At 65.7% G+C, this 56,713-nt stretch carries 50 protein-coding genes (1 of these 50 running past the window's edge); 25 read left to right on the plus strand and 25 right to left on the minus strand.

Translation table 11 applies throughout. The features are described from left to right. A protein-coding gene (motA, locus tag GGR45_RS00525) for a flagellar motor stator protein MotA (protein WP_007406209.1) crosses the window boundary here: on the plus strand, window positions 1–385 show its 3' portion. Its footprint begins 479 nt before the window's first position; 385 of the gene's 864 nt are visible here — the last part of the coding sequence; its start codon lies off the left edge, out of view; its stop codon occupies window positions 383–385. Window positions 386–388: 3 nt separating this feature from the next. Beyond that, window positions 389–1,279, plus strand: coding sequence for a flagellar motor protein MotB (locus GGR45_RS00530; protein ID WP_175313323.1), 891 nt, complete (start codon window positions 389–391; stop codon window positions 1,277–1,279). 256 nt (window positions 1,280–1,535) lie between these two features. On the opposite strand, the gene GGR45_RS00535 is transcribed toward GGR45_RS00530, so the two are convergent. The 7 genes from GGR45_RS00535 to GGR45_RS00565 form a co-directional block, all read right to left on the minus strand. Next, a complete protein-coding gene (locus GGR45_RS00535) occupies window positions 1,536–2,024 on the minus strand; it encodes a Ros/MucR family transcriptional regulator (RefSeq protein ID WP_175313325.1) in 489 nt (162 codons plus the stop codon). Window positions 2,025–2,631: 607 nt separating this feature from the next. Beyond that, on the minus strand, window positions 2,632–3,012 hold the full coding sequence (locus GGR45_RS00540) for a hypothetical protein (protein ID WP_175313327.1): 381 nt from the start codon (window positions 3,010–3,012) through the stop codon (window positions 2,632–2,634). 70 nt (window positions 3,013–3,082) lie between these two features. Then, window positions 3,083–4,564 (minus strand): RNA polymerase factor sigma-54, encoded by a 1,482-nt coding sequence (rpoN, locus tag GGR45_RS00545; RefSeq protein WP_175313329.1) that lies wholly within the window; start codon window positions 4,562–4,564, stop codon window positions 3,083–3,085. 210 nt (window positions 4,565–4,774) lie between these two features. Then, window positions 4,775–5,575, minus strand: a complete 801-nt coding sequence (gene lptB, locus GGR45_RS00550) for an LPS export ABC transporter ATP-binding protein (protein WP_175313331.1) — start codon at window positions 5,573–5,575, stop codon at window positions 4,775–4,777. Window positions 5,576–5,636: 61 nt separating this feature from the next. Next, complete coding sequence (locus tag GGR45_RS00555) at window positions 5,637–6,179, minus strand: LptA/OstA family protein (protein WP_175313333.1); 543 nt, start codon at window positions 6,177–6,179, stop codon at window positions 5,637–5,639. An 18-nt stretch (window positions 6,180–6,197) separates the two neighbouring features. After that, complete coding sequence (lptC, locus tag GGR45_RS00560) at window positions 6,198–6,824, minus strand: LPS export ABC transporter periplasmic protein LptC (RefSeq protein ID WP_175313335.1); 627 nt, start codon at window positions 6,822–6,824, stop codon at window positions 6,198–6,200. Window positions 6,825–6,848: 24 nt separating this feature from the next. Next, window positions 6,849–7,469, minus strand: a complete 621-nt coding sequence (locus tag GGR45_RS00565; RefSeq protein ID WP_175313337.1) for a ribonuclease D — start codon at window positions 7,467–7,469, stop codon at window positions 6,849–6,851. A gap of 321 nt (window positions 7,470–7,790) precedes the next feature. On the opposite strand from GGR45_RS00565, the gene GGR45_RS19780 reads away from it, so the two are divergent. From GGR45_RS19780 to GGR45_RS00590, 5 genes are all read left to right on the plus strand, one after another. Then, window positions 7,791–8,651: a cold-shock protein gene (locus tag GGR45_RS19780; protein WP_175313339.1), complete on the plus strand. Its 861-nt coding sequence runs from the start codon at window positions 7,791–7,793 to the stop codon at window positions 8,649–8,651. A 370-nt stretch (window positions 8,652–9,021) separates the two neighbouring features. Beyond that, complete coding sequence (locus GGR45_RS00575) at window positions 9,022–9,369, plus strand: low molecular weight protein tyrosine phosphatase family protein (RefSeq protein WP_217498116.1); 348 nt, start codon at window positions 9,022–9,024, stop codon at window positions 9,367–9,369. A 33-nt stretch (window positions 9,370–9,402) separates the two neighbouring features. Continuing rightward, window positions 9,403–9,954 (plus strand): SMI1/KNR4 family protein, encoded by a 552-nt coding sequence (locus tag GGR45_RS00580; protein WP_175313341.1) that lies wholly within the window; start codon window positions 9,403–9,405, stop codon window positions 9,952–9,954. 86 nt (window positions 9,955–10,040) lie between these two features. Next, entirely contained in the window at window positions 10,041–10,502 is a 462-nt protein-coding gene (locus GGR45_RS00585; protein ID WP_175313343.1) for a nuclear transport factor 2 family protein, read from the plus strand. A 2-nt stretch (window positions 10,503–10,504) separates the two neighbouring features. Then, a complete protein-coding gene (locus GGR45_RS00590; RefSeq protein ID WP_175313345.1) occupies window positions 10,505–11,077 on the plus strand; it encodes a TetR/AcrR family transcriptional regulator in 573 nt (190 codons plus the stop codon). Between the two features lie 4 nt (window positions 11,078–11,081). On the opposite strand, the gene GGR45_RS00595 is transcribed toward GGR45_RS00590, so the two are convergent. From GGR45_RS00595 to lgt, 5 genes are all read right to left on the minus strand, one after another. Then, complete coding sequence (locus GGR45_RS00595) at window positions 11,082–12,413, minus strand: cystathionine gamma-synthase family protein (RefSeq protein WP_175313347.1); 1,332 nt, start codon at window positions 12,411–12,413, stop codon at window positions 11,082–11,084. A gap of 216 nt (window positions 12,414–12,629) precedes the next feature. Beyond that, entirely contained in the window at window positions 12,630–13,394 is a 765-nt protein-coding gene (gene pgeF / locus GGR45_RS00600; protein ID WP_175313349.1) for a peptidoglycan editing factor PgeF, read from the minus strand. Next, window positions 13,391–13,900: a GNAT family N-acetyltransferase gene (locus GGR45_RS00605; protein ID WP_175313351.1), complete on the minus strand. Its 510-nt coding sequence runs from the start codon at window positions 13,898–13,900 to the stop codon at window positions 13,391–13,393. The genes pgeF and GGR45_RS00605 overlap by 4 nt, the downstream gene beginning before the upstream one ends. After that, a complete protein-coding gene (locus GGR45_RS00610) occupies window positions 13,897–14,979 on the minus strand; it encodes a class I SAM-dependent methyltransferase (protein ID WP_175313353.1) in 1,083 nt (360 codons plus the stop codon). Before GGR45_RS00610 ends, GGR45_RS00605 begins: the two co-directional genes overlap by 4 nt. Before the next feature lie 40 nt (window positions 14,980–15,019). Continuing rightward, a complete protein-coding gene (gene lgt, locus GGR45_RS00615) occupies window positions 15,020–15,901 on the minus strand; it encodes a prolipoprotein diacylglyceryl transferase (RefSeq protein ID WP_415640692.1) in 882 nt (293 codons plus the stop codon). A 489-nt stretch (window positions 15,902–16,390) separates the two neighbouring features. Between lgt and GGR45_RS00620 the strand changes: the two genes are divergently transcribed. The 3 genes from GGR45_RS00620 (at window position 16,391) to phbB (ending at window position 20,425) form a co-directional block, all read left to right on the plus strand. After that, entirely contained in the window at window positions 16,391–18,604 is a 2,214-nt protein-coding gene (locus GGR45_RS00620) for a xanthine dehydrogenase family protein molybdopterin-binding subunit (protein WP_175313355.1), read from the plus strand. Then, window positions 18,604–19,617 (plus strand): ferrochelatase, encoded by a 1,014-nt coding sequence (gene hemH, locus GGR45_RS00625; protein ID WP_175313356.1) that lies wholly within the window; start codon window positions 18,604–18,606, stop codon window positions 19,615–19,617. The genes GGR45_RS00620 and hemH overlap by 1 nt, the downstream gene beginning before the upstream one ends. 85 nt (window positions 19,618–19,702) lie before the next feature. Further along, window positions 19,703–20,425, plus strand: coding sequence for an acetoacetyl-CoA reductase (gene phbB, locus GGR45_RS00630; RefSeq protein ID WP_175313358.1), 723 nt, complete (start codon window positions 19,703–19,705; stop codon window positions 20,423–20,425). A gap of 229 nt (window positions 20,426–20,654) precedes the next feature. Here the strand turns inward: phbB and GGR45_RS00635 are convergent, their stop codons facing one another. After that, window positions 20,655–20,993: a glycine zipper 2TM domain-containing protein gene (locus tag GGR45_RS00635; protein WP_175313360.1), complete on the minus strand. Its 339-nt coding sequence runs from the start codon at window positions 20,991–20,993 to the stop codon at window positions 20,655–20,657. A 189-nt stretch (window positions 20,994–21,182) separates the two neighbouring features. Here GGR45_RS00635 and GGR45_RS00640 point away from each other — a divergent pair, with 189 nt between their 5' ends. Then, the gene (locus GGR45_RS00640) at window positions 21,183–22,193 is read left to right on the plus strand and encodes an esterase-like activity of phytase family protein (RefSeq protein ID WP_175313362.1); all 1,011 of its coding nucleotides are present in this window, start codon (window positions 21,183–21,185) and stop codon (window positions 22,191–22,193) included. Window positions 22,194–22,361: 168 nt separating this feature from the next. Here the strand turns inward: GGR45_RS00640 and rpmB are convergent, their stop codons facing one another. Then, window positions 22,362–22,670: a 50S ribosomal protein L28 gene (gene rpmB / locus GGR45_RS00645; protein ID WP_175313364.1), complete on the minus strand. Its 309-nt coding sequence runs from the start codon at window positions 22,668–22,670 to the stop codon at window positions 22,362–22,364. A 149-nt stretch (window positions 22,671–22,819) separates the two neighbouring features. On the opposite strand from rpmB, the gene GGR45_RS00650 reads away from it, so the two are divergent. Together GGR45_RS00650 and GGR45_RS00655 are read left to right on the plus strand one after the other, a co-directional pair. Next, entirely contained in the window at window positions 22,820–23,032 is a 213-nt protein-coding gene (locus GGR45_RS00650; protein ID WP_175313366.1) for a hypothetical protein, read from the plus strand. Window positions 23,033–23,104: 72 nt separating this feature from the next. Then, complete coding sequence (locus GGR45_RS00655; protein WP_175314129.1) at window positions 23,105–23,533, plus strand: nucleoside deaminase; 429 nt, start codon at window positions 23,105–23,107, stop codon at window positions 23,531–23,533. Between the two features lie 372 nt (window positions 23,534–23,905). Here the strand turns inward: GGR45_RS00655 and GGR45_RS00660 are convergent, their stop codons facing one another. Then, window positions 23,906–24,583, minus strand: a complete 678-nt coding sequence (locus tag GGR45_RS00660; RefSeq protein WP_175313368.1) for a YiaD family glycine zipper/OmpA-like lipoprotein — start codon at window positions 24,581–24,583, stop codon at window positions 23,906–23,908. A 143-nt stretch (window positions 24,584–24,726) separates the two neighbouring features. Here GGR45_RS00660 and GGR45_RS00665 point away from each other — a divergent pair, with 143 nt between their 5' ends. Next, window positions 24,727–26,028 carry a hemolysin family protein gene (locus GGR45_RS00665; protein ID WP_175313370.1) on the plus strand — a complete coding sequence of 434 codons (1,302 nt, stop codon included), beginning with the start codon at window positions 24,727–24,729 and terminating at the stop codon, window positions 26,026–26,028. 173 nt (window positions 26,029–26,201) lie between these two features. On the opposite strand, the gene GGR45_RS00670 is transcribed toward GGR45_RS00665, so the two are convergent. From GGR45_RS00670 to purD, 3 genes are read right to left on the minus strand one after another with little or no spacing between them, the layout of a single operon-like run. Next, entirely contained in the window at window positions 26,202–26,762 is a 561-nt protein-coding gene (locus GGR45_RS00670; protein WP_175314130.1) for a hydrolase, read from the minus strand. A 34-nt stretch (window positions 26,763–26,796) separates the two neighbouring features. Beyond that, entirely contained in the window at window positions 26,797–27,567 is a 771-nt protein-coding gene (locus tag GGR45_RS00675; RefSeq protein WP_175313372.1) for a hypothetical protein, read from the minus strand. Between the two features lie 50 nt (window positions 27,568–27,617). Beyond that, window positions 27,618–28,904, minus strand: a complete 1,287-nt coding sequence (purD, locus tag GGR45_RS00680) for a phosphoribosylamine--glycine ligase (protein ID WP_175313374.1) — start codon at window positions 28,902–28,904, stop codon at window positions 27,618–27,620. Between purD and xseA the strand changes: the two genes are divergently transcribed. Genes xseA through GGR45_RS00695 form a run of 3 tightly spaced genes read left to right on the plus strand, consistent with a single transcriptional unit; the run spans window position 28,903 to window position 31,433 of the window. Further along, a complete protein-coding gene (gene xseA / locus GGR45_RS00685) occupies window positions 28,903–30,339 on the plus strand; it encodes an exodeoxyribonuclease VII large subunit (protein WP_175313376.1) in 1,437 nt (478 codons plus the stop codon). The genes purD and xseA overlap by 2 nt on opposite strands. A gap of 15 nt (window positions 30,340–30,354) precedes the next feature. Beyond that, window positions 30,355–30,555, plus strand: a complete 201-nt coding sequence (locus tag GGR45_RS00690) for a DUF2093 domain-containing protein (protein WP_175313378.1) — start codon at window positions 30,355–30,357, stop codon at window positions 30,553–30,555. After that, on the plus strand, window positions 30,552–31,433 hold the full coding sequence (locus GGR45_RS00695; RefSeq protein ID WP_175313380.1) for a M23 family metallopeptidase: 882 nt from the start codon (window positions 30,552–30,554) through the stop codon (window positions 31,431–31,433). The genes GGR45_RS00690 and GGR45_RS00695 overlap by 4 nt, the downstream gene beginning before the upstream one ends. A 13-nt stretch (window positions 31,434–31,446) precedes the next feature. Here the strand turns inward: GGR45_RS00695 and GGR45_RS00700 are convergent, their stop codons facing one another. After that, window positions 31,447–31,959 carry a hypothetical protein gene (locus tag GGR45_RS00700; RefSeq protein ID WP_175313382.1) on the minus strand — a complete coding sequence of 171 codons (513 nt, stop codon included), beginning with the start codon at window positions 31,957–31,959 and terminating at the stop codon, window positions 31,447–31,449. Between the two features lie 222 nt (window positions 31,960–32,181). Here GGR45_RS00700 and GGR45_RS00705 point away from each other — a divergent pair, with 222 nt between their 5' ends. The 4 genes from GGR45_RS00705 (at window position 32,182) to GGR45_RS00720 (ending at window position 43,641) form a co-directional block, all read left to right on the plus strand. Further along, the gene (locus tag GGR45_RS00705; protein WP_175313384.1) at window positions 32,182–35,127 is read left to right on the plus strand and encodes a TonB-dependent receptor domain-containing protein; all 2,946 of its coding nucleotides are present in this window, start codon (window positions 32,182–32,184) and stop codon (window positions 35,125–35,127) included. Between the two features lie 150 nt (window positions 35,128–35,277). Next, window positions 35,278–36,573: an aspartyl/asparaginyl beta-hydroxylase domain-containing protein gene (locus GGR45_RS00710; protein ID WP_246357971.1), complete on the plus strand. Its 1,296-nt coding sequence runs from the start codon at window positions 35,278–35,280 to the stop codon at window positions 36,571–36,573. A gap of 491 nt (window positions 36,574–37,064) precedes the next feature. Beyond that, window positions 37,065–40,136, plus strand: a complete 3,072-nt coding sequence (locus GGR45_RS00715; protein ID WP_175313386.1) for a TonB-dependent receptor domain-containing protein — start codon at window positions 37,065–37,067, stop codon at window positions 40,134–40,136. A gap of 364 nt (window positions 40,137–40,500) precedes the next feature. Then, window positions 40,501–43,641 carry a TonB-dependent receptor gene (locus GGR45_RS00720; protein WP_175313388.1) on the plus strand — a complete coding sequence of 1,047 codons (3,141 nt, stop codon included), beginning with the start codon at window positions 40,501–40,503 and terminating at the stop codon, window positions 43,639–43,641. Between the two features lie 71 nt (window positions 43,642–43,712). Here the strand turns inward: GGR45_RS00720 and clpB are convergent, their stop codons facing one another. Further along, the gene (gene clpB, locus GGR45_RS00725) at window positions 43,713–46,292 is read right to left on the minus strand and encodes an ATP-dependent chaperone ClpB (RefSeq protein ID WP_175313390.1); all 2,580 of its coding nucleotides are present in this window, start codon (window positions 46,290–46,292) and stop codon (window positions 43,713–43,715) included. Window positions 46,293–46,505: 213 nt separating this feature from the next. On the opposite strand from clpB, the gene GGR45_RS00730 reads away from it, so the two are divergent. From GGR45_RS00730 to GGR45_RS00745, 4 genes are all read left to right on the plus strand, one after another. Continuing rightward, window positions 46,506–49,358: a M16 family metallopeptidase gene (locus GGR45_RS00730; RefSeq protein WP_175313391.1), complete on the plus strand. Its 2,853-nt coding sequence runs from the start codon at window positions 46,506–46,508 to the stop codon at window positions 49,356–49,358. A 12-nt stretch (window positions 49,359–49,370) separates the two neighbouring features. Continuing rightward, a complete protein-coding gene (locus GGR45_RS00735; RefSeq protein ID WP_175313392.1) occupies window positions 49,371–49,670 on the plus strand; it encodes a hypothetical protein in 300 nt (99 codons plus the stop codon). A gap of 156 nt (window positions 49,671–49,826) precedes the next feature. Further along, window positions 49,827–51,632, plus strand: a complete 1,806-nt coding sequence (locus GGR45_RS00740; protein WP_175313393.1) for a DUF885 domain-containing protein — start codon at window positions 49,827–49,829, stop codon at window positions 51,630–51,632. Between the two features lie 46 nt (window positions 51,633–51,678). Continuing rightward, entirely contained in the window at window positions 51,679–52,491 is an 813-nt protein-coding gene (locus GGR45_RS00745) for an energy transducer TonB (RefSeq protein ID WP_175313394.1), read from the plus strand. 3 nt (window positions 52,492–52,494) lie between these two features. On the opposite strand, the gene GGR45_RS00750 is transcribed toward GGR45_RS00745, so the two are convergent. The 5 genes from GGR45_RS00750 to glmM all read right to left on the minus strand — a co-directional run bounded on the left by GGR45_RS00750 (window position 52,495) and on the right by glmM (window position 56,662). Continuing rightward, window positions 52,495–53,550 carry a 5-(carboxyamino)imidazole ribonucleotide synthase gene (locus tag GGR45_RS00750; RefSeq protein ID WP_175313395.1) on the minus strand — a complete coding sequence of 352 codons (1,056 nt, stop codon included), beginning with the start codon at window positions 53,548–53,550 and terminating at the stop codon, window positions 52,495–52,497. Between the two features lie 4 nt (window positions 53,551–53,554). After that, window positions 53,555–54,013 (minus strand): 5-(carboxyamino)imidazole ribonucleotide mutase, encoded by a 459-nt coding sequence (gene purE / locus GGR45_RS00755; protein WP_246357972.1) that lies wholly within the window; start codon window positions 54,011–54,013, stop codon window positions 53,555–53,557. A 340-nt stretch (window positions 54,014–54,353) separates the two neighbouring features. Continuing rightward, window positions 54,354–55,040, minus strand: a complete 687-nt coding sequence (gene gpmA / locus GGR45_RS00760; RefSeq protein ID WP_175313398.1) for a 2,3-diphosphoglycerate-dependent phosphoglycerate mutase — start codon at window positions 55,038–55,040, stop codon at window positions 54,354–54,356. 57 nt (window positions 55,041–55,097) lie between these two features. After that, window positions 55,098–55,322, minus strand: a complete 225-nt coding sequence (locus GGR45_RS00765) for a DUF1272 domain-containing protein (RefSeq protein ID WP_175313399.1) — start codon at window positions 55,320–55,322, stop codon at window positions 55,098–55,100. Next, complete coding sequence (glmM, locus tag GGR45_RS00770) at window positions 55,322–56,662, minus strand: phosphoglucosamine mutase (protein WP_175313401.1); 1,341 nt, start codon at window positions 56,660–56,662, stop codon at window positions 55,322–55,324. Before glmM ends, GGR45_RS00765 begins: the two co-directional genes overlap by 1 nt. Between the last annotated feature and the right edge of the window lie 51 nt (window positions 56,663–56,713).

The following is a 56,713-nucleotide window of genomic DNA, read 5'->3' on the forward strand; positions in this document are numbered from 1 at the left end:
CGAGGTCGAAGGGCCGCAGGGCACGCTGCAGAGTCTCGCCGACTCGCTGCCCGCGCTCGGCATCGTCGCCGCCGTGCTCGGCATCGTGAAGACCATGGGCTCGATCGACAAGCCGCCGAGCGTGCTGGGCGGCATGATCGGCTCGGCGCTGGTGGGCACCTTCATGGGCGTGTTGCTCGCATACGGTATCGTCAATCCGTTCGCGGGCCGCCTGAAGCAGGTGATCGACGCCGACGCCGCCATCTATCATGTCGTCAAGCAGATCATCATCGCCTCGCTCCATGGCCATCCGCAGCCGCTGGTCATCGAAGCCGCGCGCTCCGGGATCGCGCACAAGGATCAGCCTGGCTTTGCCGAGGTGTTCGACGGCCTGCGGGGTCGCTAAACCATGGCGCGCGCACCGCATGGCAAGAACGAGCCGCCCAAGATCGTCATCGTCAAGAAGATCATCGCCGATGGTCATGGCGGGCACCATGGCGGCGCGTGGAAGGTGGCCTATGCCGACTTCGTGACCGCGATGATGGCGTTCTTCCTGCTGCTCTGGCTGCTGGGCGCGACCACCGAGAAACAGCGCAAGGGCATCGCCGATTATTTCGCGCCGACCCTGATCGATACCAAGTCGACGGGCATCGGTGGCGGTGTGCTGAACGGCGGTCCTGGCGCGGGCCGCCAGCAAAGCGGCATAAGCGGTCGCATCCAGCTGATCGTACCCAAGGCGGCCGAGGATGGCGGCGACAAGGCAGGGACGGGCGACAAGGGCTCGCTGCGCAATCCCAATGCGGTGGCGCAGGACAAGAAGACTTTCGACGCGATTAAGCGCGAACTCCTCAAGAAGATGGACGTCACGCCCGAGCTCAAGAAGCTGGCGCAGCATGTCCGCTTCATCCCGACCCAGGAGGGCCTGCGCATCGACCTGGTCGACAATGCGGATTATTCGATGTTCGCGACCGGCACGACGACCTTGTCCCCGGCGGCGTCAGACCTGATCGGCACCATCGCCAAGACGGTTGCCGACGTGCCCAACACGATCATGATCCGCGGCCACACCGACAGCGTGCCCTATGGCGATCCGCGCGCGATGAACAATTGGCTGCTCTCGTCCAGCCGCGCCGAAGCGACTCGTCGGCGGCTGGCCATCGGTGGTCTGCCCGAGTCGCGGTTCGAGCGGATCGAGGGCGTGGCCGACCGCGAACCGATGATCGCGGGCAACCCTTCGGATCCGCGCAATCGCCGGGTGGCAATCACCCTTCTGTATCGCAAGGGCGTGTTCGGGCAGTGACGCTAAGGAATGTTTGGGGATGGCCCCCGAGCGTTCCTTGCCTCCACCATTTACTCGGGAATGGCGAAGATGCTGCCGTTTCGGGGATTAACGGCCTCGGCCCGTGCGCCCGACGGAAGATTCCCTTGGACAGGTCGCCGCCTATCCCCCCGCATGCGCTGACAAGTCCACCCCAGCAAAAAAGGGCCTGCTCGGCCATCATCCCCTGGGAGTTGGATGACGGCCGGGCAGGCCCTTTTGCGATGCTGATACCCGCTTATTCGGCGTTGGCGGCTGCTTCGCCCTTGCGCGGCTTGCGAGCGGCACCGGCGGCGTTGCGCGGCCCCGGCTTGCGGCCCAGGCCGATCTTCTTGGCCATCGCGCGGCGGCTTTCCGAATAGCTTTCGGCGACCATCGGATAATCCGGCTTCAGACCGTAACGCTCACGATATTCTTCCGGGGTCAGGCCATGGGTGGCCAGATGACGGCGCAGCGTCTTGTAAGGCTTGCCGTCGATCATCGAAACGATGTGATCCTTCGATGCCAGTGACTTGCGGACCGACACGGCCGGAACATATTCGGCGGGGGCCTCGACATCGTTCGCCTGCGGCGCACTGCCGAGAAGCGAAGACACCGTCTCGTGCATCTTGTGAAGGAAGGCTGGAACCTCTTCCGACGAGGTGCGGGTATTGGGATTGCCCAGCCACGCAATGGTCAGTTCAGTTGCCAGTTCTACGGCATTCACATCGATAGGGTCGTCGGCCATGATACGCTCCTGTTGTTTCCACGTGACCTAACGGTCCGTCGCCCGGCGTCAACCTTTGGAAGCAACATAGGATCAAATTTTATTGGTTTATGACTGATTTGATATTTGTGGGATGTTGAAGAACCTACCCGATCAATGCTCGTTTTTTCCGGAAAGATCAGAAGGATCCACCGAAAGTGCTAAGATAATCGGGAATTACGGCTGATTTCGATCAAGACGCGCTGCCTCGACACGTCGGTTGGAGCGGTAACGTCATGTCGATGAGGGCGAATGCAAAAAATGCAACTAAAATTGATGAGGTTGCATTTGTGTTAATCGTCTCTGCTGGACATAAGGATCGGGCCTTTCAGGCATCCTCTCCTAAAAAACTTTCAGGGCCGGTCTTGCGACCGGCCCTTTTTTTGGCTTGCTTCCGCAGCGCATCAGCCTAGGCTGCCCCATCGCCGCGCTTCAACTATAGAAATAAGCAGGAGTGGATGCCGCCGGGAAAACCGGCATCGCGCGTCGGTGCCGGGGGTTGAGCGACTGGTTCGCTCCCCCCGTTTTGCTTTCTACACTGGTTGGGAAAAATCCCATCGTCCCATAACGGAATCCCGCTTCGGGAGACTTACGTCTTCGACCTGTCGTCGGAGGGGGCAGGGCGATTGATGAACTGGTCGAGCGCCGAGAGCGCCATGCCGGCGAAGGCGGCGACGTCGGACACGCCCGAGCGCGTGGTGCCCTCGGTCTTCGGCGACTCGGGCGCTTCCGTCTTCGCCGAATCCGGCGCGGGAGTCGGTTCCTCCGCTGCCCGCCGCCCCGTTTCGCGCGCTAGCGCGGAGGCGGCGACGACCAGTCCGGTCGCCAACAATTGCCGCCCCGCCGGACTACGCGCCTGATCGAGCAGGGCCTGACCAAAGCGGTGTAGCGGCGAGGAACCTTGGGATGTGCCGGGTTGCTCGTCCAGCCTGGCCTTTTTCTGCTTTTTCTTGTGCTTCTTCTTGCCCATCGGCTTGGTCTCGCAACTTGTGTATGTCTGATGTAATACACATGGCGCGGCGTTCAAGCCATGGGCAGGCTCACCCGCCCAGCGCGCGCGCCCGGCGTCGCTGGACCGAACTGCCGATGCCCAGCGACTCGCGATATTTGGCGACCGTACGCCTGGCGATGTCAAAGCCCTTGGCCTGAAGCAGCTCGACCAACGTGTCGTCGGAGAGGATCTTGGCCCCCTCATTGGCGATCAGCGTCCGAATCGCGCTCTTCACTGCCTCCGCCGACACCGCATCGCCACCATCCGCCGCCGCGATGCCGCTGGTGAAAAAGAATTTCAGCTCGAACAGGCCGCGCGCGCAGCTCAGATATTTGTTGCTCGTCACCCGGCTGACCGTCGATTCGTGCATCCCGATCGCTTCTGCGACGCGGGCGAGGGTCAGCGGCTTCAGATGCGCAACGCCGTGGAGGAAGAACGCCTCCTGCTGCTTCACGATCTCGGTCGCGACGCGGATGATCGTCCGCTGCCGCTGGTCGAGCGCCTTCATCAGCCAGTTGGCGCTGGCGAGGCAATCGGCCAGCCACGCCTTGGATCCCTTGTCCTGCGGGCCGTGGCGAAGCTCCTGATAGTAGCGGCGGTTGACCAGCACCCGGGGCAGGGTGGCGGTGTTCAGCTCGATCCCCCATCCCGCCTTGGTCCGGCTGACGAACAGGTCGGGCACCACCGCGCGGGCGGGCTCGCCGCCATAGCGACAGCCGGGCTTGGGATCATAACCGCGCAGCTCGCGGATCATGTCCGCCATGTCCTCGTCATCGACGCCGCAGATCCGCTTCAACCGAGCCAGGTCGCCGCGTGCCAGCAGGTCCAGATTGGCGATCAGCTTGGCCATGCACGGATCGTAGCGATCGACCTCCTTGGCCTGCAGCGCCAGGCACTCGGCCAGATCGCGGGCGCCGACGCCGGTGGGGTCCAGGCTCTGTACGACCTTCAACACCGATTCGACCTTCGCGGGGGCCACCCCCAGCCGCTCGGCGATCTCGTCCAGCGACACGGTCAGATAGCCCGCCTCGTCCATCTGGTCGATGATATGCGCGGCGATGGTCAGGTCCATGCCCGACAGGATCAGCGCGACCTGTGCCTCTAGATGCTCGGCCAGATTGGGTGCGTCGTCGGGCAGCGAATCCCAGTCCGGCCCGTCCTCTCCGCCCAGGCCACCGCCGCTCGCCCCGTTCAGCGACAGGCCGCCGTCCGGCCCGGTGCCGCCATCGGCCACGCTGTCCTGTTGATGGCTCTCGGTCGCATAATCCAGGTCGAGGCCGCGATCCTCGGTGGGCGCGGTTCCGGCGACCAGTTCGTCTGCTCCGGCGGGGGCCTCGCGCTCGGGGCGTTCGGGGGTCGCGACCTCGCGCACGGCGCTGGCATCGAGCAGGGGGTTCTTCTCCACCTCCTCGGCGATGAACGCCTCGACCTCCAGATTCGACAGCGTCAGCAGCTTGATCGCCTGCTGAAGCTGTGGCGTCATCACCAGCGATTGCGACTGGCGGATGTCGAGGCGCGGCGCCAGGCTCACAGCATCATTCCTCCCCTGCAAGGGGAGGGGGACCATGCGAAGCATGGTGGAGGGGTGTCGCCCTTTCGATAGCGGGACACCCCTCCGTCAGCGCTTTGCGCTGCCACCTCCCCTTGCAGGGGAGGAATTGGGGCAAGATTCCTCCGCGCGTCCGCGCCCGCCGCGCCGGTCATGCCATCAGGTGCGGATCGACAGGCGCTGTTCATGCGGTCAGAGCGAGAAGCCCTCGCCCAGATACAGGCGGCGGACATTGGCGTCGGCGACCAGTTCCTCCGGCGATCCGCTGAACAGCACGCGGCCGTCATAGATGATGTAGGCGCGGTCGACGATGTCGAGCGTCTCGCGGACATTATGGTCGGTGATGAGCACGCCGATATCGCGCCGCTTCAGGTCCTTCACCAGATCGCGAATGTCCGCGATCGAGATCGGATCGATGCCCGCGAATGGCTCGTCGAGCAGCATGATCGACGGGTCGGCGGCCAGCGCGCGCGCGATCTCGGCGCGGCGACGCTCGCCACCCGACAGCGCCATGGCGGGCGCGGCACGCAGCCGGGTCAGGCCGAACTCCTCCAGTAGCTTGTCGAGCTTGCGCGCGCGCTCGGCCGGATCGGGCTCGGCCAGTTCCAGCACGGTCAGGATGTTCTTCTCGATCGACAGCCCGCGAAAGATCGAGGTTTCCTGCGGCAGATAACCCAGGCCCAGGATCGCGCGGCGATACATGGGCAGGCCGGTGATATCCTCGCCGTCCAGCATGATGCGGCCCGAGTCGGGCTTCACCAGCCCCATGACCGAATAGAAGCAGGTCGTCTTGCCCGCGCCATTGGGGCCGAGCAGCCCGATCACCTCGCCGCGCCCGACCGACACCGACACATCGGTCAGGACGACGCGCTTGTCATAGCTCTTGGCGATCGACACCACCTGAAGGCCGTTGGCGACCGGCGGCTCCGATACGGGAGCGGTGCGATGGCCCGGGCGCTGATCAGCCTCGCGAATCGGGGTTTCCATGTCCATCGGCACTGTTCTTCCCTTGACTGGTCAGACGTTAGCGCGGGCGTGGCACCCGCGTCACGCCTCAGTTGCGATCGGGGACCGAGAAGGTGCCCGTGACCCGGCCCGATGGCGCACGGCTGACGGTGCCGCCATTGCCCGACGTGGCGCCGCCCGCCACCGACGAGCCGTCGATCACCGCGCGGCCCGTATCCAGGTTGAGTGTCAACCGCCCGCCATTCACCGTGTTGCCGCCCTGAGTCAACGTGACGTTGCCCAGCATGGTGATGACCCGGCGATTGAGGTCGTAGATCGCATAGTTGCTGCGCGCGGTCTGGTCGGGCCGCTTGACGACGACGTTGCCCGACGCCTCGAACCGCGAGACCTGCGGCTTTCCGCCGATCACTTGGCCGGTATAGACGATGACCACCCGCGCCGCGGTCAGGGTCATCTCCGCCTGGCGTAACGAGACGTTGCCCGACAGGACGCCACGGTTCTGCTTGTCCTGCAACTCGATGACGTCGGCGCCGAAATCGACGGGCGCGCGACTGTCATGCTTGACCTGCGCGGCCGCGGAGGCTGCCAGAACGAGAAGGGCCGGAGCCGCGGCGGCGAAGAGCTTGTGCATGAGCGGCTATTTCGGGCTTTACGGCACGATGCGCAAGCGGGCGTTGCCTTCCAGCCGGACGGAGCGATTTTCCAGGTCCGCCCGCATCTTGTTCGCGCTGAAATTGCCCTGCGGTACGCGGCCGGTCACCGCACCGCCCGACACCAGCGTGCGTTGTTGCAGGTCGATGGTCGCGTTCTGCGTCTGAAGGTCGTATCCGCCCGCCGACTTGAAATCGAGCGGCCCGTCCAGCTGCACCTGTTCGGTGCGCATGTCGTAGCGGCCCGAATTGGCGCTGACCGTGGCCGGGCCGTCCGACAGGCGGATCGCGGCGGACAGCTTGTTGAGCTGTACGACCGGCTCGGCGGAACTGCGCTGGATCGCCGACCCCGCGTCGAGCGAGAAGGGCTGTCCCTTGTCGTCGACGCCGCGATATTGTGCGGCCTGGATCTTCAGTCGTTCCTTGGCGACCTCGACCTTCTTCTTGTCGAGCACGAACGACACCTCGTTCGAGGCATAGATGGGCGCCATCACCAGGAACGCGGTCAATACGCCGATCGCGCTGGGCAGCATCCAGCGCGCCACCGTCACGAAACGGTCGTGGCGGCTGCCGGGTGCCGCCCAGATCTGGCGCCGGGTACGGACGCGGTCGGCGATCTCGGACATGATGGCTCCTTACGCGACGCGGGTTCAGGCGTGGGCGAAGATATCGACCTCGGGCCAGCCCGCCAGATCCAGCTCGGCGCGGGCGGGAAGGAAATCGAAACAGGCCTGCGCCAGTTCCATCCGGCCTTCCCGCTCCAGCCGCTTGTCGAGTTCGACCTTCATGCGGTGAAGGTAACGCACGTCCGACGCGGCATATTCGCGCTGCGCTTCGGTGAGTTCGGGCGCCCCCCAGTCCGACGATTGCTGCGCCTTGGACAGCTCGACGCCGAGCAGCTCGCGGACCAGCTCCTTCAGGCCGTGGCGGTCGGTATAGGTGCGGATCAGGCGCGACGCGATCTTGGTGCAATAGACGGGGGCCGCAACGACACCGAGATAATGGCGGATCGCGGCGATATCGAACCGTCCGAAATGATAGAGCTTCAGCCGCGCCGGATCGGCGAGCAGCGCGCGAAGGTTGGGCGCGGCATAGTCGCTATCGGGGGCGAAGCGGACCAGATGTTCGTCCGGGCCGCCGTCGGACAACTGGACGACGCACAGCCGGTCGCGCGGGGTGATGAGGCCCATCGTCTCGGTATCGACGGCGATCGCGGCACCAGCTGCGAACAGATCGGCGGGAATGTCTTCTTCGTGCAGATGAACGGTCATGACGCCTGCCCTAGCGGCGGCGGCGAAAAGCCTCAACCGCGATCGGGCGCGACGGTGAGAAAAGACGCGGGGGGCGGGCCATATGATTCGGCGTCTTTTACAAAGATGTTGTGGAGTTTTGGCCACAATTCCGACGTAATCTGCCTCGTTCGCGCCAAAGCGAGACGGGCTCGCACGATTTCGTTCGCGATGCCTGTCCTTCTGCGTTATGGATCGCCACTAGGCGCAAAAGGTTTGGCGCCAAAAGATCCGCGCTCTTCGTCCGGCGCACGGTTCTTGAGGACAGGATTTGCGGGCGAACCGGGAAGACGAACAGGGCTTATGAGTTTCGATAGAGGTAGCCGGGGCAATCGCGGCTCGCGTGGCCGCGACAAGCGGGACAATTTCGGCGGCGGCGATGAAGGCGGCTTTGGCGGCGGCTTCGGTGGCGGTGATCGCTTCGGCGGCGGCGGCGGCTTCGGCGGCGGTTTCGGTGGCGGCGACCGCTTCGGCGGTGGTGGCGATCGCGGCGGTTTCGGCGGCGGTGACCGTGGCGGTTTCGGCGGCGGCGGCGGCGGTGGCTTCCGTAGCGGCGGCGGTGGCGGCTTCGGCGGCGGTCGTGGCGGCGGCGGTATGCCCCCCCAGGTCGTTGGTGAAGGCACGGGTGTCGTCAAGTTTTTCAACGCGCAGAAGGGCTTTGGCTTCGTCGTGCGCGATGACGGCGGCGAAGACGTGTTTGTTCACATCTCGGCGGTCGAGCAGGCGGGTCTGGCCGGCCTGGCCGAGGGCCAGCCGCTCGGCTTCACCCTGGTCGATCGCGGCGGCCGCATCTCGGCCACCGAGCTGAAGATCGAGGGCGAGCCGCTTCCGGTTCAGGATCGCGCTCCGCGCGAACCGCGTGAAGGCGGCTTCGGCGGCGACCGTGATCGCGGCCCGCGCGGCGGTGCCGCCGGTGGTTTCGGCGGCGCTCCGCAGCGTCAGCTGACCGGTGAGAAGGCGACCGGCACGGTCAAGTTCTTCAATGCGATGAAGGGCTTCGGCTTCATTCAGCGCGACGACGGACAGCCCGATGCGTTCGTGCATATCTCGGCCGTCGAACGCGCCGGCATGGGCTCGCTGAACGAGGGCGATCGCCTGTCGTTCGAGATCGAGGTCGATCGTCGCGGCAAGTACGCAGCGGTCAACCTGCAGAACGAGGGCTGATCCCCCTCGGCTAAATAAGCCATCCCTTTTCGGGCGACAGGGTCCGGCGTTGCAGCGATGCGACGCCGGGCCTTTTCGTTTTCTGGGGTGTTATTGGCGGTTGCTCGCAGGCGGTGGCGTATCGCGATGGTCGAGCGGCATTGTTGCGCGACTCCGCAGGCATCGGCCCTGATCAATGGCCACCACGGTCCGTTTTGGCTCGATACGATGATGGGGTGGCGCGGGCTGTCCGTTTTTTCGTCGGGCATTCTCGTTCGATCCTGCGTCGCGTCGCCCAGCGTCGGGCGACATCGCTCGCGCCAGGAACCGGGATTCGCCGCGACGATCCGGTCTTCCCCGCCACACAGCGGCCCGGCTAAGCTGACATTCAATGCCGCCCCCGTCCTCCATCACCAACGTCCTGTTCGTCTGCAGCCAGAACCGTCTGCGCAGCCCCACGGCCGAGCAGATCTTCGCGTCGCGCCGCGATCTGGAAGTCTCGTCAGCGGGCACGAACAACGATGCCGAAAATCCCCTGACTGCCGAACTGGTGTCCTGGGCCGACGTCATCGTCGTCATGGAGAAGACTCACCGGACCAAGGTTCAGCAGCGGTTTCGCAAGGCCTTGAACGGCAAGCGGATGATCTGTCTGGATATCCCCGACGACTATGCCTTCATGGACCCGGCATTGATTGAGTTGCTGCACGCTCGACTGGCGCGGCATTTTCCTGGCGAGTGACGGGGGCAATCGCGTCCATGCGGAGCACCCGGTATGATATCGTGGCTGAAGACTATCCTGTCCCGTACGCGACCCGTGTCGCGGACGCGTGGTCGGCCGCCGATCCTGCCGGAGGGGGCGGCGGAGCAACGCTATGCGGCTTTGGCCGATCATTGGGCATTGGCCGAACCCAAATTCTACACACCCGCCCATGACGAGGACGGCATTACGGCGCTGGAGATGCGATATGGCATTCGTCTGCCGCCGGAATTCCGCGCCTATCTGTCGATCGCGGCTCCGCGCCACCAGTTCATGGACAACGAAACCATAAGCTGGTGGTCGGTGCGTGACATAAAGTCCCTAGCGGAAGAATGCGCCAGTTGGGAACCCGGATGGGGCGGGGATGCGGTCGAGGCCGAGCAGCACGGCTATCTGGTCTTTGCGGACTACCTGATTTGGTGCTGGGCATGGGCGATATGTTGTGTGGAGGGGCCGCATTATGGACGAATCGCGGTGATTCGTGGCAGTCCGCCCGATACTTTCGTCGCCGACGATCTGAGCGCGTTTATCGGCATGGCCCTGCACGATGATCCCCGAATCCACTGACAGGCGGCCGCCCCATATTGCGCAAAGGCGCCATCTCCTGTACCGATCGATACAGAATCGACTAGCCGGTTTGGAGGTTTCCCGTCATGCGTCAGCCCCTACCGCCTTTCACCTCCGAAACCGCCGCGCAAAAGGTCCGTGCCGCCGAGGATGCGTGGAACAGCCGCGATCCCGAACGAGTCGCGCTGGCCTATACGCCCGACTGCCCATGGCGGAATCGCGATCAGTTTCTGACGGGGCATGACGCGATCGTCGCCTTTCTGCGCGGCAAATGGGCGCGCGAGCGGGATTATCGGCTCATCAAGCAATTGTGGGCGCATCAGGACAGCCGGATCGCGGTACGCTTTGCCTATGAATGGCATGATGCGGGCGGCCAGTGGTTTCGCTCCTATGGCAATGAGAATTGGGACTTTGCCGAGGATGGCCGGATGCGGCGCCGGATCGCATCGATCAACGATCTGGCGATTCGCGAAGACGAGCGGCTGTTCCACTGGCCGCTCGGCACTCGTCCGGCGGATCATCCTTCGCTCAGCGAACTCGGGCTCTGATCATGGCGCGGATGATCGCCGAGCGCGCCGATGCGCTGCCGGGGCTGGCCGAGGTGTTCCGCGAATATGGCTATGCCGGGGCCAGTCTGTCGCTGATCGGCACCGCGACGGGGCTGGGGCGGGGGAGCCTCTATCACTTCTTCCCCGGCGGCAAGCAGGAGATGGCGGCGGCCGTGCTGGCCGATGTCGCAGCCTGGTTCGACGCGGCGGTGTTCACGCCGCTGGAGCAGGCCGACGATCCGCGCGCGGGCATCGATTCGATGATGGTGGCGGTGGACCGCTATTTCGGCTCCGGCCAGCGCGCCTGCCTGATCGGAGCATGGGGGCTGGGGGCGACTCGCGATCCCTTTGCCGAGCCGATCGCGGCCTATTTCCGGCGCTGGATCGCCGCGCTCCAGTCGCTGCTCGTTCAAGCGGGCGTGGCGGAGGATCACGCCGCCACGCTGGCGCAGGATGTCGTCAGCGGCATCCAGGGGGCAGTCGTGCTGGCGCGCGCGCTGAACGACCCTTCGCTGTTCCGCGCGACGCTGGGGCGGCTGACGGCGCGGCTCTATACCGCGCTCGCCGCCGCCTGATCGTTCAGATCGCCGCCAGCGCCTGTTCGCAATCGGCGATCAGGTCGTCGGCATCCTCGACCCCGATCGAGATGCGGACCAGATTGTCGGTGATCCCCAGCGCCGCCTTGCGTTCATCGGGGACCGACAGGTGCGTCATCGCCGCCGGATGGCTGGCCAGCGTCTCCGTCCCGCCCAGGCTGACGGCCAGCTTGGCGATGCGTAAGCTATCGAGGAAGCGGAACGACTCCGCTTCGCCCCCCTTGAGGTAGAGCGAGAAAGTCGATCCGCCGCCGGTACAGTGGCGACGATAGATGTCCGCCTGCCGCTCCATGCCGGGCGTGTCCGCCAGGAAACCGAGATAGCCGACCCGCTCGACCTTGGGATGGTCGCGTAGGAAGGCGCAGACCTTGGCGGCGTTTTCGCCCGCCCGGCTCATGCGCAACTCCAGCGTCTCGAGCGAGCGGAGCAGCATCCACGCCGTATTGGGGTCGCAGATCGTGCCGATGGTGTTGCGCATCGAGCGGATGGTGGCGATGTGCGCCTTCGACCCCAGCACGCCGCCCGCGACCAGGTCGGAATGGCCGCCGGCATATTTGGTCAGCGAATAGACGACCAGATCCGCCCCGTGGCGAAGCGGACGCTGCCAGAGCGGGCCGAGGAAGGTGTTGTCGATCGCGATGGGCGGCTTCTCGTCATGGTCGGCAAATACCGCATCGCGCGCCGCCGCCACTGCCTCGATATCGACCAGCGCATTGGTCGGGTTGGCGGGGCTTTCGAGATAGATCAGCGGCACACGGCCGGTCTCGGCGGCCTTGGTCAGGACCGCGTCGATCCCCTCGCGCGTGGCACCAGCGGGGAAGTCGAGCCACTGCACGCCGAACCGGCCCAGGATACGCCCGATCAGCGTCTCGGTCGCGGCATAGAGCGGGCCGGAATGGACGATGACGTCGCCCGGCTGGACCATCGACAGGAACAGCGTGGCGATCGCCGCCATGCCGCTGGAAAAGGTCAGGGCATCCTCCGCCTCGTCCCAGATCGCCAGGCGATCCTCCAGGATTTCCTGGTTCGGCCCGTTGAAGCGCGAATAGACCAGCCCGTCCGCACCGCCGGGACGCTTGCCGGTCACGCCCTCGAAATGGCGCTTGCCCGCCGCCGCATTGGGGAAGACGAAGGTCGACGTCAGGAAGATCGGTGGCTTCAGCGATCCTTCGGACAGCACGGGGTCGAAACCATGCCCCATCATCAGCGTGGAGGGTTTCAGCTTGCGGTCGCCGATGCTGGTCACATCGCTCTTGGCGGCGGCCTTGGCGGGGTCTTGGGGCGAAACGCCGGTCAGATCGGATTCGGTCGGCATGTCGGTCTCCTTGGGAAGGGATGCCGCTCTGTCGGCGGCCATGTCCCCAGGATAACGCGGCAAATGGCTTTGGCGAGGCTCATATCCTCCCCGGTACGGGGAGGTGGCAGGGCGAAGCCCTGACGGAGGGGGGGGTCCATAAAGGACGTCCCTCGCGGCGCGCCCCCTCCACCACCGCTTCGCGGTGGTCCCCCTCCCCGTGCCGGGGAGGATATTTCAGCCGATACCGATCAGCGAAATCTGGCGACCATAAGAGGGCTCGGCGCGGTGGGTGGCGCGGCGGAAGCTGAAGAAGCGATCTTCCTGCGCATAGGTGTCCTCGCCTAGTGCTGCGACGCGCGATACCCCGGCGGCGGCCAGGCGCTGGACTACATAGGCTTCCAGATCGAACTGATAGTGATCCGCGCGCGTGCCGTCGGCGAAGAAGCGTTCATTATCGGGATCGGCCTCGGCGAATCGGCGCAGAAATGCGGCATCGACCTCATAGCTGGCGCGGGCGATGCACGGGCCGATGGCGGCAGCGATGCGATCGCGGCGCGCGCCCAGAGCCTCCATGGCGAGCAAGGTCGCGTCGGTGATCCCTCCCAATGCGCCCTTCCACCCGGCATGGGCGGCGCCCACGACGCCTGCCTGGACATCGGCGAACAGCACCGGCGCGCAATCGGCGGTCAGGATGCCGAGCAGCAGCCCTGGCCGATCCGTGACCAGCGCATCGCCATGCGGGCGGACATCGTCCTCGGGCGGGGTCAGTATCGTCACCGCCTCGGCCGAATGGATCTGGTAACAGGTGATGAGCCGCCCACCGGGCAGCACAGCATCACGCGCGCGGCGGCGATTCTCGGCGACCGAATCGGCATCGTCCTCCGATCCGAGCCCGACATTCAGTCCGCCATGAATCCCCGCCGACACGCCGCCGCGCCGCCCGAGAAAGCCGTGCGGGATGGGCTCGAGCAGGGGTGTTCGAAGTGTTTCGATGGTCATAGCGACAGCCTCATGATCCGGTCTTCGTCGATCGTCTCGCCCACGGGGAAGTCGTAGCGGCCGATATCGACAAAGCCGTAGCGGGTGTAAAAGGCCTTGGCCCGGTGGTTGTCGACATAGACCGACAGGATCAGCTCGCTTGCACCGCGTGCCCGGGCGGTGGTGATCGCCCAGTCCATCAGTACGGGGCCGACGCCCGCGCCCAGATGGCTGGAGGCGACATAGAGTTGGTAAAGCTCGACTGCATCCTCGGGCCAGTCGCCGGGAAAGCCGACGGGGCCGATCTTGGCGAAACCGATGATCGCATCACCCTCGACCGCCAGGCGGATGATGAAGTCGGGATCGCCGATTTGGGCAGGCAGGCCCTCGGGGCCGAAGGCTTCGTCCAGAAAGGCGTTCAGGTCGGCCGCCGGATAGAGATGGCCGAACGTGTCGGTGAAGGCGGCACGCGCCATCGCGGCCAGCTTTTCCCCGTCTCCGGGCGCGGCGTCACGATAGACGATCATTCGCCATAGCCCGCAGGCACCGGCCAGTCGGGCCGCGCCACCGCCAGCGCGCGGAACAGCGTGCCCATGTCCTGCATCAGCCGGTTGCGGTCGGCGAGCAGCGCGTCGGCGCGGTCGGGATGTGCGCGGGCAAGGCTGGTGGTGCGCTGGTCGATGCCCAGGGCGCCGAGCAGGTCGCGCTGCGTCACCGGACCGAAGGCGGCGAGGCCGGTACTTTGCGCGGCGGCGGCCAACGTCGTGAAATCGACATGCGCGCTCAGATCCTGTTCGCCCGGCCGGTCGAAGGGATTGGCATAGGCATGGCCGCACACCGCCTGCAACGTGTCGGCCAGGGCGGGGCCTTCATAGCCATAATCGACGATCAGCGCCGCACCGCCCTGCGCCGCGATCCGGGCGGACAGGCTGCGCATCACCGCGACGCTGGCGGGGGACACTTCGATCACCGACCCGGCCTCGGCCTCGCGTAAGGGTTCCGGGATGATCTCGGAGGGCACCGGCGGCCCGGCGATCGGCAGGAACAGCAGGTCCTGTGCCGCAACTAGCCGCTCGTGCCAGCCGTCACCGCGCCGGACGAGCTGGCGGATCGGCAGCGCGTCGAAGAATTCGTTGGCGACGACGATCAGCGGGCGGTCGCTGGGCAAGGTCTCGACCGTGTCATGCCACTGGGCGTCCGCCACCCGCTGGGCTTGGGCGGTGCGCAGCGTCGCGCTGGTTTCGACGAGATGGATGGTCGGATGCAAACCCGCCTTGGCCATCGCGCGTCGGGCATCGGCCGCCAGCGTGCCGCGCCCCGGCCCCAGTTCGACCCAGTGCACTTGCGGTCGACCCGCCCGGTCCCACAGATCGGCGCACCACAGCCCGACCAGCTCGCCGAACATCTGGCTGATCTCGGGACTGGTGGTGAAGTCACCGCCCGCGCCCAGCGGATCGCGGGTGCCGTAATAATGCGCATTGGCGGCGGCCATGAACTGCGCCACCGGGATCGGCCCGGCCAGCGCGATGGCGCGGGCGAGCCGTTCGGGCAGCGCGTCCTCGGGCTCGGGCTTGTGATCGGCGGGGGGGATCAGCGGGTTGGTCATGCCCCCGCTCTGCCGCCCCGACCCCGCCGCTGCAAGAGGATCAGGAAACGCTATCGGTCCCCGCGATCGGCTCCACCCGGACGCGGCGCGCCTTGGCCGAGTTCATCAGGTACAGCCCGCCCAGGATCATCGGCACGCACAGCCACTGGCCCATGTGCAGCCCGGTCATCTGCGCAAAGGCGCGCAACTGCTGGTCGGGCTCGCGGAAGAATTCGACGATGAAGCGCGCAATGCCATAGCCGAGCAGGAACAGGCCCGACAGCTTGCCCGGATCATAGCGCGACTTGGTCCGCCAGAAGGCGAAGCTCATCACCGCGAACAGGACCAGACCTTCCAGCCCGGCTTCATAAAGCTGGCTGGGGTGGCGCGCCGGATCGGGCAGGCCGAAGGGCACCGTGCGCGGGAAGATGATCGCCCAGGGCACGTCCGACGGCTTGCCCCACAGCTCGCCATTCACGAAATTGGCCAGGCGGCCCAGGAACAGCCCGACCGGCGCGGTGCAGACCAGATAGTCGAGGATGCGAAGCGCGTTCAGATTGTGCTTGCGCGCGAACAGCCAGACGCCGATCCCGGTGCCTGCCGCGCCGCCGTGAAAGCTCATCCCGCCGTCCCAAAGCCGCAGGATGTGAAGCGGGTGCAGGAACATCTCGGGCGCGTAGAAGATCACATAGCCGATCCGCCCGCCCAGGATGATGCCCAGCGTCGCATAGAAGACCAGATCATCGGCATGCGCCCGCGACATCGGCGCCCCCGGCCGGTCGAGCATCTTGCCCAGATACCACCAGCCGAACAGGATGCCGGTGATATAGGCCAGGCTGTACCAGCGCAGCGTGAAGAAGCCGATCGAGAAGACGTCCGGGTGCAACCCCAGATCCTCGAACCGGATATGGCCGCCCGCGGCCGCAAGCATGGAGAGGATCAAATGCGTTTCCCTTTCTGGCCCGCTTCATAGAGCGGCGGGGCGACAACACCAAGACCATGGGTTGGGTGCCGCCCTTTGTGGCGGCGGGTGGGCATGGCCTTCGACTTCGCTCAGGCTGAGCGGAGGTTGGTGCGCATCCCCAAAGACCCTTTCAGCCTGAGCGAAGTCGAAGGCCACGCCGGACGGTCGCCGATTTTGATTCAGGCGAAGCCGCAAAGCCGCGAAGATTTTTGGTTCGCGCGGAGGCGCGGAGGGCGCAGAGAGGTTTGGCCCGGCCGCAAGGCCAGTCTTCCAACGCCGGGCGCCACGGTCTGCCGGTCGAGACGGAGGAATGGTCGCGCCAATGATCCCCCTCCGCGTCCCCTGCGCCTCTGCGCGCAAAAATCTTCACGGCATCGCGGCTTCGCGCGAACAATCGACCCCTCTCGCTATAAGACAGTGAAACCCCGCGCTTGCCTGACCATGCCTGTCGGCTAAGGCTCGGCCGCGATGGAGTACAGCAGGCGCAACATCTTGGTCGGCGGGGGCGTGGGGGCGGGGTTGGTCGTGGCCTGGGGGCTGTGGCCGCGCGCCTATCCGCCCAGCCTGACGGTCGCGCCGGGCGAGCAGGCGTTCGGCGCGTGGCTGAAGATTGGGCGCGACGGCATCGTGACGGTGGCCGTGCCGCAGGCCGAGCATGGTCAGGGGATCGCCACCACGCTGGCGCAGGTCGTCGCCGACGAACTGGGTGCCGACTGGCGGACGGTCGCGGTCGAGCCCGCGCCGATCAGCCCGCTTTACGCCAATCCGATCGGGGTCGATTCGCTGTTCGAGGGCGCGTTCGACCGGCTGCCCCAAGGTGCGCGCGACGAATGGCTGCGCCGCGACCGGGTCATGCTGACCGCCGGGTCCAGCTCGCTGCGCATGTTCGAGCCGCCCGCCCGTATCGCCGCCGCGACCGCCCGCGCGCTGATGGCGCAGGTCGCCGCCCGCCGCTGGGGCGTGGACTCGCGCGCGTGCGAGGCCCGGGACGGCTTCATCGTCCATGGCAACCAGCGGCTGCGCTTCGCCGAACTGGCCGAGGCGGCGGCGGGCGAGACGGTGCCCCATCCCCCGCCGCTGGGCAGCGGCGGCGCGGGGCGGCTGATGGGCAAGGATGTGCCCCGGCTCGATGCGCCCGCCAAGATCGACGGCTCGGCCAATTTCACCGCCGATATCCGCCTGCCGGACATGCTCCATGTCGCGCTGCGCCATGCGCCGCTGGGCCGGGCCGGCGCCATTCGCGTCGACCGTGCGGCGGCGATGAAGGTCCTGGGCGTCGTCGACGTGATCGAGGGCGACGATTGGGTCGCGGTCGCCGCCGCCAGCTGGTGGATCGCGCAAAAGGGCCTCGATGCGCTTGCTCCGCGCGCGCAGAGTGCTGGGGCGCTGCCCACGTCGCAAGCCATCGTGCAGGCGCTTGACGCCGCACTGAAGGAGGAAGGGCACACCGTCCTCACCCGCGGCGATGTCGCGGAGGGGTTGGAAGGTCCGGGATTGATCGAAGCCAGCTACCGGATCGGGACCGGCGTCCATGCCGCGATCGAGCCGCGTGCGGCGGTGGCGGCATGGCAGGATGGCGGACTGGAGCTATGGGTGCCGACCCTCGCCCCCGAAGCCGCGCGCGCGGTCGCGGCGCGGGCGGCGGCGATCCCCGAGGCGCGGATAATCGTCCACGCCATGCCGATCGGGGGTGGCTTCGGCCTGGGGCTGGAGAATAGCGCGGTGGCGCAGGCGGCGATGATCGCCGCGAAGCTGAAGCGGCCGGTCAATGTCCAATGGTCGCGCACCGAGGATCTGCGCTGCGACGCCTATCGCGCGCCCGCCATGGCCCGGATGACCGCGCGACTGGCACAGGGAAAGCTGGTCGGCTGGCGTGGTCGGATCGCGACGCCTTCGACCGGCAAGGCGCTGGCCGAGCGAGTAATGCCAGCTGGGCTGGTCCGCTGGGGGATGCGGGGTGAGGGGCGGGGCGACGCCTATGCGATGGGCGGCGCGGTTCCTCCTTACGCGATCCCCGCGCTGGCGGTGCATCATCACGATGCGTCGCTCCCCGTCCCGACCGGCCATGTGCGCGGCGGGGCGCATGTCGCCAATTGCTTCATTACCGAATCCTTCATCGACGAATGCGCGCGCGAGGCGGGGGCCGATCCGCTGGCATGGCGAATCGCGATGCTGGGGCAGGAGCCGCGGCTGGCGCGCTGCCTGTCGACCGCCGCGCCGCTGGGCGGCTGGGAAGGTGGCGCGGCGGGCAGTGGGCAGGGTGTCGCCGCGCATGGCTTTCGCGGCAGCTATGTCGCGGTGATGGCCGAGGCGCACCGGGACGAGGGTGGCCGCCCCGTGGTCGACCGGCTGGTCGCCGCCATTGACTGCGGCCGGGTGGTGAACCCCGATATCGTGCGGCAACAGGTCGAGGGCGGACTGATCTTCGGCCTTGCCGCCTTGCGCGGCGGCGCGGTCGGGTTCGAGCGGGGCTGGGCGGTGCCGTCGCGGCTGGGTGCGCTGAACCTGCCGCGGCTGGCCGATACGCCCGACATCACGGTCGAATTGATCGATTCCAACGAAGCCGCCGGCGGGGTCGGCGAACTGGCGGTGCCGCCGGTCGCGCCCGCCATCGCCAATGCGCTCGCCACCCTGCCCGGCGCGCCACGGATACGAAGCCTGCCGATGGAGTTTTCCGCCTGATGCTGCCGCCCGACCATGTGCCCGTCCCGCGTCCGAAGATCGGCGTGCTCCTGATGAACCTTGGCACGCCCGACGCGCCAGAGCCGCGCGCAGTGAAGCGCTATCTGGGCGAGTTCCTGTCCGATCGCCGGGTGATCGAGATTCCGGCTCTGCTGTGGCAGCCGATCCTGCGCGGTATCATCCTGAACACCCGACCGAAGAAATCGGCTCATGCCTATTCGCTGGTCTGGCGCGATGACGGCTCGCCGCTGGCCGCGATCACCAAGGCGCAGGCCGGGGCGTTGAAGGATGCGTTCGGGCCGGGCGTCATGGTCGACTGGGCGATGCGCTATGGCCGCCCCGCCATCGCCGACCGGGTGCAGGCCATGAAGGATGCCGGTTGCGAGCGTATCCTGCTTGCCCCGCTCTATCCGCAATATTGCGCGGCGACGACCGCCACCGCCAATGACCGGGCGTTCGCGCATCTGGCGACGATGCGCTGGCAACCGGCGATCCGCACCCTGCCGCCTTATTATGACGATGCGCTTTATATCGACGCGCTTAAAACCCAGCTGGAAACCCAGCTTGCCGCGCTTGATTTCGAGCCAGATGCGATTCTGGCGAGCTTCCACGGCATGCCGCAACGGACGTTGGAACTGGGCGATCCCTATCATTGTCATTGCCGCAAGACCGCGCGGCTGCTGGCCGAGGCGATGACGGACACGCTGAAGGGTCGCGAACTGCTGGTCTCATTCCAGTCGCGATTCGGGCGTGCCAAATGGCTGGAGCCCGCGACCGACACGGTGCTGGAATCGCTGCCGGCACGCGGTATTCGCAAAGTGGCGATCCTGGCGCCGGGCTTTTCGGCCGATTGTATAGAGACGCTGGAGGAACTGGCCATCCGCGGCCGCGAAAGTTTCGAGGGCGCCGGCGGAACCCATTTCGCCTATCTGCCCTGTCTCAACGACAATGAGGTCGGCATTGCGATGCTGCGCGGATTGATTGAACGTGAACTGCAAGGCTGGTTGCCGTAGCGTAATATTACATTTCGTACCGCCCTTTGTCGTTGCGGATATCGTCTGCCCCTTTTAAGCCACAATCTCATTTGGGAGAGGTCTGATGGCACGGGTCGCGATTGTGACGGGTGGTACGCGCGGTATTGGCGAGGCGATCAGCCTTGCGCTCAAGGAAGCGGGCGCCACCGTCGCCGCCAATTATGCGGGCAATGACGAGCGGGCGCGGGAGTTTTCGGAGCGTACCGGGATCAAGTCCTATAAGTGGGACGTCGCCGATTATGACGCGGTCCAGGCGGGCGTCGCGCAGGTCGCCGAGGAACTGGGGCCGGTCGATATCGTCGTCAACAATGCCGGCATCACGCGCGACGGCACGCTGTTGAAGATGACCTACCAAATGTGGAAGGAGGTCATGGACACCAATCTGGGCGGCTGCTTCAACATGGCCAAGGCGGTGTTCCCCGGGATGCGCGACCGGAAATGGGGCCGCATCGTCAATATCGGCTCGATCAACGGTCAGGCGGGCCAGTATGGCCAGGTCAACTATGCCGCCGCCAAGTCGGGCATCCATGGCTTCACCAAGGCGCTGGCGCAGGAAGGCGCGCGGTTCGGCGTGACCGTCAACGCGATCGCCCCGGGCTATATCGACACCGACATGGTCGCCGCCGTTCCCGCCGACGTACTGGAGAAGATCGTTGCCAAGATCCCGGTCGGCCGTCTGGGCCAGGCGCACGAGATCGCGCGCGGTGTCGCCTTCCTGTGTTCGGATGAGGCCGGTTTCGTCACCGGCTCGACCCTGTCGATGAACGGCGGACAGCACATGTATTGAGGCGGGATGGCATGAGATTGAATCACCCCTCTCCTTCAGGGGAGGGGCTCGCGTTGGCTTAACCCGATGTCATCATTGTCGGACGCCATTCCTCCCTTGGTAGGGGGAGGAATGAGGCAGTGGCAAGAACGCCGACCTCCCTGGGGGAGATCGGCGTTCCGTCCTCGATACGCTACGCGAGAATACTGGGGCGGGTGGGGCAGATACAGGCTCCGCCCGCCCTAACCGTTTAGCGGCAATAGCCGGGACGGCCCGACCGCTCGATCGCGCGGCCCGCCAGTGCGCCGCCTGCGCCGCCGACCAGCGTGCCCAATGTGCGATCGCCGTCGGTATCGATGGTCCGGCCCAGCAGGCCGCCCGCCACGGCGCCGACAATGGTGCCGGTCGTGCCCGAGCGGCGGCACTTGCTCGCCTGATATTCCGCCCGCGCGCCATCGTTATAGCCGCGGTAATAGCGGTCCGAATGAGGCGCCCGGCGATAGCGGTGCGCATCCGCAGCGGTAGCAGGCAGCACGGCGCCGCCGATCATCGCCATCGTGGTCGCCGCCAAGGTCAGGGTCTTCATCATGGTCTCACTCCCGAAACTCGTATCGATCGACGGTCCCGTCCGTCGTCGTTGCACCGCTTCTGGGCGATTCGCGTTGAGCGCTTCCTGAATGCGGCCGTTATCCGCCGTTCATGATGTCGCGTACCGGGTAGGGACCGATCCGCCCCGGCGGGGGGCTGTCGTAGGGCGTCGCAGCGCCTATGAGGCGCCATGCGTATCTTGCTGTCCTGTCTGCTGATCCTGGCCCTGGTACCGGGATGGTCCGGCGAACAGCGTCTGCCGCTGTTCGAGGGCAAGCCGCAGATGGACATGCACCGTGTCGATCTGGACCCGAACGATCCGTCACGGCGCAAGCTCGGCGCGCTGACCTATCTCGGCGGCATCGTACTGACGAGCCGTATGCCCGCCTTTGGCGGCTATTCCTCGCTGGCCGTGGCGGGGGATCATTTCCTGCTGCTGAGCGACGGCGGCAATATCGTGCGCTTTCGCATGGGCGCGGACTGGACGCCGCACGACCTGCATTTCTCCGATCTGCCCGCCGGTCCCGGTACGGGATGGGAGAAACGGGACCGTGACAGCGAATCGCTGGCGATCGACCCGAGCACCGGACGGTTATGGGTGGGGTTCGAGGGGTATAACCAGATATGGCGTTATGCGCCCGGCTTCGCCCGCGCTGGGGGCTATGTTGCCCCACGGGACATGAAGGATTGGCCCGCCAATGGCGGGGCCGAATCGCTGGCGCGGATGCCCGATGGGCGATTCGTCACCATCTCCGAAGAGGCGAAGGTCCGGCGCCGATCATGGCGCGGCGGGAACGAGTCGCGGCGCAACAGTCGCCAGGCGCTGATCTTTCCGGGCGATCCGCTGAAAGGCCATGCCCGCCGCTTCGCCTATCTCGTGTCGCCGAAATACGACGTTGCCGATGCGGCGGCGCTGCCCGATGGGTCGCTGGTCGTTGTCGAGCGGCGTTTCCGGCTGCCCTTCCGGTTCTCGAATCGCATCATGCTGGTCCCCGCCGCCCAGATCACGCCCGGCCGGGTGGCGCGGGGGCGGTTGATCGCGGAACTCGATTCGCCGCTGATCCACGACAATTTCGAAGGCGTCGCGGTGACGCAGGAGGGCGAAGCGACGATCCTGTGGCTGGTGTCCGACGACAACCAGCTGTTCCTGCAAAAAAGCTATCTGCTGAAGTTTCGGCTGGATCGCGCGGCGATCCGCTGATCGTCCGCGTGGCCTTCGACGCGGGCACAGAACGCCCAAGTTTATCCTGAGCGGCTGGCTTGCCAGCCAGCCGAAGGGCTCAGGCCAAGGGTACTCCCAACACCAACGACGAAAACCCACCGCTCCGGGGAGCGGCGGGCTTCAACCCGTCAACCGTCGCGTCGCTGATTAAGCGGCGGCGGCTTCGGTCTTGGCGGCGGCCAGCCTCTTGACGACGTCGCGCTTCAGGCGACGCACGCGCAAGGACAGCTGATCGTCCGAGGTCTTGACCAGCCAGTTGTCGAGGCCGCCATTGTGCTCGACCGAGCGCAGGCCGTGGGTCGAAACGCGAAGGCGGACGCTCTTTTCGAGCGAGTCCGAAATCAGCGTGACGTTCTGCAGATTGGGCAGGAACGTACGCTTGGTCTTGTTGTTGGCGTGGGAAACGTTGTTACCCACCTGCCGGCCCTTGCCGGTCAGCTCGCAAATGCGCGACATGATCGTTATCCTGGTTTCAGGCAGTGCCCGGAAAGGCCGCGCCGATACCCCGTCCGGGGGGTGACGTCAACCGATTCCCCGCAAAGACCGGTGCAACTGGGCCTCGTCGGCTGCGTTGTTACGGCAACGAACCTTTGGGAGCCAGGGTCATGCGCGCTTTTCTCGTCCTGTTGGGCATCGTCCTTCTGCTGGTCGCCGGTGCCATGGCGATGGGGTGGGTCAGCATCGACCAGACCCGCCCGGCGGTCGTCCAGGCCCCGGCATTCCGCGCCGAGGGACCCAAGGTGTCGGTCGGCACCACCCAGAAGACGGTCGAGGTGCCGACGGTCAGCGTCGAGAAGCCCGCCGACAACGCCCAGTAAGGACCACCAAGCGCCCTTGCCCGGATGACGGGCGCGGGGCAGGGAGGGGGGATGTTTCCGCTTCCCACCCCGATGCGCATCGCGCTCGACGCTGCTGCCCAGGCGGGGCTGGCGGGCGAGGTGCCGGTGGGCGCGGTGGTGGTGCAGGACGGCGCGATCATCGCGACCGGCGCGAACGCGCCCCGTCGCCTGCACGACCCCACCGCCCATGCCGAAGTCCAGGCGATACGCGCCGCCGCCACGTTGCTCGGCCGCGACCGGCTGGAGGATTGCGATCTCTGGGTCACGCTGGAGCCCTGCGCCATGTGCGCGGGCGCGATCGCCCATGCCCGAATCGCGCGGCTCTATTACGCCGCCAGCGATCCCAAGGGGGGCGCGGTCGAGCATGGCCCGCGTTTTTTTTGCCAGCCCACCTGCCACCACCGGCCGGAAGTCTATGCCGGGATAGGCGAAGAGGAGGCCGCAAGCTTGCTGAAAGACTTCTTCAAGGCACGACGATAGGCGGGCGTTATCTCTGATCCTCCCGCTTCTGAAAGCGCCGAAGGAGCCGAGATGCCAGGAAGCCGCTCGCTCCGGCGACCACGGCAGCGCGCCATGCCGAATGGGGGGCGATATTCCACGCATTCAGGATCGTCAGCGCGATAAATATGAACAGCCCCGACAACAGGGGCATGGCCCATCGTGCGGTCAACCACCGCGCCATTCCACCATGCGCCGCCATGCCAATCCGCCCTCATGATCGCGAAGACTGCAAGGTTAATCAGATCGCGGCTGACCTGCGCGTTACCGGATGATGTCGTGTCGCCTTATACGATGAAAGGCCCGGACGGCATCCCGTCCGAGCCCTTTTCCGCTTCGCAAATCGCTTGGCGATCAGCGCAGATCGCCCTCGCGAATCGGCACGATCTTGATCTCGACGCGGCGGTTGGCGGCGCGGCCTTCCTCGGTGTCGTTGGACGCGATCGGTTGCGACTTGCCAAAGCCGCGGGTGCCGATGCGGGCGGGCTGCACCCCGCGCGATGCGAGATAGTCGGCGACCGATACCGCCCGCTGTTCGGACAGGCGCTGGTTATACGCATCGCTGCCGGTCGAATCGGTATGGCCATACACGTCGATATAGGTCTGCTTATACTGCGACAGGATGTCGGCGACCTGGTCCAGCGTCTGGCGGAACTGCGGTTGCACCTGCGACGAGTTGTACGCGAAGGTAATGCCCGAGGGCAGGTTCAGCAGCAGGTCGTCGCCCTGGCGGACGACTTGAACGTCCGTGCCTGCGGTGCGGGCGCGCAGGTCGCGCTCCTGCTTGTCCATATAGGCACCGATACCGGCCCCGGCGAGGCCGCCGATGCCCGCGCCCAGGATCTTCTCGGTCCGGTCGCGCCGCCCGCCGACCAGATCGCCCAGCAGATAGCCGCCCACCGCGCCGCCGATACCGCCGATTGCCGCCTTGGACAGTCGCTGCTGGCCCGTCTCCGGGTCGGTGGTGCAGGCCGAGGTGGCGACCAGTGCCGACAGGGCGGCGGCGGTCAGGAACTTGGCAGACAGTCGCATGAACATGATCCTTGTTGGTTTTATCGGCGTCTCGTCCCTCGGAACGCCGTCTTACGCGGCCTTGTTCCGCATGTGAACTGAACGGAACATGACGACGGGAGTTGTCGAAGCCCTGTTCGCCCCGCTATGAGCACCCAGTACCGATGGCACCGCTGCCCCCCTTTCCGTGGATCGACGTCCTCATCATCCTCGCGCTTGTCGCGCTGAACGGCGCGTTCGCGATGAGCGAACTGGCGATCGTGTCGGCGCGGCGTGCGCGGCTGGAGGCGATGGCGCGCAGCGGGCGTAAAGGTGCGCAGGCCGCGCTGACCCTGGCCGCCGATCCGGGCAAGTTCCTGTCGACCGTCCAGATCGGCATCACCCTGACCGGGATCATCGCGGGCGCCTATTCGGGCGCCAGCCTGGGCGCGCCGACTGCCGCGCGGCTGGAGGCGCTGGGCGTGTCGCCCTCCACCGCCGCGACGCTCGGCTTCGCGCTGGTCATCGGCCTCACCACCTATGCCTCGCTGATCCTGGGCGAACTCGTCCCCAAGCAGTTCGCGCTGCGCAAGCCCGAACCGATCGCCGCCTTCGTCGCCGCGCCGATGCGCTGGCTGGCGATCGTGACCGCACCGATCGTCTGGGTGCTCGATTCGACCAGCGGGGTGATCTTCAAGCTGCTGGGCCTGAACCGCGACAATGAGGATCAGGTGACGGCCGAGGAGTTGCACCTGATCGTCGCCGAGGCGTCGAAATCCGGCGTGATCGAGGAGCATGAACGTTCGATCATCTCGGGCGTGGTGCGCCTCGCCGACCGGCCGGTGCGCGAGGTGATGACGCCGCGCACCGAGATCGACTGGCTCGACTGCACGCTCGACGATGCGGCGATCCGCGCCAAGCTGCTGGAAAGCCCGCGCACCCGCCTGCCGGTGGGTGAGGGATCGATCGACGCGGTGGTCGGCGTGGTCCAGGCGCGCGACATCGCCATGGCGCTGTTCCGGGGCGATCCGCTCGACCTCAAGCAGTTGATGCGCAAGGCGCCCGTCGTGATCGACCGGATCGATGCGATGGACGTGCTCCTCGCGCTGCGCCAGGCGGAGGTGCCGATGGCGTTGATCCATGACGAATATGGCCATTTCGAAGGGATCGTGACCCCGTCCGACCTGCTGGCGGCGATCGCGGGTGAATTCGCCTCCGACGCCGATCCGGGCGAAGCGCCCTCGGTGGTTGAGCGCGACGACGGCTCGCTGCTGGTTGCAGGGACCATGGCGGCGGACGCGCTGGCCGACCGGCTGGGCATCGACCTGCCCGACGACCGCGATTACGCAACCGTCGCCGGGCTGGCGCTCGCCGTCTTCCGCCACCTGCCGGGCGAGGGCGAAAGCTTTGTCGAGCAGGGCTGGCGGTTCGAGGTGGTCGACCTCGACGGACGCCGGATCGACAAGCTGCTGGTCAGCGAGGCCTGAGCACGGGCACCCTGTCGTCCAGGCTGCAAGGCCTTCACCTCGCCCAGCGGAACCGGACCAGCGCCATGACGAGCGCAAAGACATAGGCATAGCCGAATCGGTCCAGCCGGATGAGGCGCTGGCCCCGGCGGCGGCGCAGGCTGCCGAAGCTAGGGCGGTGGTAGCCGCCGGACTCAATCGGCCAGTACGATATCTTTCGACGCCACCACCCGCGCGATGTGCGGCAGGATGTTCTCGATCGCAAAGGCGTGGAGTTCGGCCGAGCGCGAAGCACAGGCATCCTCGGCGATGACGATGTCGTAGGACAGTTCCCAGCCCGAGCGGGCGGTCGATTCGACGCCCATGTTCGTCGAAATCCCCGCGATCACCAACGTGCGCACGCCATGGCGCCGCAGGTGCAGGTCCAGGTCGGTACCGGTGAACGCACCCCAATGATGTTTCAACACGACGATATCGCCGGGTTGGCGCAGCTCGGGCACCAGCTCGCTGAATTCGGGCGGAGTGCCCTGGGGCGGCAGGCTGGGGCGGTCGACATTCTGGCTGGGCATCGTCTCGGGCGTGAAGCCGACATGGACGAGCACGACCGGCGCCCCCGCCTCGCGGAAGCGGGTGGCGAGCGTCCTGGCGGTCGCCACGACCTCCGCCCCCAATCGCGGGCCGCCCGCATGGGGCAGGATACCCTGTTGCAGGTCGATGAGAATCAGCGCGGTGGTCTTGGGATCGAGCGTGGTCATCATGCTTCAACCGGCGTTGGCGTCGGCCGTTCCGTCAGAGCCGCCCGAACACCGCCTCGAACCCCTGGCGATCACCGGCCGCCAGCAGACGCGCCTGTTCCAGCCAGCGGTCGCGCGCCATACGGCCGGAAAACGGCCCGAGCTGCGCGTCGAGAGCTTGCGCCTGCGCCTCGCTCAGGCTCGCCATATCGCCAACGGTCGTGATGCCATGTTCGGCGAGCTTCTGGGTGAGCTTGGGGCCGAGACCCTTGAGCAGCGTGATCGGCTGGTCCTCCGGCCGGGCGGTATCGGCGAGGGGCTGCGGCGTGGCCTCGGCGGCGGGGCTGGCATCCATGGGCGCCGCGGCGGCGACGGGTTCGTCGCGCAAGGGATCGCTGGAAGGCGCAGGCTCTTCCGGCTCCGAAGGGGGCGGCATGATCGGGGCAGCGACCGGGGCTGGCGCGGCGACAGGTGCCGGCGTCGTTGCAACGACGGGCTCGGGGGCAACGACGGGCTCGGGCTCGGGCTCGGGCTCGGGCGTCGGTGTCGAAGCCGGGCTTGGTCGCGGCTGTGCCTTTGGCTGCGTCAGTTCGGCCTCACGCAGCGGCGCGGGGTCGGGCTGGCGCAGGTCCATTCCCGCTTCCTGCGCATTTTTATCCACCTGCTGGGCGGCATCGGTACGGCGGCGCTTCAGGCGCATACCGATCAGAATGACCGCGATCGCCGCGATCGCGACCAGCGCGATGAGCGCGAAATGGATGGTCGTGATGGCGGCCACGCCATCGGGGATCAGGCTTTCCGCCCGTGCTGCCGTCGTGTCGTTCATCGCGTTACCCTATTGTCCCATCGCCCCGATCGCGAGCCCAATCGATGGGGTCAACGCACGGTTCCCGTAGCGTCCGCCTCGCGAGCGACTTCTCGCCAGCCGATGTCGCGGCGGCAGAAACCATCGGGGAAGCGAATGGCGTCGACCGCACGGTACGCGGCGGCCTGCGCCTCGCCCACGCTTGCCGCGCTGGCGGTGACAGCCAGCACCCGGCCACCGCTAGCGACCAGTTGATCGTCCTCCATCTTCGTGCCCGCCTGGAACACGACCGCGCCGGTCGCTTCGGCGGCATCGATGGCGTCGATCGCGCCTCCTGCCTTGGGCGTGCCGGGATAGCCCGAGGCCGCCATCACTACGGTCAGCGCGGGGTCGGGCGAGAATGCGGGCGCGGGCAGTTCCGCCAGCCGCCCCTCGGCGACCGCCAGCATCACCGCCAGCAGGTCGCCCTGGAAGCGCAACATCAGCACCTGGCATTCGGGATCGCCGAAGCGGGCATTATATTCGATCAGCTTGGGACCCTGGTCGGTCAGCATGAGCCCGGCATAGAGCACGCCCGAGAACGGCATCCCTTCGGCGCGCAGCGTATCGACGGTGGGGCGGACGATCCGGTCGATCGCCTGTTGCTCCAGGTCTGGCGTCAGCACGCGTGCGGGGCTGTACGCCCCCATGCCACCCGTATTCGGGCCGGTATCGCCGTCGCTGACCCGCTTGTGATCCTGTGCCGAGCCGAAGGGTAGGAGCGCCTCGCCATCGGTCAGGACGAACAGGCTCGCCTCCTCGCCCTCCAGGAATTCCTCGATCACCACCTCGGCGCCGGGGACGGAGAAAAGGTCGGTGATCGCGCCCTCGGCCTCGGCCTTGGTGAAGGCGACGGTCACGCCCTTGCCCGCCGCCAGACCGTCGGCCTTGATGACGACCGGCAGGCCGAAGGTGCTGGCGAGTGCGGCCTGCGCTTCTTCCAGCGTGTTGACCCGGACGTAACCGGCGGTCGGGATGTCGGCGCGGCGGCACAGATCCTTGGTGAAGCCCTTCGACCCCTCGAGCTGCGCGGCGGCCTTGCTAGGTCCGAACACCGGTACACCCGCCGCGCGCAGCGAATCGGCCAGGCCGTCGACCAGCGGCGCTTCGGGGCCGACCACGACCAGGCCGATGGCATGGTCCTTCACGAACGCCACCACGGCGGCGTGATCGGTCGCGTTCAAGGCCACGCAGGTCGCATGGGCCGCGATACCGGGGTTGCCGGGCGCGGCGTAGAGCGTATCTAACCCGTTCGACTGAGCCAGCTTCCACGCCAGCGCGTGTTCGCGGCCACCCGATCCCAGCAGCAGGACGTTCATGCCCGATCCTTATCCCTATGACGAAAGTGCGAGGCTGGTAGCCGAGGAGATCGCCGGCGACAACGCGCTCGCGCTATCGGTGGGCGAACTCAGCCTGAAGCTGAAGCGGATGGTGGAGGGCGAATTCGGCCATGTCCGCCTGCGTGGTGAGATTTCGGGATACAAGCGCGCTACCTCGGGCCATGTCTATATGAGCCTGAAGGACGAGAATGCGGTCATCGACGCGGTGATGTGGAAGGGGGCGGCGAATACGCTGCCCTTCCAGCCGCAGGACGGGGTCGAAGTGATCGCCACCGGCCGCCTGACCACTTTTCCCGGCCGGTCGAAGTACCAGATCGTCGTCGAGCGGATGGAGCTGGCGGGCGCAGGCGCGCTGATGGCGCTGTTCGAGAAATTGAAGGCCAAGCTGGCAGGCGAGGGGCTGTTCGCGCGCGAGCGGAAGAGGCCCTTGCCCTTCATGCCGCCGGTGATCGGCGTCGTCACCTCGCCGACCGGCGCGGTCATCCGCGACATCCTCCACCGGCTGGAGGATCGCTGCCCGACCCATGTCATCGTCTGGCCGGTCAAGGTACAGGGCGCGGGCTCGGCGGAAGAGGTCGCCGCCGCGATCCGGGGCTTCAACGCGATTACGCCCGGCGGTCCGGTGCCGCGCCCCGACCTGGTGATCGTCGCGCGCGGCGGCGGCTCGATCGAGGATCTCTGGTCATTCAACGAGGAAATCGTCGTCCGCGCGGTCGCCGACTGCACCATCCCGATCATCTCGGCGGTGGGACATGAGACGGATACGACCCTGTGCGATTACGCTGCCGACCTGCGCGCGCCGACTCCGACCGCGGCGGCGGAGATCGCGGTGCCGGTGCTCGCCGACTTGCGCCTGACCGTGGCGAGCCATCGCCAGCGCACCGAACGCTGTGCGCGCCGCTATGTCGAGCGGGGCCGCGAGCGGCTGGACGCGATGGCGCGGCTGCTCCCCAAGCGCGACCAGTTGCTGGGGCCACAGCGTCAGCGTGCCGATGAGGCAGGCGCGCGGCTGGATCGCGGGTTGGAGCGGCGGGTGACGCTGGCGCGGGGCGGGCTGGACCGGGCAGGGGCGGCGCTGCGCCCGGCGGTCCTCGAACGGCAGGTGGAGCGAGGGCGCGACCGATTGGCCTCGACCTGGCGGCTGATCCAGTCGCTCAACCCCGATCGCATCCTGGAGCGCGGCTATGCCCGGATCACCGCGCGGCCGGGCGGCGAGACGCTGTCCTCGGCCGAGGCGGCGCGGGCGGCGGACACGCTGACGCTGCGCTTCCGCGACGGAACGGTCGATGTCGCGGTCGATCAGGCCGGGGTTGAGCGGCCCGCCCCCCGAACCTATGACAAGCCCAAGCGGGAGCCCAAGGCCGACCAGCCCCGGCCCGGACAGGCCAAGCCGGACCAGCCGACGCTCCTTTGATCCGAAAGTACCCGAATGCTGATGTCGAATACCGATCGCCCCGCGCGGCTTCTTTATATGGCCAACGGCTTTCGCGTCCTGTCGCCGGGCGACCATGTCGTCTGCGCCGTGACCGGGCGTCGTATCGCGCTGGAAGACCTGAAATATTGGAGTGCCGCCCGGCAGGAAGCCTATGCCGATGCGGAAGCGACGGCCAAGGTGCTCGCGCCGCAATGAAGGCTTGGGCCGGAGGGTTCGCGCTGCTGCTGGCCGGATGCGTCGCGCCTGCCGGGCCGGTGGCGCCACCGCCTACGGCACCGGAACCGCGCCTCGCCCCTGCGCCCGTCGCCATCCCCCTGGCCCCGTTTCGCTGGACAGGGCAGCTCAGTCAGGGCGGCCTGATCCATGGGCAGGCACCCACCGGCGCGGTGTCGGTCACGCTGAACGGAGAGGTCGTGGCGCTGGCCCCCGATGGGGCGTTCCTGGCCGGGTTTGACCGCGATGCGGGGCCGTCGGCGGAACTGGTCGCGACGCTTGACGATGGGCGGGAGGTGCGCCAGCCGCTGGCCATCGCGCCGCGCGCCTGGCGGATCGAGCGGCTGGACCGCTTGCCCAAATACCCCGTCCCCGATCCCGAGTTCCAGCAGCTGCGCCCCGCCGAGCTGCAGCAGATCCGTGCCGCCCGGGCGCTCGAGACGGACGCGAGCGGCTGGCGTCAGACACTGATATGGCCGGTGACGGGGCGCATTTCCGGTCTGTTCGGCGCGCAGCGCGTCTATCGCGGCGAGCCGGGCAGCTATCATTCGGGTACCGACGTCGCGGTCCCCACCGGCACCATCGTCCGCGCCCCGGCCGACGGCGTCGTCATCCTGGCGGCACAGCAGCCCTTCACGCTGGAGGGGCATCTGCTGATGCTCGACCACGGCCAGGGCCTGAACAGCGCCTTCCTGCACCTGTCACGCATCGACGTGCACGTCGGCGACCATGTCCGCCAGGGCCAGCCGATCGGCGCAGCCGGCGCCACCGGCCGCGCGACCGGCCCGCATCTCCACTGGAGCCTGCAATGGAAGGGACGCAAGCTCGACCCATTGCTGGTCACGGGGCCGATGCCGTGAGGCATTCGAAGGGTTAGCGGATGCGTTTCGTGAGGACCGAACGCTGGCCCGTGACTGACAGGCGGTAGCCGCCCATGGCGGCCTTCTGGAGCGTTACCCCCACCCCTGGCTTAGGGGGAAAGGGCAGTGCCTCCAATGTCTGCCACACTGATCCGTTGGCGAGCTGGATGTCAAAGCGGCCATAGGCTTTGGCTGGGGCAATCGCGATGATCTTGCTGGCGAGCTGACGCACCTCCGTGGCCTTGTCTGCGTCGCCGCCGCCGAACATCTCGCTGGTCGGGGTGCTCAGCCCAAAGTGCTGCTGCTTTCGCGCTACGACCGTCTTTCGATCCAGTATCAGAATGTCGCCGGATGCCCGTGCGCCTGCCAATGCTTCCGCTGCATGATCATAGCAGCGTAACCGTGCTGCATCGCCATGAACCTGACGGCAGGCGGTGATCTCATCAATCGACTTTGGGCGATCCTCCACACGCTGCGCTGCGGCAGCCGAAGGCACCCAAGCCGCAAGAATAATCAGGAGTTTCATCAGCTTCGGTTTCCTTTGTACGTTCCTGGTGAGCGCGAGGAAATTATGATGCGCAATATGTGACGGTTATGTCACAGCTCCGATAAACATGAATTTTCCGACATGATATAGACTGCTTTGGGTTTGCAACCGCGGCTAACCCCTTTGTAATAAAATGGCAGCACTCGGATATTTTCGGGTCAAAAACGTCAGGTCACAAGGCCGGCAAAAGGGGTTAAGTCCATGAAAACAAATGCTCGCGTACGCCTGCTGGCGTCCACGTTGCTGATGGGAGCCGGCGTTTTCGCCGCCCCCGGTCAGGCGCAGGTCATTGCGCAGGATCAGGCTGTCGAACAGACGAACAGCGACGGCACGCCTGTTACTACCGAATCTAGCCAAGGCGACATCGTCGTCACCGGCACGCTGATCCGCAACCCCAACCTGGTCTCATCGAGCCCGGTGGCGGTGGTGGGCCGCGAGGAACTGACGCTGCGTCAGACCAACACCGCCGAAGAAGTGCTGCGTCAGCTGCCCGGAGCAGTGCCGAGCATCGGTACCGCCGTCAACAACGGCAATGGTGGCGCGTCGTTCGTCAATCTGCGCAACCTGGGTTCGAACCGCAACCTCGTCCTCATCGACGGAAAGCGCATCGCGACGGCGGGTCTGGGCGGTCAGACCGACCTCAACAATATCCCTCTCGCGTTGCTCGAGCGCATGGACGTCCTGACCGGCGGTGCGTCGACCTCCTACGGCGCCGACGCCGTGTCGGGGGTCGTCAACTTCGTCACCCGTTCGGACTTCTCGGGCGTCGATGCCTCGGCCAGCCAGCAGATCTCGCAGCGCGGTGACGGCAACTATTTCCGTGCCGACCTGACCCTCGGCGCGAATTTCGATGATGGTCGCGGTAACGCGGTGTTCAGCGTCGGTTACCAGGAAGCCGACCCCATCTATCAGGGCGACCGCCCCTATGCGTCGAGCACTATCAGCTCCACCACCGGCCGCGCCGCTGGCGGCTCGCCGACCTCGGTTCCGACTTCACTCGCGATCGCGGGGCAGTCCGGCCTGTTGCAGGTGAACCCGAGCAGCAACCTGCTGGTGACGCCGTACCAGGACTTCAACTTCAGTCCGTACAACATCTTCTTCACGCCGTTTAAGCGCTACAACATGTACGGCGCGGCACATTATGACGTGTCGGACACCGTCACCGTCTATACGCGCGGTTTGTTCTCAAAGAACCGGGTGTCAACCATCATCGCCCCGTCGGGCATCTTTGGTGAGGCGCTGACCGTCCCTGGCAACAACCCGTATCTGCCCGCTGGCATCCGCGATCAGCTTTGCACCGCGGCCGGAATCGCGCTGGGCACGACCTGCAACACCAGTGCCGCCATCCCGATGCCCGAAGTCTATCGTCGGACGGTCGAACTGGGGCCGCGCGTCAGCGAATTTGAAACGACCCTGTTCGACTATACAGCGGGCGTTCGCCTGAACCTGACCAAGTCGATGAGCTTAGATGTCTATGGTGCCTATGGCGAGAGCCAGAACACCCAGACCCAGTCAGGCTACGTGCTGCGCTCGCGCGTGCAGCAGGCGCTGAATGCGGACAACACCACGACCTGCGCGGTGACGACCAATGGCTGCGTCCCCTTGAACCTGTTCGGCCAGGCAGGCAGCATCTCGCCTCAGCAGGCGGCGTTCCTGAACGGCCAGAGCACGATCACCACCAAGACTCAGCTGTCCCAGGTTCACGCGCTGCTGAGCGGTGATTTCGGCTTTGCGTCGCCCGCTGCGAGCACGCCGGTCAGCTTCGCTGCCGGTGCAGAGTATCGCGATTATGGCGCGCAACGCATTCCCGACGCCTATGCGCTGGTTCCCGGCGAACTGGGCGGCGCGGGCGGCGCGGTCCTGCCCGTCAATGGCGGCTTCAACGTCACCGAATTCTTCGGCGAAGTGATCGCGCCGTTGGTCGAGGATAAGCCGTTCTTCCGCAGCCTGACCGTCGAAGGCGGCATCCGCCAGTCGCGTTACAAGATCGACGCCACCGGCAACCCCAGCTTTAATGCCACCACCTGGAAAGCGGGCGGCAGCTGGGAGCCGATTGCCGACCTCAAGCTGCGTGGTAACTATCAACGCGCGGTTCGGGCACCCAACATCTCGGAACTGTTCGATCCGGTGTCGACCTATCTGGTCAACCTGACGGTCGATCCGTGCGCGGGCACCGCACCGACGGCCAACGCCAACCTCCGCGCGATCTGTCTGGCGCAAGGAGCTCCGGCGGCGGTGATCGGAACGATCCAGAGCCCGGCCTCGGGGCAGCCCAACGCCACCGGCGGCGGCAACCCGAACATCCGTCCGGAAGTCGCCGATACCTTCACCGTAGGCGCGATCCTGACCCCGCGCACGCTGGTCGAGGGGCTGACGATCAGCGTCGATTACTTCAACATCAAGATCAATCAGGCAATCACCGCCGCAACCCCGGCGGACATCCTCTCCGCTTGCTTCGGTAACATCACTGCGGCCTCGGCCACGTCGACGGCCTGCACCAGCATACGCCGCAGCACCACGACGGGCCGTCTCAGCGGTTCGTCGGCGACGGTTGCGGGTCTACCACAGCCGCTGACCAACCTGGGTCGAATCGCGACCGACGGCATCGATCTGGGTGTCGACTATCGCCGTGATCTGGGCTTCGCGAAGCTGAACCTGAACTTCCAGGGTACCTGGACGAACAGCAACACCTTCCAGGCCTCGCCGAGCTCGGTCGTCCGCGAGTGCGTCGGCTATTACAGCGCCAATTGCCTGACCATCCAGCCGAAGTTCGCCTGGAACCAGCGCACCACGCTGAGCTTCGGTGATGTCGATCTGTCGCTGCTGTGGCGTCACATCGATACCGTCCGTTATGAGCCGGGCCTAACCCCACTCTTCTCGGGCGTGATCACCGGCACCACGCCGATCGCGGGCCAGAACTGGAACTTCAACCGGATCAAGGCCTACAACTATCTCGACCTGGGTGCGCGCATCCGCGCCACCGAGAATTTCGAGTTGTCGCTGCTGGTCACCAACCTGCTCGACAAGCAGCCGCCGATCGTCGGTTCGAATGCGGGCTCTACCTCGTACAACAGCGGCAACACCTATCCGTCGACCTATGACGCGGTGGGTCGTGGCTTCCGTGTACAGGGCCGCGTTCACTTCTAAGGAACTGTTCTCGATCGCAATCGCCAAGGGAAAGGGCGGTCCGCAAGGGCCGCCCTTTTTTTGGGGAATGCGTTGATCACGCTGATGCTCAACGGTCAAACCCGGCGGGCGGCGCTTGTAACCATGCCGTTTCCACCCGCATAATGGAGCATGACCCAACCGCTTCCTACCTCCGCCATGTCGTTGCTCCAGCAGGCCCAGGCCGCGCAGGCGAGGGGCGACGGGCCGGGGTCGCGTCGCTTGCTGGAACAGGCGCTGGCGCAAGCGGCCGACCATCCAATCATATGTAACGCGATGGGCATGAGCCTGTTGCCGAATGATCCGGCGGCAGCGGCCGGCTGGTTCGAACGGGCGATCCGCGGTGACGCCGATGCCTCGCCCCTGTGGATGAACCTGGCGACCGCCCGACGCGATCAGGGCGACAGGGAGGGAGAACGTGCGGCCTTGCTGCAAGTTCTTCATCGCGATCAGCGGCATGTCATGGCGAATGTCCGCATGGCCGAATGGCACGACCGTGCCGGGGAAGAGTCGCAGGCGCAGTTCCGCTGGCATGGCGTCGCGACCGTGCTGCAGTCCTTGCCCGAGCGTTCGTCAGGGCTCGAACAGTTGCTGGCCCATGCACAGGCGAGGGTGGCTGCGCGTGCGCAGGTGCTAGGCGATCAGCTCGACGCGGCTCTGGCACCGGATTGGGGGGATGTGCCCGCTCACCGGCGGCGGCGGTTCGATCGCTGTGTGGATGCGCTACTCGGGCGGCGGGCCATTTATCACAATGCGTGCCATGGTGTGCATTTCCCCTTCCTGCCTGCCGACGAATTCTTCGATCCTGCCCATTTTCCCTGGTTCGACGAACTGGAGGCGGCCACTCCTATGATCCGCGCCGAGTTGGAGGCCCTACTCGCGCGTCCCGACAGCGGTTTTGCGCCCTATGTCGCGATGGAGGCCGGAACACCGGAGAACAAATGGACTGCGCTCGACCATTCGGAGGCGTGGAGCGCGCGCTATCTATGGCGCTATGGTGCGCGCGATGTCGACATGGCGGCGTCCTGCCCGCAGACGATGGCGCTGCTCGATCGGCTGCCGCTGGCGCATATTTCGGGTAAGGGTCCAACCGCATTTTTTTCGGTGTTGAAACCTGGTACGCGGTTGCCCGCGCATACCGGGGTCAGCAACGTGCGCGCGATTGTCCATTTGCCGTTGATTGTACCACAGGATTGCGGCTTTCGCGTTGGGGGCGAGACGCGCAGCTGGGTTGAGGGAAAGGCCTTCGCCTTTGACGACACGATCGAGCACGAGGCGTGGAACGACAGCACGGCATTACGGGCAGTCCTGATCTTCGACATTTGGAACCCCCATCTCCATCCCGAGGAGCAGGCGATGCTGCAAAGTCTGTTCGTCGCATTGGGCAGGATCGAGGGCGCAAAATCGTTGGGCGAGGTTGCGGAATAGCATGACCTGAGCCCGCTGCTGGCCTGGCCCAGGCCGCGGATCGGTGACAAGCGCCATCTGAGCCGCCCGACCGCGGCTGCCCGTCGCCGTTCGGCAGCTCAGCCGCGATTCGCGGGTCCTGCATCGCCAATGATCCGCGCTTCGTCTGGCCGTCAGACGAAGCGCGACCTGAAGCTTTCACTTCGCTAACATTCGATTGCATGATTTGCAGCAGCTATCATGCCATGTCGTTGCGTGAACGTGAAGCTGCGATCGCCACACTCTATGACGCTGATCGCATTTTCGTATTTTCAAGGAAAACTGGGTCAGCCCTTGTGTCATTTATGCGACAGGTTTCGGCCCTTGATCGCTGAGTGCTTTTTCCTGTCTTTACAATGACCTTCCATCCCATCCATCAAGCAGCATTCAGTAAGACATTGATTTTGTCGGTTCCTGCTGGCGCGTGTCGTCCGAGCCCAAAAGGGCGGATAAGAAGAGAAGGGGTAGATACCATGACCAATTCGTGGATGGGGCCGCGTAAGCTGGGCCTGTTGGCCACCGTTGCGCCGCTGTCGATGCTGTTCGCCGCGCCCGCGCTGGCGCAGAGCGTGCCCGCCGCCAATCAGAATGCCGAGGCCAACGCCCAGGTCGCCCAGGGCGCCGAACAGGCGGACGCGGGTACGGGCGGCGACATCGTCGTCACCGGCTCGATCATCCGGGGTGCCGATGTCGGCCCGTCGCCGGTGTCGACCATCACCGCAGAGAATCTGGACGTGCGCGGCATCAACACGGTGCAGGCGGGCATTCAGGCGCTGGCGTCGAACAACGGCCCGGCGCTGACCAACTCGTTCACGGCCAATGGCGCGTTTGCGAGCGGTGCGTCGTCGGTGTCGCTGCGCGGCCTGTCGACCAACTCGACGCTCGTGCTGTTCGACGGCCTGCGTGCCGCTTATTATCCGCTGTCCGACGACGGCACGCGCAACTTCGTCGACCTGAACACCATCCCCGACGACATTGTCGACCGGGTCGAGGTGCTGCGCGACGGCGCCTCGTCCAGCTATGGCGCCGACGCGATCGCGGGCGTGGTCAACATCATTACCAAGCGTTCGGTGAAGGGCGTGATGGGCCGCGCCGAAGCAGGCATCTCGCAGCGCGGCTACAATGCCAATCAGCGCGTCTCGCTGACCGCCGGCACCGGCGACCTCGATGAGCAGGGCTATAACGCCTATATCAGCGGCTTCTACTATCGCGCCGAGGGCGTCCGCGCGAGCCAGCTGCCCGGGCCGTTCAACTCGAGCGACGAGCGGGGTATCTGCTCCAACCGCACCGGCACTTTGGTCTGCGGCCCGAACGGAATCGCCAACGGGCTGGATCAGAACAACCAGTATACCAACGGCTTTGCGATCGGCACGCCGAACTTCTACGTGCGCCCCGCCGACGCGACCAACACGACCGCGCTCGGTCGCTATCAGCTGCTGAACCCGGCGGCGGGCTGCCTGACCGGTACGCCGTACAATCCGACCGCCGCCGAACTGGCGCTGCCCGCCAACGCCACCGCACCGGGCACCGTCTGCCAGGTCGACAATCAGCGTCTGTACGGCAACATCACGCCCGATATCGAGCGTGTCGGCGGATCGGCGCGCTTCACCGCCAAGATCGGTGACACGTCGGAAGCCTATCTGCAGGTCAATTTCCAGCAGGCGACGACCAGCTATACCGGCACGCCGACGGTGATCCGCGCCAATGCGCCCGCGGGCATCCTGTTCCCGCAATTCTCGACCTCGCAGAACCCGACGCCCGCGATCGATCCGAACTCGGGTATCCTCGCGCTGCCGGTCTATGTCTGTCCGCGCACGACGGTCGGCGCATGCACCGCGACCAACGGGACGCTGAACCCGAACAACCCGTTCGCTGCCGCCGGTCAGGTCGCGCGTCTGGTCGGGGCGCTGCCGAACAGCTTCGAATCGACCCGCACCCGCAGCCGCGTCTATCGCGCTGCCTTCGGGATCAACGGCACGATCTTCGACGATGTCGACTACCGCTTCGACGCGACGGCGATGCACACCGATCTGCGTCTGGAGCAGAACGGCTATGTCTACATCCAGCACCTGCTCGACGTCATCAAGGACGGCAGCTACAACTTCGTCAATCCGGGCCTGAACAGCCAGGCGACGCTGAACTATCTGACGCCCTCCAACATCACCAACGACAGCTCGGACCTGCTGCAGGCGCAGTTCACCCTGGGCAAGGCGATCATGACGCTGCCGGGCGGCGACCTGCGCGTCGCGGTCGGCGGCTCGATCTTTTACGAAGCGATCGACGCGCCCAGCGCCAATTCGGACGAGAACGGCCCGACCCAGCGCTATTTCCGCCTGAACGCCTTCGGCACCAGTGGCAACCGCACTGTCTCGTCGGCCTTTTACGAGGTCAACGCGCCGGTCGTCGATCAGCTGACGCTCAACGCCTCGGGGCGCTACGACCATTATTCGAGCGGCCAGAGCGCCTTCTCGCCCAAATTCGGCGCGATCTTCCGGCCGATCCGTCAGGTTGCCCTGCGCGGCACCTATTCGCGCGGCTTCCGCATCCCCTCGTTCGGCGAGGCGAATGCACTGCCGACCACGGGCTACGTGACGCAGCAGCTGAGCAGCATCCCGGCGGAGTTCCTGCGCCAGTACAGCATCAATCCGGGCGCCAGCCAGATCTGCTCGGCGGCGACCCCGCAATTCTGCTCGGCCTATATCTCCAATTATTCGATCGGGCAGACCACGCTGGCGTCGCAGAATCTGGAGCCTGAAAAGTCGCGCAGCTTCACCGCCGGGATCAAGGTCGATCCGGTGCGCGGCCTGTCGCTGACCGTCGACTACTTTAACATCCGCAAGACCGGGGCGATCACCACCCCCGACCTGTCGCCCGCCATCGCCGCTTATTATGCGGGCGGCGCGATCCCGACCGGGTTCGAGGTCATCCCGGATGCGGTCGACGTCAACAACCCGACCGCCACGCCAAAGATCGCCTTCGTCCGCTCGCAACTGATCAATGCCCAGACGATCAAGTCCGAGGGCATCGATTTCGGGATCAACGGCTTCTACGACTTCGGCTCGTTCCGCTGGAACACCAATCTGAACGCCAGCCTGATCCTGGAACTGAGCACCACGGTCGACGGCGTTCGTCAGACCTATGTCGACACGCTGGGCAACTTTAATCTGACCGCCGGTTCGGGCACGTTCGAGTGGAAGGGCAACTGGGTCAACACCTTCGACTTCGGCGACTTCGCGCTGACGGGGACGGTCAACTACACCTCGGGCTATGACCTGTCGGCCATGGACCAGGGCGATGCCTACAAGGACTGCGGTCAGGCCCCGGCCTATTTCGGTTGCCGCGTGAAGAGCTACATCACCGCGGATGCGAACGCGTCGTTCAAGGTCAACGACAAGTTCACCTTCTATGTGAATGTGCTGAACGTGTTCAACCGCCTGCCTCCGATCGATCCCGTCACCTATGGCGCGTATCTCTACAACGCGGTGCAGGGCGGCGACGGTATCTTCGGTCGCCAGTTCCGCGCGGGCGCCAAGTTCAACTTTTAACCCCAGGGTTCGCCTCGGCGATCCCTACTTCGGGGCGGCTCCTTCGGGAGTCGCCCCTTTTTCATATTGGTCGCCGTCATTGGCGATATGCTGCTATAAATATGCAATACACCAATGATCAGGATTTAGGCATAACGGTAACTTGCTTGCATAATTTTGAAACATACAAGGGGTCAAAGAAGCTTTAACTGTGACTTTCATGCAAATGTCCGGGCTAAAACTGGATAATATATCAAATAGCATTTGAACGAAATGTCATGTCCCTGACATAAATCAGTCGCTCCTCTTTGAGGGGTGTGGCTGGGCCGGAACGGCCTGCAAAGGGGGATTGACAGTGACGCAAGGGGCATTTTTCCCAAAGACCATGCTGCGCCGCAGTGGCGCGTTGCACGCCTTGGCGATGCTGAGCGCGAGTGTCGGAGCGATTGCGCTGGCCGCTCCGGCAGCGGCGCAGGACTATACACAGGTCAATGCGACAGGCCGCGTTCAGGGCACGGATGGCCGACCGATCACGGGGGCGACGGTAACAGTCACGTCCAACGCCCAAGGCTTTTCGCGCACCGCGACGACGACGGCGGATGGCAGTTTTCGTATCCCGGCTTTGCCTCAGGGCAGCTATACTTTCAGCATCAGCGCTGAGGGGTTCCAGACGTTCACCGATGCCACGGTGGTCCTGACCCAGGGCAATGCCGCGAACCAGTTCGCGCTTTCGCCAGAAGGCGAGGCGACCGGCGACGTCGTCGTCACCGCCGGGCGTATCCGCGTTTCGGATTTTGATCGCAACACGGTCGGTGCGGTTATCCCGATCGGTGAGATGGCCGCACGCGTGCCGGTGTTGCGTGATCTGACGTCGGTCGTTTTGCTGGCGCCGGGCACGGCGGCCGGAGACACGGCTTTCGGCAATCTTCCCGCGGTTTCGGGTTCGTCGGTTTCCGAAAATGTGTTCTTCGTTAATGGTTTGAATATTACCGAACTGCGCAAAGGTCTGGGCTCGGTCACGGTACCTTTCGAATTCTACGATACGATCGAAACGAAGACCGGCGCGATTTCTGCCGAATTCGGACGCTTCTCGGGTGCGTTCGTCAATGCGACGACGAAGTCGGGCGGCAACGAATTCCATGGCGGTATGTTGTTCAACTATGAGCCGAACGCCCTGCGCGAAACCCGTCCTAATACACTTTATGATTATAATCGTGCTGACTACCGGGACTCCAAGCAGGTCAACATCTATTTGTCCGGGCCGATCATCAAGGACCACCTTTTCTTCTATGGCCTGTACCAGTCCAATGATACCCGCACAGGTGACACCTATCTGAACGGCAATGCGAACACGGTCATTCCTGTCTTCAACTCGAGCGGAGTGCAAACCGGAACGCAGACGATCGTGCCGTTCAGCACGGGTAATGTGCGGACGACGACGCGCACCACTTCGCCGTTTTTCGGTGGCAAGATCGACGCGGTCATTATTGACGGTCAGCGTCTGGAATTCACTTATTTCAATACCAAACAGCGGCGGTACGACGATAACTACGGGATCGTCGACGCCAATGGCGGCACCTATGACAGCCGAACCGATCCGGCCGGGCCGTTCACGGGACCTTATCTGGCGTCTTCGGTCATCCTGTCGGGCGGTGAAAATTACGTCGCCCGCTACACCGGCCAGTTCACCAACTGGTTCACCCTGTCGGCCGCCTATGGCAAGAACAAGAACCGGGATATCACGACCCCATCCAATACCACGCTGCCGTCGATATCGGACTCCAGTGGCCAGTTTACCCCGGCTCTGATCGGCAATCCGGCCAATGTCATTACCGAAAACTCCGACACCCGTACTTTCTATCGTGCGGATGCCGACCTGTTCGTCAACGTGCTGGGCAGCCACCATTTCCGCGGCGGCTATGATCGAGAGGAGCTGACCAGCGTCGCCATCACCCGTTATACGGGCGGTGTGGGTTGGACCTATCAGTTCTCCGGCGCAAGCGGGACCGATTATGCGCCGCCCAACACGCTGTACGTCTCCGGTCGTACCTTTGTGAACGGCGGCACGTTCAATACCCTGAATGAAGCTTATTATCTTCAGGATAGCTGGAACCTGTTCCAGGATCGACTGAGCTTCAATCTCGGCGTTCGCAACGATCGATTCAGCAATAAGAACGTGGCGAATGAAACCTACTACAAGTCCGGCAACCAATGGGCTCCGCGCCTAAGTTTCGCGTTCGATCCGATCGGCGATCGCCGCACCAAGATTTACGGCTTCTATGGTCGTTATTATCTGCCGGTGCCGACCAACACCAACATTCGTCTGGCTGGTGCCGAACTTGACTATACGCGCTATTTCCGGGTTGCGGGCGTCGGTGCGAACAACGTGCCTATCCTGGGGTCGCCGCTCAACTTCGCCACCGCCCAGCCTTGCCCGGACACACAGGTACGCAATTGCGAACTCATCTCCGACGGTAATCCGACGCCGACGGTGGCAACGGTCGCCAAAGACTTGAAGCCGCAATCGCGAGACGAATTCATTCTTGGCTATGAGCAGCGGCTCGGTGACCGGTGGAAGATCGGTGCGTTCGGCACCTATCGCAAGCTGAACGAATCGCTGGAGGATGCGGCCATCGACGCCGCCGTCCTCAACTATTGCCAGCAACAGAATGTCGCGGGCTGCGATTCGATCTGGACGGGCTTCCATCAATATGTGCTGGTCAACCCGGGTTCGGCCGCACGCATCACCCTGTCCGATCCGATCAATGGGGAAACCACTCTGCGCACGGTGGACTTCACCGCCGCCCAGCTCGGTTATCCCAAGGCCAAGAGCGAGTATAAGGCGGTCACGCTGACCGTCGAACGCGAGTTCGATGGCGTCTGGAGCCTGAACGCCAACTACACCTATGCCAAGAACATCGGTAATATCGAAGGCGGCATCCGTTCGGACAATGGCCAGAGCGATTCCGGCCTGACGACCGCGTTCGACCAGCCGGGGTTGACGCTAGGGACCTATGGCTATCTGCCGACGGATATTCGCCACAACCTGAAGATCTACGGCTCCTACAAGATCGCCGACTGGTTCACGCTGGGTGCCAATGTCATCGCCCAGTCGCCCCGCCATTATGGTTGTATCGGTCGCGTGCCGAGCCGTATCGATCGCTTCGCGGGTGCGTATGGCGCAGCGGGCTTCTTCTGCAACGTGGTCAATGGTCAGATCGTCACCGATCCCGCCGCAGGGTCCGGCACGCCGTCGCAGAGCAATCTGCGCCTGACGCCGCGCGGTTCGGTATTTGCCGGGGATTGGTTGACCCAGACCAACCTGACCATGGCGTTCACCCTGCCTGCCGAATTGTACAAGGCCACACTCCGCGTCGACGTGTTCAACGTTTTCGCCGAAAAGGCGCGGATCAAATTCCAGGAAAACGGGACGCAGGGCAATGGTAACCCGCGTGGCGACTATCGCTACCCGGTTTCCTACCAGGCCCCGCGCTTCATCCGGATGCAGCTCGGCTTCGATTTCTAACCCCAAGGTTCGCCTCGGCGAGCCCCACTGGGGGCGGTTCCTTCGGGAGCCGCCCCCTTTTTCGTCTGTACTTACCCCACCGTCAGCGCCAGTTTCCCGTCGCCCTCGTCGACGGTGACGGTTGCGCCGTCCTTGACGTTGCCGCGCAGGATTTCCTCGGCCAGCGGGTCCTGGAGGTGGCGTTGCACCGCGCGGCGGAGCGGCCTTGCGCCATAGACCGGGTCGTAACCCACCCGGCCCAGCCATTCGCGCGCGGCATCGGTCAGGTGCAGCGTGATCTTGCGATCCGCCAGCAGCTTGGCAACGCGGCCGACCTGGATGTCGACGATCGGACCCATATGGCTCTGGCCCAGCCGGTGGAACAGGATGATCTCGTCCAGCCGGTTGAGGAATTCGGGGCGGAAATGGCCGCGCACGATCTCCATCACCTGCGGCTCGACGCTCTCGACGCTCTGCCCGTCCTCGACGCTCGCCAGATACTGGCTGCCCAGGTTTGAGGTGAGGATGATCAGCGTGTTCGAAAAATCGACCGTCCGGCCCTGGCCATCGGTCAGGCGGCCGTCGTCCAGCACCTGGAGCAGCACGTTGAATACGTCGCCATGCGCCTTCTCCACCTCGTCGAACAGCACGACCTGATAGGGCCTGCGCCGCACCGCCTCGGTCAGGACGCCGCCTTCCTCATAGCCGACATAGCCGGGAGGCGCGCCGATCAGTCGCGCGACGCTGTGCTTCTCCATGAATTCGCTCATGTCGATGCGCACCATCGCCGACGGATCGTCGAACAGGAATTCGGCGAGCGCCTTGGTCAACTCGGTCTTGCCGACGCCCGTTGGCCCGAGGAACAGGAACGATCCGAGCGGCCGGTTGGGGTCCTGTAGCCCGGCACGCGCGCGGCGCACGGCGGTGGAGACGGCGCGAACCGCATCCTCCTGGCCGATGACGCGCTTGCCCAGCACCTCTTCCATGCGGAGCAGCTTCTCACGCTCGCCCTGGAGCATCCGGTCAACCGGCACCCCGGTCCAGCGGCTGACCACGCCCGCGATATCGTCGGCGGTGACTTCCTCGCGCAGCATCGCGCCCTCGGTCGCGGACTGCGCCTCGGCCAACTGCTTCTCCAGTTGCGGGATGCGGCCATAGGACAGCTCGCCTGCCTTGGCGAGGTCGCCCGCGCGCTGCGCCTGGTCGAGTTCGATGCGCGCCTGGTCGAGCTGTTCCTTGAGCTTGGCTTCGCCAGCGATCTTGTCCTTCTCGGCCTGCCAGCGCTGGGTCAGCGCGGCCGACTGTTCCTCCAGATTGGCGAGTTCGCCCTCCAGATGCTCGAGCCGGTCGATGCTGGCGGCGTCGCTTTCGCGGCGCAGGCCCTCGCGCTCGATCTTCAGGCGCAGGATGCGGCGGTCGAGCGTCTCGATCTCCTCGGGCTTGGACTCCACCTCCATGCGGATGCGGCTGGCGGCTTCGTCCATCAGGTCGATCGCCTTGTCGGGCAGGAAGCGGTCGGTGATGTAGCGGTTAGACAAGGTCGCCGCCGCCACCAGCGCGCCGTCGGTGATGCGGACGCCGTGATGGAGTTCGTACTTTTCCTTGAGGCCCCGAAGGATCGAGATGGTGTCCTCGACCGTGGGTTCGCCGACGAAGACCGGCTGGAACCGCCGCTGGAGCGCCGGGTCCTTCTCGACGTACTTGCGATACTCGTCGAGCGTGGTCGCACCGACGCAGTGCAACTCACCGCGCGCCAAGGCGGGCTTCAAAAGGTTGGAAGCGTCCATCGCCCCGTCGCCTTTCCCGGCACCGATCAGCGTGTGCATCTCGTCGATGAACAGGATGATGTCGCCCTCGGCGGCCTTTACCTCGTCGAGCACGCCCTTCAGCCGCTCCTCGAACTCGCCGCGATATTTCGCACCGGCGATGAGGGCACCCATGTCGAGCGCCATCAGCTTGCGGTCCTTGAGCGTGTCCGGCACGTCGCCATTGGCAATGCGCAGCGCCAGGCCTTCGGCGATCGCGGTCTTGCCGACGCCGGGTTCACCGATCAGCGCCGGATTGTTCTTGGTCCGGCGCGCAAGGATCTGGATGGTGCGGCGGATTTCCTCGTCGCGGCCGATTACGGGGTCGAGCTTGCCGTCGCGAGCCACCTGAGTCAGGTCGCGGGCGAATTTCTTGAGCGCGTCATAGCGATCCTCCGCCCCCGCCGTGTCGGCGGTGCGGCCCTGACGCAATTGCTCGATCGCGCCGTTCAGCGCCTGGGCATGGACGCCACCCGCCGCCAGCGCCTTGCCTGCCGCCGTGGTCGAGGCGAGCGCGAGTGCAAGCAGCAGCCGCTCGACGGTGACGAAGCTGTCGCCCGCCTTTTGCGCGACCTGTTCGGCCTGATCGAGCACACGGACCAGATCGTTGTCGAGGCCGGGCGAGGTCTGCGCGCCCGAGCCGGAAACGGCGGGAATCCTGGCCAGCGCGGTATCGGTCTCGCGCTCCACCCGCTTGGCGTCGCCGCCTGCCGCCTGGATGAGGCCAGCGGCCATGCCCTGATCGTCCTCGATCAGCGCCTTCAAGAGATGTTCAGGGGCAATACGCTGATGGCTGTTGCGGATCGCCACGGTCTGCGCGGCCTGCAAAAAGCCTTTGGCGCGGTCGGTGAATTTTTCGAGGTTCATCTGGTCTTCCTGTCGCTTTCCAGGTCAGATGGTGTTGTATTTTGGCAACACAAGGGGTGGGCGGAATTTCCGTTGCGCACAAGATGGGATGGCCGTTTCGATAACGAAAGGGTCTGGCCGCATGGCCTCGAAATTCCCTTTGTCCCCATGGATTGCGGTCCGCTGCGCGGGCGCTATGCTCGGGCCATACACCGAGCGGGGAGAGTCAAAGAAATGCGTATCAAGTCCGTGGCGCTGACCGGCGCCGCTGCCCTTGCGTTCGTCGTGCCGGGACAGGTCGTGCTGGCCCAGGCGGTTGCCAAGGCCGCACCGGCCTCCCGGCCAGCGCCCGTCTCGGCGCTCGTGAAGGCGGTCGACATTCCCTACCAGACCTTCACGCTGAAGAACGGTCTGCGCGTCGTCGTCCATACCGACCGCAAGGCCCCGGTCGTCGCGGTCAGCGTATGGTATGACGTCGGGTCGAAGCACGAGCCCAAGGGCAAGACGGGCTTTGCCCATCTGTTCGAGCATCTGATGTTCAACGGCTCGGAAAACGCCCCGGGCGATTTCTTCGCGCCGCTCAAGTCGGTGGGTGCGACCGACTATAACGGCACCACCTATTTCGACCGGACCAATTATTTCGAGACGGTGCCCACCGCCGCGCTCGACCGTGCGCTGTTCCTGGAATCGGATCGCATGGGCTATCTGCTGGGCGCGGTGACGCAGGGCGTGCTCGACGAGCAGCGCGGCGTCGTCCAAAACGAGAAGCGCCAGGGCGACAACCAGCCCTATGGCCTGACCCAGTATAAGGTGCTGAGCGGCCTGTTCCCCGAGGGGCATCCCTATGCCCATTCGACCATCGGTTCGATGGCCGACCTGGACCAGGCCTCGCTGGAGACGGTGAAGGACTGGTTCCGTGAGCATTACGGCCCGAACAACGCGGTGCTGGTGCTCGCGGGCGATATCGACGTCGCCACCGCCAAGCCCTTGGTCGAGAAGTATTTCGGCGAGATCAAGCCGGGGCCGAAGAGCGTCCTGCCGACCGTCGCCATCCCGACGCTGCCCGCCCCCGTCAACGAGGAGATGAAGGACCGCGTCGCCGCCGTCATGATCAGCCGCAACTGGGCGGTGCCGGGGCTGAACGATCCCGAAAGCGCCCCGCTGGTCGTGGCGGGGTCGATCCTGGGTGGGCTCGCCTCGTCGCGGCTCGACAATATCCTGGTGAAGCAGGAAAAACTGGCGGTGCAGGTGTCGGCGAGCGACCGTCCCTTCGCGCAGGTCGGCATGTTCAACATGATGGCGATCGTCCGCCCCGGCGTCGACCCGGCGTTGGTCAACAAGCGGATGGGCGAGATCCTGGCCGACTTCCTGAAGAACGGTCCGACCGCCGACGAAGTGCAGCGCGCCGTGACCCGTTTCGTGTCGGGTCGCGTCCAGGGCCTGGAATCGGTCGGCGGCTTCGGCGGCAAGGCGGTCGCGCTCGCCGAGGGCGCGCTCTACTCGAACGATCCGGGCAAGTATAAGAAGCAGTTGGAGGCGATCGCCGCGCAGACGCCCGCCACCGTCAAGGCGGCGGCGGACAAGTGGCTGTCGCGCCCGGCCTATACGCTGACCGTCGTACCGGGTGCGCGCGACGCCTATGAAGAGGCCAAGGTGCCGCCGCGCGCCGATGTGCCTGCCGCGCCCGACCAGCCCGCCAAGGGGACGCGTGGAGCTCTGCCCGACGTGGGCCAGGTGAAGCCGCTGAGCTTCCCGGCGGTCCAGCGCAGCCGTCTGGCCAACGGTATCGAGCTGATCTACGCGCAGCGCACTGCGGTGCCGGTGACGCAGATTGCGACTTCGTTCGACGCCGGTATCGCCGCCGATGTACCGGGCAAGCTGGGCACGCAGCGCATGGTGCAGTCGATGCTCGACGAGGGCACGACCCACCGCAACACCATCGCGATCGCCGAGGAGCAGGAGCGGTTGGGCGCCTCGATCGGGTCGAGCGCAACGAACGACCGCACCGTGGTCGGCCTCGATGTGCCCAGCATCAACCTGGCCCCCGCGCTCGACCTTTATGCCGATATCCTTCGCAACCCGGCCTTCCCCGATCCCGAACTGGCGCGAGTGAAGGCGCAGACGCTGTCGAGCATCAAGCAGGAACTCACCAGTCCGCAGGGATTGGCGGGCCGAGTCCTGCCGCCGCTGGTCTATGGTCCGACCAGCCCCTATGCCAAGGCGCAAGGGGCGGGCGATCCGGCTGCGGTGGCGGCGATGACCCGCGACCAGCTGATCGCGTTCCAACAGGCCTGGCTGCGTCCCGACAAGGCGAAGATCTTCGTCACCTCGGATCGTCCGCTGGCCGAGGTGAAGGCCGCGCTCGACCGTGTGTTCGGCGACTGGAAGGGCACCGGAGCGGCGGGTGTGAAGAGCTTCGCCGCGGGCCAGCCGTCGGCGCCGAAGATCGTCTTGGTCAATCGCCCGGACAGCCCGCAGTCGATGATTCTGGCGGGCGCCCCGACATCACTGAAGGGGACCGACGATCTGCTGGTTCAGAACACCGCCAATGATGCGCTGGGCGGCAGCTTCCTCAGCCGGATCAACACCGACATCCGCGAGAACAAGCACTGGTCCTATGGCGTGCGGGGCGGGTTCCAGACGTCGGAATTCGCCGCGCCCTATGTCATCTCGGCGCCGGTTCAGGCGGACAAGACCGGCCCGTCGATCGACGCGCTGCGCACCGACGTCACTGAATTTCTGAACACCAAGCCGATGGATCAGGTCGAGTTCGATCGCGCGATCACCGGCGCGATCCGTTCGCTGTCGGGCAATTTCGAAACGTCCGGCGCGGTCCTGCAGGCGATGCAGACCAACGATCTGTTCCGCCGTCCGGACAATTATTATGCCACGATCACGCAGCGTTATCAGGCGATGACGCTGCCCGAGCTGAACAAGTCGATCGGGGCGGCGTTGAACCCCAAGAGCTTTGTCTGGGTGGTGGTCGGCGATGCCAAGGCGGTGAAGCCGCAGCTCGACACGCTGGGCCTGCCCGTCGAGGTGATCGAGCCGTCGGCGATCGTCGCAACTGCCCCGGCGGCACAATAAGGGAGAGTGAAGATGGCGGATATTGACGGGACCTGGAACTGCATCGTCAAGTCGCCGCTGGGCGACCAGGAAATGACGCTGACGGTCACGACCGAGGGCGACCGCTTCACCGGCTCGGGCGGCGGCCAGATGGGCGCGATGGAAATCGAGGGCGACGTCTCGGGCAACACGATCAGCTGGAAGATGTCGATCAGCTCGCCGATGCCGATGACGCTGGACTGCGAAGCGACCGCCGATGGCGACACGCTGACCGGCGCAGTGGGCGCGGGAGCCTTCGGCAGCTTCCCGCTGTCGGGGACACGCGCGGGGTGATTTCCGCGTCTTGAGTTGGGGAAGGGCGGTGCGTCGGAGGACGGCCGCCCTTTTTCGTTGGCAAGGGGGCAAGGGATGAATCCGACCGCATAACCTATTCAAATCCCGCCAAACCCCGCTACCCTGCCGCCCGGAAAACCAAAAAAGGGGATAGGCATGATCGACCGGCGGCATTTTCTGGGGGGCTCGGCCGCACTCGCCGTCGCGGCGGGCAGCGAGGGCGTGGTTGCCCAGAATACCCCTTCCACCCAGCTGACCACGCTGTTCGACACGTTGGTCCAGGAACAGCTCCGCCGCAGCCCGGAAGGTGCGACCAATCTCGGCCTCGACACCGGCGCCAATGCCGATCTGCGCAGCCAACTCTCCGACCAATCACCCAACGGAATCGCGGCCGCCAAGGCCGCGACCAAGGCCGACCTGGCCCGGCTGGAGGCGATCGACCCCGCCAGTCTCTCGGCCGAGGAGCGCATCGATCTGGAATCGGTCCTCTACACCCGCCGCTCGGCACAGGCCGTGCAGGCGTTCGATTTCGGTGGCTATTCCTACGGTCCCAGCCCCTATGTCGTGTCGCAGCTGTCGGGCGCGTACCAGTCGGTTCCCGACTTCCTCGACACCAAGCACAAGGTCGCGACTGCCGGGGACGCCGATGCCTATCTGATGCGCTTGCGCGCCTTTGCCCGCCAGATCGATGCGCAGACCGACCGGATGCGCCATGACGCCGGACAGGGCGTGGTGCCGCCCGGCTTCATCCTCGACCTCGCGCTCGAACAGATGGGCAAGACGCGCCAGCCCGCCGCGCAGGCGCTGGTCGTTCAATCGCTCGCGCGGCGGACGGCGGAGAAGGGTTTGGGCGACCGCTATGCCGCACAGGCCGTCAAGATCTACGATGCCGAAGTCCTGCCCGCGCTCGATCGCCAGATCGCCTATGCCAGGGCGTTGCGGACCAAGGCCACCCATGACGCGGGCATATGGAAATTGCGTGAGGGCGCGGCCTATTATCCCGTCGCGCTTAAGGCCAATACGACGACCAGCTTCTCACCCGACGAAGTACACCGCTTCGGCCGTGACCAGGCGGCGATGCTGTCCGCGCGGCTCGACGCGTTGTTGAAGAAGCAGGGCTACACCAAGGGTACGGTCGGCCAGCGTATGGCCGCGCTCTACAAGAACCCGGACCAGCTCTATCCCAACACCGATGAGGGCAAGCGCGCCGCCATCGCCTATTGCAACGCCCGGCTCGACGCGATCCGCACCCGCCTGCCGCAGGTGTTCGAACGTATCCCGCCTTATGGTTTTGAGGTGCGCCGCGTGCCGCCCCAGACCGAGGCAGGCGCGGCGGCGGCCTTTGCGCAGGGGCCTGCCATCGATGGATCGCGGCCGGGGCTCGTCTATTTCAACCTGAAGGACAGTGCCGACTGGCCCAAATTCTGTCTGGCGACGACCGTCTATCACGAAGGGCTGCCGGGGCATCAGATGGAGGGCGGCCTCGCGCTGTCCAACACGCGCCTGCCGCTGATCCGCAAGATCAACGGTTTCTCCGGCTATGGCGAGGGCTGGGCGCTCTATGCCGAGCAGTTGGCGGACGAGATTGGCATGTATGACGACGATCCGCTGGGACAGTTGGGTTATCTCAAATTCCTGCTGTTCCGCGCCAATCGCTGCGTCGTCGATACCGGGCTGCACCATCTGCGCTGGACCCGCGAACAGGCGATCCGCCACTTCGTCGAGGCCGAGGGCGAGGCGGAAGGCTTCGCCACGCGCGAGGTGGAGCGCTACTGCGTCAATCCCGGTCAGGCGGCGAGCTATAAGCTTGGCCATTCGGTGTTCGTCGACATTCGCGATTCCGCCAAGAAGCGACAAGGCGACCGGTTCGACTTGAAGGCGTTCCACACCGCCGTCCTGCGCCACGGCCGCGTACCGCTCGACGTGCTGCGCCGGATCGGAGAGGACTGGGCGCGGGCTTGACCTGAATCAGCATCGCGGTGATCCTCGCCAGCGGGAGAACATCGCGATGCATGGGAGCGTTTCGGTCCGGCAGGACAGGGGGCGGCGACGGGCAGCCATTTTTGCGACGATGGCCGTCCATGCCGCGTTCGTGGCGCTGCTGCTCGGGGGCGCGCCAAGCCACCGGCTGACCGATGATTCCCAACCGCCCAGATTGTTGCTGTTTGACGTGCCGCCCCCACCCGAGCCGCCGCCCGTCCCGGTGCCGCCGCCGCCGGTCACGCCCGCCCCGGTCAAGCGCGAAGCGATGGCCATTCGCCCGACCGCCGGGGGTGGCTCACCACGTCCGGTGCGCGAACGCCCAGCGGAACAAGCGGCCCCGAACGCCGTCTCGCCCGCGCGGTTCGATACGGTCGATCTGCCCGCCCCGGCGGCGGATATCAGCGCCGAGCTGCCGCTACGGGCCGGAACCGCGATCTCCGACGGGGTTGGAACAGGCATCGCCAGCGGACGGGGCACAGGCGGGGAAGGGGATGGCACCGGCAACGGGCGAGGAGCTGGCGATGGTCCGGGACAGGGGCGGCTACGCTTTGCGCTGGCCGAATGGATCGAAAAGCCACGCCAGGCCCTGATTGACGAGGCTTTCCCCCGCATGGCCCGACATGGCAGTGTCAGCGGCGTGGCGGTGCTACTCTGCGTCGTGCCGACACCGGGCAAGCCCAAAAGCTGTACGGTCGCGGCGGAACGGCCCAAGGGGCGTGGCTTCGGCGCGGCGGCGCTGGGGCTCTACCCCCAATTCCGCATTCGGCCGGTGATGAAAGGCAATGAGGTCATTCAGGCCCAGGTGCTGGTGCCCGTGACCTTTGCCGTTCGCCGATAGAGGTCAGCGCACCACCCGCGTGATATGCCCCATCTTGCGCCCCGGCCGCGCTTCGCCCTTGCCGTAGAGGTGCAGATGCGCGCCCTTTTCGTTGAGCGCGATCTCCCAGGCGTCGTCGCCGATCAGGTTTTCCATCGCCACCCGCGTGCCGGTCAGCGACGTATCGCCCAGCGGCAGGCCGCAGATCGCGCGGATATGATTTTCGAACTGCGAGGTTTCGGCGCCCTCGATCGTCCAGTGGCCCGAATTGTGGACGCGCGGGGCCATCTCGTTGAAGACGGGGCCGTTTTCGGTGGCGAAGAATTCGCAGGCCAGCACGCCGACATAACCCAGCTCCTTAGCGATGCGCAGCGCCAGCGCGGTCGCCTCCTCAGCCTGGGCGGCGATTTCGGGCGGCGCAGGCAGCGTCGAGGTGCGCAGGATCGCGTCGCGGTGGATATTATGCGGGGGGTCGTAGCGGACCGCCTGGCCGTCCAGCCCGCGCGCGATCAGGATCGAAAATTCGTGGCTGAAGTGGATGAACCCCTCCAGCACGGCAGGTCCCCCGATCGCCTCGAACGCAGCGGGAGCGTCAGCGATATCACGGATCAGCGCCTGGCCCTTGCCGTCATAGCCGAAGCGGGTGGTCTTCAGAATGGCGGGGCAGCCGATCCGATCCAGCGCGGCGGTCAGGTCGGCGGCGCAATTCACTTCGGCCCAGGGGGCGGGGCGACCGCCGACCTTCTCGACAAAGCTCTTCTCGGCGATCCGGTCCTGCGCGACGCGCAGCGCGGCGGGCGCGGGATGGACGGGCAGCCGCTCGGCCAGCCATTCGACCGGCGTGACGTCGACATTCTCGAACTCGTACGTCACCACGTCGCAGGCGGCGACGAAATCGGCCAGCACGACCTTGTTGTGATAGTCGGCGCGGGTCAGCGAGGAGGCGGTCTGCGCCGCCACGCTCTCTTCATCGGGGGCCAGCACCTGGGTACGATAGCCGAGCTGCGCGGCCGCCACCGCCAGCATCCGGCCCAGCTGGCCGCCGCCCAGGATTCCGATCGTCGCACCCGGCTTCAACATTGGCTTACCCCTGCGGATCGTTGGCGACGCTGTCGGTCTGGCGTTCCCGCCACGCCTTCAACCGCTCGGCAAGCCCCTCGTCGGACAGTGCCAGGATCGAGGCGGCGAGCAGGCCCGCATTGATCGCGCCCGCCTTGCCGATGGCAAGCGTGCCGACGGGAATGCCGCCGGGCATCTGGACGATCGAGAGCAGACTATCCATGCCCTTGAGCGCCTTGGACTCGACCGGCACGCCCAGCACGGGCAGATGCGTCATCGCGGCGGCCATGCCCGGCAGATGCGCGGCACCGCCCGCGCCCGCGATGATGACCTTGATCCCGCGATCGGCGGCTTGCGTGGCGTAATCATACAGACGCTGCGGCGTGCGGTGCGCAGAGACGACGCGGGTCTCATGCGCCACCCCCAGGACGTCGAGCGTCTCGGCGGCGTGCCGCATGGTTTCCCAGTCCGACGTGGACCCCATGATGATCCCGATCGAAATCATATCCGCAGTTCCGCCTTGCCCTTTGGCCCCGGTGCCGAGGGAAGCGCGTGACTAGCGGTACCCGGCGAGGGGGGCAAGTTTCCGTAAGCGTATGGGCGTGTCGTCATGGATTTTTGGTTCGCGCAGAGGCGCGGAGGACGCAGAGGGGCGTGGATTTGCCGCACTGACGATCCCGTTTCGACCGGGAGACGAAGCCGTTGCCTTACGACCATGGAGCGCTTTGGCTGGGCACAGCATCTCTGCGTCCTCTGCGCCTCTGCGCGAAGAGGAGGGAACGAGGTGCGGTATTTGCATGCGACCGCCCCCGTCTCCCGATCGCTTACCGTTCCGACAGATAGTATCGATCCGTCGGCGTCAGGTCGTCGGCCAGTTCATAGACGATCGGCTGGCCGGTCGGGATTTCCAGCCCCGTGATCTCGTCGTCCGGGATGTTCGACAGATGCTTGACGAGGGCGCGCAGCGAGTTGCCATGGGCCGAGATCAGCACGCGGTTGCCGTCACGCAGAGCCGGCGCGATACGCTCCTCCCAATAGGGCAGGACGCGCTCGATCGTGTCCTTCAGGCTCTCGGTCGAGGGCACGGGCACGCCCGCATAACGACGATCGCCCGACAGGTCGAACTCACCGCCCGCCTCGGCCGGGGGCGGGGGCACATCGAAGCTGCGGCGCCAGATCTTGACCTGCTCTTCGCCATGCTTGGCCGCGGTCTCCGCCTTGTCGAGCCCGGTCAGCCCGCCATAATGGCGCTCGTTCAGCCGCCAATGCTTCTCGGTCGGCAGCCAGAGACGGCCCATCACCTCAAGCGCGAGGTTCAGCGTCTTGATCGCGCGGGTCTGCAGGCTGGTGAAGGTCAGGTCGAAATCCAGCCCTTTTTCGGCCATCATCGCGCCCGCCGCACGCGCCTCGGCGGCGCCTTGCGCGGTGACGTCGACGTCCCACCAGCCGGTAAAGCGATTCTCCAGATTCCAGGCGGACTGGCCGTGGCGGATCAGGACGAGCTGGGGCATGGAAACTCCTTCAAGATGGTCAGACCCGCATAGAGAAGCAGGCGGACGGGGTCGAGGTCAGCCGCAGAAACGGCTTTGCGTCGAAGCGGGATTGGCCTTCAGCACGCGACCCATCCGTGTCGGCCGGTCGAGCAATTCGCCGCCGCAATCGGGGCAGATCTCGTCCAGTTCGTCGGCGCATTCGGCGCAGAAGGTTGTCTCCAGCGAGCAGATGAACGCGCCGCCCTGGCTCGGGGGAAGGTCCGCGCCGCAGCGCTCGCAATCGGGGCGCATCTCCAGCATCAGGCGGCCACCTCGCGCACCACGTCGCAGATGCGGTCGACCAGCGTCTCCACCTGGCGTTTGTCCTCGCCCTCGGCCATCACGCGGATGACCGGTTCGGTGCCGGAGGGGCGGATGACCAGGCGGCCGCGCCCGGCCAGCTCGGCCTCGGCGGCGGCGATGACCCCCTGCACCTTTTCATGCTCCAGCGGCTTGCCGCCCGCGAAGCGGACATTCTTGAGCAGCTGGGGCAGCGGGTCGAAGCGGTGCAGCACCTCGCTGGCGGGCGCGCCCGCACGCTTCAGCTCGGCCAGCACCTGGAGCGCAGCGACCAGGCCGTCGCCGGTGCGCGCATAGTCGGACAGGATGATGTGCCCCGACTGCTCGCCGCCGACATTGTAACCGCGCGTGCGCATCGCCTCCAGCACATGGCGGTCGCCGACCTTGGTGCGGACCAGGCCCAGCCCTTGCGCGGCGAGATGCCGCTCCAGCCCCAGATTGGACATGACCGTGGCGACGAGGCCGCCGCCCGCCAGCCGTCCCTCGCGGGCATAGCTGGTCGCGATCATCGCCATCAGCTGGTCGCCGTCGACGACCGCGCCGGTCTCGTCGACGATGATGAGGCGGTCGGCATCGCCGTCGAGCGCGATGCCGATATCCGCACCGCTCGCCACCACCGTCTCGGCCAGCGTCTGCGGCGCGGTCGAGCCGACGCCGTCATTGATATTGGTACCATTGGGGGTGACGCCGATCGCGACCACGTCCGCGCCCAGTTCCCACAAGGCGGCGGGTGCGACCTTGTAGGCCGCCCCATTCGCGCAGTCGATTACGACACGCAGGCCGTCCAGGCGCAGCGCCTGTGGAAAGGTCGACTTGGCGAAATGGATATAGCGACCGGCCGCGTCATCGACCCGGCGCGCGCGGCCGATCTTGCCCGAGGGGACCAGCGGCACCTGCTGTTCGATCAACGCCTCGATCGATTCCTCGGCCTCGTCGGACAGCTTATAGCCATCGGGGCCGAACAGCTTGATGCCGTTGTCGGCAAAGGGATTGTGGCTGGCCGAAATCATCACGCCGATGTCCGCGCGCATCGAGTGGGTCAGCATCGCGACCGCCGGGGTCGGCAGCGGCCCCAACATCACCACGTCCATGCCCACGCTGGTGAAGCCCGCGACCAGCGCCGATTCGAGCATATAGCCCGACAGCCGCGTGTCCTTGCCGATGACGACGCGGTGGCGGTGGTCGCCGCGCTGGAAATAGGCGCCCGCGGCCATGCCGACCTTCATCGCCATCTCGGCCGTCATGACCGCGCCGTTGGTCGCGCCGCGAATGCCATCGGTGCCGAAATATTTTCTTGCCATGCGGCCAGGTCCCTGCCGGATTAAGAGGATGTGGAACAATCGGGTTGCGTG

It is taken from the genome of Sphingomonas zeae, from assembly GCF_014197135.1.
In the GTDB taxonomy this organism is placed as follows: Bacteria; Pseudomonadota; Alphaproteobacteria; order Sphingomonadales; family Sphingomonadaceae; genus Sphingomonas; species Sphingomonas zeae.

Coding starts and splice junctions, on each gene's coding strand:
- GGR45_RS00530 (WP_175313323.1), top strand. CDS start 389: ATGGCGCGCGCACCGCATGGCAAGAACGAGCCGCCCAAGATCGTCATC.
- GGR45_RS00535 (WP_175313325.1), bottom strand. CDS start 2,024: ATGGCCGACGACCCTATCGATGTGAATGCCGTAGAACTGGCAACTGAA.
- GGR45_RS00540 (WP_175313327.1), bottom strand. CDS start 3,012: ATGGGCAAGAAGAAGCACAAGAAAAAGCAGAAAAAGGCCAGGCTGGAC.
- lptB (WP_175313331.1), bottom strand. CDS start 5,575: ATGGACATGGAAACCCCGATTCGCGAGGCTGATCAGCGCCCGGGCCAT.
- GGR45_RS00555 (WP_175313333.1), bottom strand. CDS start 6,179: ATGCACAAGCTCTTCGCCGCCGCGGCTCCGGCCCTTCTCGTTCTGGCA.
- lptC (WP_175313335.1), bottom strand. CDS start 6,824: ATGTCCGAGATCGCCGACCGCGTCCGTACCCGGCGCCAGATCTGGGCG.
- GGR45_RS00565 (WP_175313337.1), bottom strand. CDS start 7,469: ATGACCGTTCATCTGCACGAAGAAGACATTCCCGCCGATCTGTTCGCA.
- GGR45_RS19780 (WP_175313339.1), top strand. CDS start 7,791: ATGAGTTTCGATAGAGGTAGCCGGGGCAATCGCGGCTCGCGTGGCCGC.
- GGR45_RS00575 (WP_217498116.1), top strand. CDS start 9,022: ATGCCGCCCCCGTCCTCCATCACCAACGTCCTGTTCGTCTGCAGCCAG.
- GGR45_RS00580 (WP_175313341.1), top strand. CDS start 9,403: ATGATATCGTGGCTGAAGACTATCCTGTCCCGTACGCGACCCGTGTCG.
- GGR45_RS00585 (WP_175313343.1), top strand. CDS start 10,041: ATGCGTCAGCCCCTACCGCCTTTCACCTCCGAAACCGCCGCGCAAAAG.
- GGR45_RS00590 (WP_175313345.1), top strand. CDS start 10,505: ATGGCGCGGATGATCGCCGAGCGCGCCGATGCGCTGCCGGGGCTGGCC.
- GGR45_RS00595 (WP_175313347.1), bottom strand. CDS start 12,413: ATGCCGACCGAATCCGATCTGACCGGCGTTTCGCCCCAAGACCCCGCC.
- pgeF (WP_175313349.1), bottom strand. CDS start 13,394: ATGACCATCGAAACACTTCGAACACCCCTGCTCGAGCCCATCCCGCAC.
- GGR45_RS00605 (WP_175313351.1), bottom strand. CDS start 13,900: ATGATCGTCTATCGTGACGCCGCGCCCGGAGACGGGGAAAAGCTGGCC.
- GGR45_RS00610 (WP_175313353.1), bottom strand. CDS start 14,979: ATGACCAACCCGCTGATCCCCCCCGCCGATCACAAGCCCGAGCCCGAG.
- GGR45_RS00620 (WP_175313355.1), top strand. CDS start 16,391: ATGGAGTACAGCAGGCGCAACATCTTGGTCGGCGGGGGCGTGGGGGCG.
- hemH (WP_175313356.1), top strand. CDS start 18,604: ATGCTGCCGCCCGACCATGTGCCCGTCCCGCGTCCGAAGATCGGCGTG.
- phbB (WP_175313358.1), top strand. CDS start 19,703: ATGGCACGGGTCGCGATTGTGACGGGTGGTACGCGCGGTATTGGCGAG.
- GGR45_RS00635 (WP_175313360.1), bottom strand. CDS start 20,993: ATGATGAAGACCCTGACCTTGGCGGCGACCACGATGGCGATGATCGGC.
- GGR45_RS00640 (WP_175313362.1), top strand. CDS start 21,183: ATGCGTATCTTGCTGTCCTGTCTGCTGATCCTGGCCCTGGTACCGGGA.
- rpmB (WP_175313364.1), bottom strand. CDS start 22,670: ATGTCGCGCATTTGCGAGCTGACCGGCAAGGGCCGGCAGGTGGGTAAC.
- GGR45_RS00650 (WP_175313366.1), top strand. CDS start 22,820: ATGCGCGCTTTTCTCGTCCTGTTGGGCATCGTCCTTCTGCTGGTCGCC.
- GGR45_RS00655 (WP_175314129.1), top strand. CDS start 23,105: ATGCGCATCGCGCTCGACGCTGCTGCCCAGGCGGGGCTGGCGGGCGAG.
- GGR45_RS00660 (WP_175313368.1), bottom strand. CDS start 24,583: ATGCGACTGTCTGCCAAGTTCCTGACCGCCGCCGCCCTGTCGGCACTG.
- GGR45_RS00665 (WP_175313370.1), top strand. CDS start 24,727: ATGGCACCGCTGCCCCCCTTTCCGTGGATCGACGTCCTCATCATCCTC.
- GGR45_RS00670 (WP_175314130.1), bottom strand. CDS start 26,762: ATGACCACGCTCGATCCCAAGACCACCGCGCTGATTCTCATCGACCTG.
- GGR45_RS00675 (WP_175313372.1), bottom strand. CDS start 27,567: ATGAACGACACGACGGCAGCACGGGCGGAAAGCCTGATCCCCGATGGC.
- xseA (WP_175313376.1), top strand. CDS start 28,903: ATGCCCGATCCTTATCCCTATGACGAAAGTGCGAGGCTGGTAGCCGAG.
- purD (WP_175313374.1), bottom strand. CDS start 28,904: ATGAACGTCCTGCTGCTGGGATCGGGTGGCCGCGAACACGCGCTGGCG.
- GGR45_RS00690 (WP_175313378.1), top strand. CDS start 30,355: ATGCTGATGTCGAATACCGATCGCCCCGCGCGGCTTCTTTATATGGCC.
- GGR45_RS00695 (WP_175313380.1), top strand. CDS start 30,552: ATGAAGGCTTGGGCCGGAGGGTTCGCGCTGCTGCTGGCCGGATGCGTC.
- GGR45_RS00700 (WP_175313382.1), bottom strand. CDS start 31,959: ATGAAACTCCTGATTATTCTTGCGGCTTGGGTGCCTTCGGCTGCCGCA.
- GGR45_RS00705 (WP_175313384.1), top strand. CDS start 32,182: ATGAAAACAAATGCTCGCGTACGCCTGCTGGCGTCCACGTTGCTGATG.
- GGR45_RS00710 (WP_246357971.1), top strand. CDS start 35,278: ATGACCCAACCGCTTCCTACCTCCGCCATGTCGTTGCTCCAGCAGGCC.
- GGR45_RS00715 (WP_175313386.1), top strand. CDS start 37,065: ATGACCAATTCGTGGATGGGGCCGCGTAAGCTGGGCCTGTTGGCCACC.
- GGR45_RS00720 (WP_175313388.1), top strand. CDS start 40,501: ATGCTGCGCCGCAGTGGCGCGTTGCACGCCTTGGCGATGCTGAGCGCG.
- clpB (WP_175313390.1), bottom strand. CDS start 46,292: ATGAACCTCGAAAAATTCACCGACCGCGCCAAAGGCTTTTTGCAGGCC.
- GGR45_RS00730 (WP_175313391.1), top strand. CDS start 46,506: ATGCGTATCAAGTCCGTGGCGCTGACCGGCGCCGCTGCCCTTGCGTTC.
- GGR45_RS00735 (WP_175313392.1), top strand. CDS start 49,371: ATGGCGGATATTGACGGGACCTGGAACTGCATCGTCAAGTCGCCGCTG.
- GGR45_RS00740 (WP_175313393.1), top strand. CDS start 49,827: ATGATCGACCGGCGGCATTTTCTGGGGGGCTCGGCCGCACTCGCCGTC.
- GGR45_RS00745 (WP_175313394.1), top strand. CDS start 51,679: ATGCATGGGAGCGTTTCGGTCCGGCAGGACAGGGGGCGGCGACGGGCA.
- GGR45_RS00750 (WP_175313395.1), bottom strand. CDS start 53,550: ATGTTGAAGCCGGGTGCGACGATCGGAATCCTGGGCGGCGGCCAGCTG.
- purE (WP_246357972.1), bottom strand. CDS start 54,013: ATGGGGTCCACGTCGGACTGGGAAACCATGCGGCACGCCGCCGAGACG.
- gpmA (WP_175313398.1), bottom strand. CDS start 55,040: ATGCCCCAGCTCGTCCTGATCCGCCACGGCCAGTCCGCCTGGAATCTG.
- GGR45_RS00765 (WP_175313399.1), bottom strand. CDS start 55,322: ATGCTGGAGATGCGCCCCGATTGCGAGCGCTGCGGCGCGGACCTTCCC.
- glmM (WP_175313401.1), bottom strand. CDS start 56,662: ATGGCAAGAAAATATTTCGGCACCGATGGCATTCGCGGCGCGACCAAC.